Consider the following 56,366-nt stretch of genomic DNA (forward strand, 5'->3'; position numbering starts at 1 on the left):
CGGACGGCGGCTGGTGCTGGGCAACGCCGACGTCCGGATCTCCTACGCCGTGAGCAGCCTGACCAGCCCGTACTACCGCAACGCCACCGGCGACGAGTGCGTCTACGTCGAGCGCGGGACGGCGACCGTGGAGACCGTCTTCGGCGCGCTGGACGTCGGTCAGGGCGACTACGTGGTCATTCCGCGGGCCACCACGCACCGCTGGATCCCGACCGGCTCCGAGCCGCTGCGCACCTACGCCATCGAGGCCAACTCCCACATCGCCCCACCCAACCGCTACCTGTCCAGGTACGGGCAGTTCCTGGAGCACGCCCCCTACTGCGAGCGGGACCTGCGGGGGCCGGGCGAGCCGCTGCTGGCCGAGGGCAGCGACGTCGAGGTCTACGTCAAGCACCGCGGCGAAGGCCCCGGCGGGCTGGCCGGCACCGTGCACGTGGTCCCCGAGCACCCCTTCGACGTGGTCGGCTGGGACGGCTGCCTCTATCCCTACGCCTTCAACGTGGCCGACTTCGAGCCGATCACCGGCCGGGTGCACCAGCCGCCGCCGGTGCACCAGGTCTTCGAGGGCGCCAACTTCGTCATCTGCAACTTCGTGCCCCGCAAGGTCGACTACCACCCCCTCGCCGTCCCGGTGCCCTACTACCACTCCAACGTCGACTCCGACGAGGTCATGTTCTACGTCGACGGCGACTACGAGGCCCGCAAGGGCTCGGGCATCGGCAAGGGCTCGATCTCCCTGCACCCCGGCGGGCACTCCCACGGCCCCCAGCCCGGCGCCGTCGAGCGCTCCCTGGGCGCCGAGTACTTCGACGAACTGGCCGTCATGGTCGACACCTTCCGGCCGCTGTCCCTCGGCGCGGGCGGAACGGCGGTCGACGACGGGAAGTACGCCTGGTCCTGGTCCGGCCGCGGACCCTCGGCATGACGGGGAACGCCGCCGGGCTGTTCGACGGGCTCTTCGACGACGCCGCACTGTTCCCGCCTGGGAATGCGCCGATGGCCACCGCCGTCCCCGCCCACCGGGAGGTGCGCTCCCGGTGGGGCCGGTTGATCGGGCCGTTCATCCTGCCCGCCGCTCGACTCGACGAGTTCGTCGCGGAACTGGATGACGGGGATGGGTTTCCTATCTCGTTGATCGCCACCGCCGGTGACCTGCCCGCCGCGGTGGCCAGAGTGGCCGCCGATCCCCGGCTGCTGCTGGCCGCGGTCGAGGTGCCCAGCGCGGTGGACGCGGCTGCCGCGGCGCAGGCTGTCCGCGTCCTGTCCGACGTCCTGCCCACCGGCGTCCCGGCGGCGGTGGAGCTGCCACGAACCGGGGCACGGGACGACGTCTTGAACGTGCTCGCGGCCGCCGGGCACCGGGCCAAGCTGCGCACCGGCGGCCTGCGGGCCGAGCTGTTCCCCTCCCCCGCGGAACTGGTGGACGCTCTGCGGGCCTGCATCACCCGCCAGGTGCCGTTGAAGTGCACCGCCGGCCTGCACTCCGCCGTGCGGCACACCGACCCGGTCACCGGCTTTCACCATCACGGCTTCCTCAACGTGCTGCTCACCGTCGATGCGCTGGCCGCCGGCGCTCTGCCGTTGGTGGCACCGGACTGGCTGCAGGAGGATGACGGCACGGAATTGGCAGCCGCGGTCCGCACCTGGCCGACGTCCCGGGTGGCGCGCGCCCGGGCTGCCTTCACCTCCTTCGGCACCTGCAGCGTGCTCGAACCGGTCGACGACCTCGTGTCGCTCGGCCTGCTGCCCTCGACAGAACGGATTCCCGCGTGAGCTCTTCCAGGTTCCAGACCTGGCTGGAGCTGCCCGCCGACACGGGACTCGGGCTGGCCAACCTGCCCTATGGCGTCTTCTCCACCGCCGGCACGGCGCCCCGCACCGGTGTCGCCATCGGCGCGCAGGTACTCGACCTGGCCGCCGCAACGGGGGATCCGGTGCACACCACCGGCAGCCTGAACGCCTTCATGGCACGTGGACCGGAGGGCTGGTCCGCGCTGCGCGCCCAGCTCACCGACTGGCTCACCGACCCCGCCGCCCGGCCGGTCGTGGAGCCGCACCTGGTGGCCCGGGACGAGGTGACCCTGCACCTGCCGGTGGAGGTGGCCGACTACGTCGACTTCTACAGCTCCCAGCACCACGCCGAGAACCTGGGCCGGATGTTCCGGCCGAACTCGGCGGCGCTGACCCCGAACTGGAAGCACCTGCCCATCGGCTACCACGGTCGCGCCGGAACCGTGCAGGTGTCGGGGACGCCGGTGGTGCGTCCCCGCGGCCAGCGCAAGGCGCCCACCGACGACGCCCCCACCTTCGGCCCCTCGCAGCGGCTGGACATCGAGGCCGAGGTCGGTTTCCTCGTCGGCGTCGGCTCCGAGCTGGGCACCGCCGTGCCGGTGAGCGGTTTTCCCGACCATGTGTTCGGGGTGTGCCTGGTCAACGACTGGTCCGCGCGGGATCTGCAGTCCTGGGAGTACGTGCCGCTCGGCCCGTTCCTCGGCAAGTCCTTCCTCACCTCGATCTCCCCATGGGTGGTGCCGCTGGCCGCGCTCGAGGCCGCCCGGGTGGACCCACCGGTCCGCGAACCGGAACCACTGCCCTACCTGCGCGACGACGAGGACCCCTGGGGCCTGGACCTCACCCTGGAGGTCCGGCTCAACGGCGAACTGCTCAGCTCCCCGCCGTTCCGCCAGATGTACTGGACCCCTGCCCAGCAACTGGCCCACCTGACGGTCAACGGCGCCAGCCTGCGCACCGGCGACCTCTACGCCTCCGGCACCGTCTCCGGCCCCGCACCGGACCAGCGCGGGTCCTTGATCGAGCTGTCCTGGGGCGGCACGGAGCCGATCGCCCTGGCCGACGGGTCGACCCGAACCTTCCTGGAGGACGGCGACGTTGTCACCATCACCGCCACGGCGCCGGGCCCGGAGGGCACCCGGATCTCGTTCGGCGAGGTGACCGGCCGGATCGAGCCCGCCCGGACCCGGGAAAGCGAACGGCAATGACGGCAGGCGACGGAGTGGGCGCGCCCCAGTCGCAGACCCTCGACCGCGGGCTCCGGATCCTGGAACAGCTGGCCTCCGCGGCCACCCCCCAGCCGGTCATGGACATCGCCCAGGCGGTCGGTCTGCACCGCTCGATCACCTACCGGTTGCTGCGGACGCTGGAGGACCACCAGTTGGTGGACCGGGACGGCGCCGGCCGCTACCGGCTGGGCCTCGGACTGGCCGCCCTGGCCCGGGGAGTGCGCGCCAACCTCCAGGCTGCCGCACTCCCCCGGCTGAACGCGCTCGTCGCCGAGACGGGCAGGACCGCGTTCCTCGTCGTCCGTGCCGGCAACGAGGCGGTGACGGTGACCAGCGTCGAGCCGCACGACTCGGCCGCGCATGTCGCCTACCGGCCGGGTACCCGGCATCCGGTCGACCGGGGCGCTCCCGGGCTGGCGCTGCTCATCCCCGAGAGCCCAGCACCGGAGGACCGCGCCGAACTCACCGAGGCCCGCCGGTGCGGATGGGCCAGCTCCCGGGGCGAGGTGATCCCCGGCGTCCGGTCCGTGGCGGCACCGGTGCTGGGTCCCGAAGGCGCCGCCCGCGCGTCCATCGCCCTGGTGTTCGTCGACGACGGGGCGGACGTGAGCGACATCGGCCGGGCGGTGGTCCGGGCCGCGGGCCAGGTGAGCGCCGACCTCCACTGAGTCCGCGACCAGACAGGAGGTCGACGCAGTGCTCCCGATCCCGCCGGGCGCGTCAGCGCTCCTGGACGTGGTGGTGCCCCCGGAGTCCACCGTGCACTTCGACGAGCTCGGGCCGGTCCAGCCGGTGGACGCGACGTACGGCACGGCAGAGCACTTCGAGGAGGCCGGCCGGAACTGCTGCTCCGGGATCTCGAGCTGGGCGAGGCGGCGATCGGCAGTCCCTGTCGGTGGACTACCTCGGGCCCAGCTGGGTCGGTTACCGGATCCTCGTGGAGGCGGTGCACCGAGGTCAGCGGCAACCGGGTCACCTGCTTGTGTACCGCCACCGCCGACGACGGGCGGGAACTCGGGCGCGGGACCACCATCCCGGTAGTGCTCCCCGAGGACGAGCTGGAATCCGGCCGAGGAGCGCCGCCCCGCTGATGCCCTAGAAGCCGCGGCCGGGATTGAGGATCCCCCGGGGGTCGAAGGCCGCCTTGATGGCCCGGTGCATCGCCAGTGACGTCTCGTCGATCTCGCCGGCCAGCCAGCTCCGCTTCAGCGCCCCCACCCCGTGCTCGCCGGTGATCGTCCCGCCCAGCGCCAGTGCGGCCCGGCACACCCGCTCGGCGGTGTCGAAGGCACGGGCCAGCGTGTCCGGATCGAGGTCGGGGAGCATCAGGGTCGGGTGCATGTTGCCATCACCGGCGTGGCCGACCGTGGCGATCGGAATGCCGGTGTCGGCTGCTATCTCGCCGACCGCGAGCAGCAGGTCGGCCAGGCGGCTGCGGGGAACGCCCACGTCCTCGATGATCGTCGGCCCGGCGGCCATCGTCGCCTCGCCGGCCAGCCGGCGGGCGCGCAGCAGCATCTCGGCCTCCGCCGTGCTCGAGGACCGGACGATGAGGTCCGCGCCGGCCTGGGCGCAGCAGACCGTCATCGCCTCGACCTGCCGGTCGGCGTCGGAGCCGTCGGACTGACCGATCAACAGGGCGGCGGCCGAGCGGTCCAGGTCCAGGCGGCGGTAGTCCTCGATCGCGTTGATCGTGGCCCGGTCCATCAGCTCCAGGAGGCTGGGCGCGAGCCCGGATCGGATAATGGCCGACACGGCGGCGCCCGCGGCCGGCAGCGACGCGAAGGACGCCACGAACGTCACCGGATCCATCGGTGGTCTCGGGCGGACCCGCAGCGTGGCCGCGGTGATCACACCGAGGGTGCCCTCGGAACCCACCATCAACCGGGTCATGTCGTACCCCGCGACCGACTTCACGGTGCGGCCACCGGTGTGCAGCACCCTGCCATCGGCCAGCACCACCTCGAGGCCCAGCACGGCGTCACGGGTCACGCCGTACTTGACGCAGCGGAGCCCACCGGCGTTCGTGGCGAGGTTCCCGCCGATGGTCGAGATCTCGAAGCTGCCCGGATCCGGTGGGTAGAACAACCCGTGCGGCTCGACGGCGCGGCCGATGTCGGCGTTGATCACCCCGGGTTCGACGACGACGAGCTGATCGTCGACATCCACCTCCCGGATGGCGTCCATGCGCTCGAGTGACAGCACGATGCAGCCCGCCAGGGCGGTCGCCCCGCCGGAGAGGCCGGTGCCGGCCCCGCGCGGGACCACCGGCACCCTGCCCTCGTGCGCCCAGCGCATCGTGGCGACGACGTCCTCGGTGCACGTGGCACGGACCAGGGCGAGCGGCACCCCCGCCGGAACGAGGTCGGCCCGGTCGCGGCGGTAGCCCTCGATGATCTCCGGCGCGGTCACCAGGGCGCCGCCTGTCAGCCGCGTTGCCAGGCCGTCCAGCGAGGCCGCCGCGGTCATGGCGAGTCGGGGGGCTGCCGGGTGGTCGAGTCGTCGACGGTGACCGCCGTCCCGGCTGCTGCCGGCGCACGCCGGCCGCGGCCGAAAGCGCGCCGGACGAGGTCGGCCATCGCCGGTAGGAGTCCTCGGGGCAGGAACAGCAGGACCACCACGAGCAGGATCGCGTACACCGCGTAGGAGAACACGCCGGAGGCGTAGGACGGCATGCCCGGGCGGGTGCCGAGGTCGTTGAGGGTCTGCACGATCAGGGTGATCACGACCGCGCCCACCACGGGGCCCCACAACGTGCCGAGCCCGCCGACGACCGCCATCACGATGAACTGGAAGGACAGCAGCACCGGGAACGAGCCGGGCGCCAGGTAGCCGATGAAGAAGGCGTAGATGCCACCGGCGAGACCGGCGAACGCGGCCGAGAGCGCGAACACGACGATCTTGTACCGGGTGACCGGCACGCCCGAGGACTCCGCGGCTGTCTCGCTGGTCGCCAGGGCCCGCAGCCCGCGGCCCGGCCGGGACGCGATGATGTTCCGGGTGATCAGCAGGACGACGGCCACACCGACCCAGGTGACCCAGGCGTAGGCCTGCGCGGTCATCAGCTGGATGCCGAGGAGTGAGAGCTGCGGGATCCCCTGCAGGCCGATGTCACCGCCGAGGAAGTCCACCTGTCCCACGATGGCCAGCAGGATCAGCTGGAAGGCCAGGGTGGCGAACGCGAGGTAGTGCCCGCGCAGCCGCAGGATCGGAATGCCCACCAGCCCGGCGAGACCCCCGGCGACGAGCGGGGCCGCGAGCAGCCCCAGCAGGGGTGGCGTGCCGTGCACGGCGAGCAGCCCCGCGGTATAGCCGCCGACGGCGTAGTAGGCCGCCTGGCCGAGGGAGACCTGACCCGCATAGCCCATCAGCAGGGAGACACCGATGGTCACCATGGCCGCCGTGCCGGTCAGGATGTAGACCGTCAGCTGCGACCGGTCCAGCACCAGCGGTGCCAGCAGGGTGAGGACGGCGACCAGCGCGCCCAGACCCAGCCCCACGGCCCGCTGCGCATCGGGCCGGCGGCGGACGGTGCGAACGGTGCCGACCTCCGCGGTCATGAGACCTCCTCGGAGACGGTGGAACGCCGACTGGCCTGGTAGATCATCACGACGATGATCAGGACCATCGCTACCTCGGTCTGGTAGGAGGCGTTGATGTAGCCGGCCACGAAGGCTTCCAGCACCCCGAGCAGCAGCCCGCCGACGAGCGCGGCGTAGGGGCTGTTGAGCCCACCGAAGATGGCGGCGGCGAAGCCGCTGGTCGCCAGCAGCACGTCGGAGTCGAATGCCACCGGCTGCAACGGGGTGATCAATACGCCGGCCAGACCACCGAGCAGACCGCCGAGGGCGAAGGCGAGCAACCCCATCCGGATCGGGTTGATCCCGGCCAGCCGCGCCGCGTACGGATTGGAGGCGCAGGCCGACAGGGCCTTACCGAGGTACGTCCGGGTGAAGAACAGGCCGAGCGCGGCGAACGTGACCAGCGTCGCGCCGATCACCAGGAAGTACTGCCAGGCTACCCGCGCCCCCCCGATGTCCACCGCCCCGCGGAGCATGGAATAGGAGACCGGCTGATCACCCCACACGATGATCTCGAAGGCATAGGCCAGGATCCCCAGGCCCAGCGTGATCACCAGTGAGGCGAGCGTCGGCGTGCCGCGCTTGCCGATGGCGATCACACCCACCACCAGCCCGATCACGCCGGCGAGCACGATGCCGATGAGCTCGGCCACACCGTGCGGCAGGCCGCGGCCGAGCATCGAGCTGACCGTCAGGCCGGCGACGACCGGAAAGGTGCCCTGGGCGAAGTTGACCACCCGGGTGACCCGGTGGATGGCGACGAATCCCGACGCCACCAGGGCGAAGGTGCAGCCGATCGCCAGGCCGGAGATCAGGTAGGACAGGAACGCGCTCACGCAACGTCCTCGCTGGCGCTCGTCGGCCGCGTTCGCGGCGCTGCTGTGTCCACTCGTGAGCTCGCAAGCTCGCTCACGCAACGTCCTCGCTGGCGCTCGTCGGCCGCGTTCGCGGCGCTGCTGTGTCCACTCGTGAGCTCGCAAGCTCGCTCATCGCGCCACTCAGCTCGCCTCCGAATCGGTCAGGCCGCCGAGATAGGCGCGGGCGACGGCGTCGCTGCGGCTCAGCTCGGCGCTGCTCCCGGACATGGTGATGGTGCCGGACTCCAGGACGTAGGCTCGCTCGCACAGGTCGAAGGCGAGCCGGGCATTCTGCTCGATCAGGAGCACGGCGGTGCCCCGCGAGGCGTTGAGTTCGCGGAGGTGCCGGACGAGGTCGGCGACGACCAGCGGCGCCAGACCCAGGGACAGCTCGTCGACGGCGAGGATGTCGGGATCGGCCATCAGCGCCCGGCCGACGGCCACCATCTGCTGCTGCCCGCCCGACAGTGTGCCGGCCGGTTGCTTCGCCATCCGCTCCAGGTCCGGGAGGATCTCGTAGATGCGCCGGGGATCGCGCGCACCGGCCCGGCGACGGGACCGCCAGGCTCCCAGCCGCAGGTTGTCGGCCACGGACAGGTCCGGGAATAGTTGCCGGCCCTCGGGCACCTGGGCCAGCCGGCCGTCGACCTCGATGGACCCCGACACCGGCCGGAGGATGCCGGAGAGCGTGTTGACCAGGGTCGACTTCCCCGCCCCGTTGGGGCCCACCAGCGCGACCATCTCGCCCTCACCGACCTGCAGGCTGACGCCGTCGAGCGCGGTCGCGTTCCCGTACCGCACCACCAGGTCAGTGACCTCGAGCATGCTCATCCTCATCACCGATGTAGGCCTTGATGACCCGTTTGTCCGACGTGACCTCCTGCGGGGTCCCCTCCGCGATCACCTGGCCCAGGTCGAGCACCGTGACCCGGTCGGCCAGTCGGGCCACGAATCGGACGTCGTGCTCGATCAGCAACATGGTCAACCCGCCGGCGCGCAGGTCCTCGATCAGCTCGGCGAGGGCGGTGCGCTCACCGGCGCGCAGCCCGGACGCCGGTTCGTCGAGCAGCAGCAGCCGCGGTTGGGAGCACAGCGCGCGGGCGACCTGAAGCCGGCGCTGCTGGCCCAGCGGGAGGGACTCGGCCTCGCGGTCGGCCCAGTCCGCCAGGCCGACTCGCTCGAGAGCGTGCTCGGCTTGCTCCCGGATCGCCCGCTCCTCCGACCGGTGCCGGGGCAGCCGCAGCGCCGCGGCCACGAAGCCGTGGCGCGTCCAGGGCTGCGCGCCCACCATGACGTTCTCCCGCGCGGTCATCCCGCGGAAGATCCGCGCGCCCTGGAACACCGTGGCGATGCCGTCGTGCGCGCGCCGGTGCGCGGACGCCCCGTCGATCGGCCGGCCGCTGTAGGTGATGGTGCCCGAGTCGGCCGTCAGGTGACCGCCCACCAGGTTGAACAACGTCGACTTGCCCGCACCGTTGGGTCCGATGATGGCCCGGACCTCACCCTCGGCCACCGACAGCGACACGTTCTGCACCGCATACACGCCCCCGAAGGACCGCGACACGCCCTCGACGTCGAGCACTGGTCGCCCCGCTCCTCATATCGGATCCCGGGCGGCCGACGGACGGCCGCCCGGGATCGCCGAACGTGTCGGACTACTTGAGCGACTTCTCCAGCTCCTGCTGCGACCAGTCGGTCGGGACCAATTCACCATTGGTGACCACGTTGACCGCCACGTCGTCGACGGTGAGACCGGCGTGGTCCTTGTCCGAGAAGGAGTACTCGCCCTCAGGGGTGAGCAGCGTCAGGTCGTTGAGCGCCTTCTGGATGTCGGCCGGTTCCGCGCTCTTGGCCTTCTCGATGGCCGCGGCGATGAGCTTGACCGCGCCGTAGCCGTCGAAGGCGAACTGCGGCGGGTAGTAACCGTTGGCCTTCTGGAACGGCTCGGCCATGGCCAGCGCGGTGTCCTTGACGTCGGACTCGGGCAGGTGCGGGCCGACGACGGCGAGCGAGCTGGCGACGATGACGCCGTTGGCGGCCGCACCGGAGGGCTCGGTGTAGAGCGTGCTCGCCTCCGCGTGGCTCATGACCAGCGGCATGCCCAGGTTCGCGGTGGCGAACTGCTTGGTGATGATGACCGCCGGTGCACCGGTCGCCCACACCATCAGGCCGTCGGCGCCACTGCTGCCCACGTGCGTCAGCTGCGGCGCGAAGTTGGTCGTGGTCGTCTCGAAGGTCTCCTCGTCGACGAAGGAGACGCCGTACTTGTCGGCCATCGACTTCATCTTGTCCCAGCCGGTCTGGGCGAAGGCGCTCTTGGTGTCGTAGGCGACCGCCATGGTCGTCATGCCCTGCGCCTGGAAGTAGCGGAGCAACTGCTCGGCCACCGCGCCGGCCGTCGGCGGGGTCATGAACGCGTACTCGCTGACCGGTTTCACCTGCTCGTCGGCCGCGGCCGTGGAGATGTAGGGGATTTGCTGGCGCTCGGCGTTGGGGATGACCGCGAGGCTCGAGTTCGAGAACGACGACCCGACGAATGCCACCACGTCCTGGCTGGCAAGGTCATTGAAGGCGATCACCGCCTGGTCGGGCTGGGTCTTGTCGTCGGCAATCTTGATCTCGAGCTTGCGGCCGCCGAGCACGCCGCCCGCGTCGTTGATCTCGGCGACCGCCTGCGCAGCACCCAGCTTGTCGTTGGTACCCAGCGGTGTGTAGTTGCCGGTGAGGGAGGCGATCTGGCCGAGCACGATCGGCTCGGAGGAGTCCCCATCGGAGCCCCCGGAGCCCCCGGAGCCACCCGAGTCCCCCGATCCGCCGCAGGCGGTGAGAGCGAGCATGAGCACCCCGGCCATCGCCGTCAGGGGGGCACGATTGCGCATCAATGGCTCCAGTCGCAGGACGATCCCCCCGGTAGGGGAAATCGCAAAGGAGGGCTCCGGGGAAATCGGAGACCGCTTGATCACCTGTGAGCCACGTTACGTGCCGTCGCGGAGGCCGGACAAGGCCGCAGGCCGTTCGGAACGGTCACGGATTGGTGACAGTTGTCGAGCAGGGGAACGGACCGGATGTAGGACGTCGCCGGAAACCCGGCGATCAGGGGACCGTTCCCGCCCCCGTCGGGCGTCCGTTGTCCGCGACCCCGGACCGACCGTCGTCCGCGGGCAGGGCCGGTGCCGCCGCAGGAAGGTGCACGACCCCGGACCGGAGCTCCGGGACGTCGCGCACCCCGAGCAGCTGCATCGTGCGCACGAATTCCTCGCCCAGCAGCGCGAGAACCCGCCGGACACCGGCCTCCCCGCCCGCCATGAGCCCGTAGAGGTAGGCGCGGCCGATGAGACAGGCATCCGCGCCCAGACCGACCGCCGCCGCGATGTCCGCGCCGCTCCTGATGCCGCCGTCGAGGTAGATCTCCATGGATCCCTGCAGGCGCTCGCGCACCCTCGGCAGCAGGTCCAGCGGAGCCTGGGTGCGATCGAGCTGGCGACCGCCGTGGTTGGACAGCACGATCGCGTCCACGCCGACCTCCGCTGCCCGGACGGCGTCCTCGACCCGCTGCACACCCTTGATCACGATGGGGCCGGACCACGTGTCACGCACCCAGGCGAGGTCGTCGAACGTGACGGCCGGATCGAACATCCGGCCGACCGTGTCGGCCACGCTGCCATGGGAAGAGTCCATCGTGGCGAACGCCAGCGGCCCGGTGGTGAGCATGTTGACCCACCACGACGGGTGCAGGCCCATGTCCAGCAGCGTCCTGGCGCGCAGCGTGGGCGGCATGGTGAACCCGTTGCGCTGGTCACGGAGACGACCGCCGGCGACAGGCACGTCCACGGTCAGGACGAGCGTGGAGTACCCGCTGCCGGCCGCCTGCTCGAGCAGCGCCCGACTGGCCGCCCGGTCACGCCACATGTAGAGCTGGAACCACAGGTCCGCGGCCGGCACGGCCGCCCGGAGACCCGCGATCGAGGTGGTGCCCATGGTCGACAGCGCATACGGCAACCCTGCCTCGCGGGCGGCGCGGGCCACGGCCATCTCACCCTCGTGGTGCATCGCCCGGGTCAGCCCCGTGGGGCCCAGCACGAGTGGCAGGCTCGCCGGCCGCCCGAGGATGGTCGTATCCGGCCGGACGGCCGCGACATCCCTGAGCACGTACGGGGAGAACTCCACCCGGTCCAGCGCCGCCCGGGCCCGGGCCATGCTCAGTTCGGACTCCGCACCGCCGTCGACGTAGTCGAAGACGGCGCGTGGCGCGCGACGCTTCGCCAGCGCCCGGAGGTCGGGAACGGAGTGGGCGCGGGCGACGCGGCGTTCGACCAGGGTGCCGGTGGGACGCGGACCGACCAGCATCGGTTTCAGGTCGTGCCATCGCGGCAGTTGGCGACGCACGCCGCCGGGCGGTGAGCCCCCGGTCATCAGAACTCCGATCCCTCGGCCGCGGCCGCGTCGAATGCAGCGTTCCAGCGACTCCCCGGTGCCGACAGGATGTCCAGCAGCCGTGGCCAGCGTCAACCGGCGGGCAGTGCGCACCGCTCCGGTGGCCGGTCGGCCCACCGGCGGTGTGCTACGAATGTTGGTCCTCGCGGTTCACGTTGTGTCACACTCGCCGCTGTGACCCAGAGCACGAGGACGACCCGCCCCGCCTGGAACCTCGGCGACCGGCTCACCCAGGACGCGGGCACCCACTTCGTGCCCGGTCTGCAGGCGCTGGTCGCCTTCCCGCTGGAGCAGGCGCGGCGGGACCGGGCGGCCGGGCTGCGGATCGGGACGTTCATCAGTGGCTATCCCGGGTCGCCGCTGGGCACCTACGACCTGGCGCTGAGCCGGATCCCAGAGCTGCTCGCCGAGCACGACGTCAGCTTCGTGCCCGCCGGCAACGAGGAACTGGCGGCCACCGCCCACATGGGCACGCAGATGCTCGATGCCCATCCGCACAGCCAGTGGGATGGCGTTACCGGCATCTGGTACGGCAAGGGCCCCGGGGTCGACCGCAGCGGGGACGCGCTCAAGCACGGCAACTTCGCCGGGACCTCGACGCACGGGGCGGTCGTGGTCCTCTCCGGGGAGGACCACGAGGCCAAGTCCTCGACGATGCCCTTTCAGCAGGAGTACGCCTTCGTCTCCGCCGGCATCCCGGTGCTCTCCCCCGCGACGGTGGAGGAGTTCCGCACGTTCGGCATCCACGCCATCCGGCTGTCGCGGTACTCGGGCTGCTGGGTGGCACTGAAGCTCACGAGCGCACTGTGCGACGCCGGCCAGTCGGTCAGCTATGCACCCGGCGAACCGCAGGTCGCCATCCCGCAGCTGAAGGTCGACGGCAAGCCGTTCGTCAAGCGCACCGACTTCTCGTTCTTCCCCGGCAAGAACATCGAGATGGAGCGCCACCTCTACCAGGAGAAGCACCTGGCGGTGCAGGCGTACGCCCGGGAGAACGGCCTGGACGCGACGGTGGTCTCCGGCGACGCCGACACGGTGGGGATCATCACCGCGGGCAAGACCGCCACCGACCTCGAGCAGGCCCTGACCGACCTCGGCCTGTCCCACGACGAGCTGCGCCGGGCCGGCGTGCGGATCCTCAAGCTCGGCCTGGTCTACCCCCTGGACGAGCAGGTGGTGCGCGAGTTCGCCGGCGGGCTGGACGACGTCATCGTGATCGAGGAGAAGCGCGACTTCCTTGAGCAGCAGGTGCGGTCGGTCCTCCAGCCGGTGGCGCGGCCGATCCGGGTCGTCGGCAAGCGCGACCAGCACGGTGCGCCGCTGTTCCCGGTCGAGGGCGGCATGGACGCCGACGTCCTCGCTGAGCGGCTCGCCCGGCTGTTGGCGCCCGTGCTGCCCGACCTGCCACGGCGACCGCGCGTGGCGGAGATCGCCGCGGTCCGCCGGCGGAACTACGAGGTCCAGGCCGGCCGGACCCCGAACTTCTGCTCGGGTTGCCCGCACAGCTCCTCCACGGTGCTCGCGCCCGGGCAGGTCGCGTGGGGTGCGCCCGGCTGCAACTGCTTCAACACAGTGATCGAGCAGCCGGAACGGCACATCGACGTCATGACCCAGTACGGCGGGGAGGGCCTGCCCTGGATAGGCCTGTCGCGCTACACCGACCGCGAGCACATGGTGCAGCACGTCGGTGACGGGTCGATGTACCACTCCAGCTACCTCAACGTCCGGTGGGCGGTGGCCGCTGGGGTGAACCTGACCTACAAGCTGCTCTACAACGGCGTGGTCGCCAACACCGGCGCGCAGGACGCCGTCGGGTCACGGGGGCTGCTCGAGCTGACCCGCGGTTTGGACGCCGAAGGGGTCGCGCGCATCGTCGTGATGACCAAGGACCCGAAGCAGTACCGCGGGGCTCCGCTCGCCCCGGGGGTCGAGATTCGCCCGGCGCACCGGATGGTCGAGACCGCGCAGGAGCTGGCGACGGTGCCCGGCGTCACCGTGCTGGTCTACGACGAGTCCTGCGCCAACGAGCGCCGGCGGCTGCAGAAGCGCGGCGAGCTGGACCGCCCCACCGAGTACGTCGTCATCAACGAGGACGTCTGCGAGAACTGTGGGGACTGCGGCGCCGCGAGCAACTGCATGTCGCTGCAGAAGGTCCCCACCGAGTTCGGCGCCAAGACCCGCATCCACACGTCGTCCTGCAATCAGGACTACTCCTGCGTCCAGGGCGACTGCCCCTCCTTCGCCACTGTCCACACCCAGCCCGGAAAGGGCTACCGGAAGCGGATCGCCGCGCCGCTGCGCGAGGAGGAGATCCCGGCCGTCCCCGCCCCGGCGCTGCGTTCCCCGGTGAACCTGTACATGCCCGGGGTCGGGGGGACCGGGGTCCTGACGTTGAATGGCATCCTGTCCGTCGCCGCCCTCCTGGACGGCAACGACGTGTTGTCCTTCGACCAGACCGGTGCGGCCCAGAAGTGGGGGCCGGTGGTCAGCAGCCTCACGGTGATCCCGCCCGGCACGGCAGCGCACGCCAGCAAGGTCGGCGTCGGGCAGGCCGACGTCTACCTCGCCCTCGACGAGGTCGGTGCCTGCTCGCCGGCGAACCTGGACCGGTGCTCCCCGAACCGGACCACGGCGGTCACGAATACCGACCTCTTCCCCACGGGGGAACAGGTCCGGGACATCCACGCCGTGGTCGACACCGGGCGTCTGCGGGCCACCATCGCGGCCTACTGCCGGGAGGTGGTGGAGGTACGGGCCCGGTGGATCGCCGAGGAGGTCTTCGGCGATTACATGCTGACCAACGTGATCGCGCTCGGCGCGGCCTACCAGCACGGGTTGCTGCCGCTGTCCGCGGAGGCGATCGAGGCCGCGATCGACCTCAACGGCGTCGCCGTCGGCGCCAACCAGCAGGCGTTCCGGTACGGCCGCCTGTGGGTGGCCGACCGCGCCCGGGTGGAGGCGCTCATCGCCCCGCCGCAGACCGATGCGACGACCGAGTTCGATCACCGCGCCGGCCGGCTGGACCGCCGTCGGCGTCAAGCTGCGGTCGGCCTGTGGCAGCGCACCGGGGCCCTGCCGGAGCCGACGCGGCGACTGCTCGCCGTCCGCCTCCCCGAGCTCGTCGACTACCAGGACGGCGACTACGCGGCCGGCTACGTCGGGGAGGTCCTCCGGGTGGCTGTCCGCGAGAGCGAGGTGGCGCCCGGCTCGCACCGGCTGACCGACGCAGTCGCCCGCGGCCTGTACAAGCTGATGGCGTTCAAGGACGAGTACGAGGTGGCCCGGCTCTCCCTCAAGCCCGACTTCGCCGAGCACGTCGCGGCGACGTTCGAGGGCCCAGTGACGCTCACGCACAACCTGCAGCCGCCGATGGCCCGGCGTTTCGGAACGCGCAAGCTGCGGGTGCCGGCGGTCGTGGCGACGCCGACCTTCCGCGCGTTGCGCACCTCACGGCGACTTCGCGGCACCGCGGTGGACCCCTTCCGGCGGCAACAGTCCCGGCGCGAGGAGCGGGAGCTGATCGCCTGGTACCGGGATCTCCTCACCGAGGCGCTCAGTGCCCTGCGGCCCGCCACCTTCGACACAGCTGTCGCCATCGCGGAACTACCGGACATCATCCGCGGGTACGAGGAGGTCAAACGGCGGAACGCCGTCCAGGCCCAGGTACGGGCCCGCGAACTCGTCGAGGGCCTGCGGCGGCCCCGCCTGAAGCTCTCCCCCACCGCATGACCGGCATCCGGCAGGAACTCGAGGCCGAGGAACGGTGACCTCTTCGCTCCACTCATCGGGGTGATCGTCTGGTGGGGAGTAGCTATTCACTCCGGGCAGGACCTTTGTCATCCTGCCCATGCCGGTCGCAGAACCCACCTGGACGGGGAGCCCGAATGGCCACGCGCACGGTACGGGACGTCGCTCTGGACGTACTGCGTTCCTTCGAGCTGACCACGATCTTCTGCAACCCGGGATCGACCGAGATCCAGCTGCTGACCGACCTTCCGGACGACGTCGACTTCGTCCTGGGGCTGCACGAGGCAACGGTCGTCGGAATGGCGACCGGCCATGCCCTCGGCAGCGACAGACCGGCGCTGGCCATCCTGCACACGACCGCCGGACTCGGTAACGCGGTGGGAGCTTTGGCCACCGCCCGTGCCAACAAGGTCCCGCTCGTGGTCATCGTGGGCCAACAGGACCGTCGTCACCTCGTCAACGAGCCCTTCCTGGCCGGTCGCCTCCACGGCCTCGCCGGCGAGTACCCGGTCTGGGTGGGCCAGCCGCCACGGGCCGAGGACGTGCCGGCGCTGCTTGCGCGGGCCTACCACGAGGCGCGCATCCGTCGAGGGCCGGCCCTGGTCATCGTCCCCATGAACGACTGGCTGGCGGAGCTGACAGAAGCCGTCGAACTCGCCGCCCCGAAACAGGTCCTGGTCGGCGCCGCCGCTGACAAGAACTCTGTGCTAGAGGTGGCTGCGCGGGTGCGCGCCGCGATCAGCCCGGTCATCGTCTCGGGCGCCGGTGCGGACGACGCACGTACCTGGGATGCGCTGCGCGCGATCGCCGGCGCGCTGCACGCACCGGTGTGGCAGGAGCCTTTCGGCGCACGCGCCGGATTTCCACAGGACGACTCCGCCTTCGCCGGTCATCTCCCTGCGAGCCGCTCCGGCGTGCGCGACGCGCTCGGCCGGCACGACCTCGTGCTCGTGGTGGGCGCCGCGTCGCTGCGTCAGTACCCGTTCGAGCCTGGCCGGCTGTTCGACCAGGACACCACGGTCGTCGGTATGGCCGAGGATCTCGACGACGTTGCCAGCGGCGTCCTCGATCTCGCCGTCCTCGGCCCCCTTCCGGAGCTCTGCGAGCTGCTCGCCGACCAGTTGGGAGCAGTTCACGTGGACGAAGCCCCCACGCCACCGGCCGAGCCCACCGACCGCGAGGGACCTCTGAGTCCGGAACTGGTGTTCCAGGCGATCGGCCACCGAGTCCCGGCGGACACCGTCGTCTTCGAGGAGACTCCGTCGAGTCGCCGGCTGCTCAACGACTTCCTTCCTGCACGCCGCCCGCTCGGCTTCATCAGCGCGGCAATGGGCGGCCTGGGCTTCGCCATGCCGGCGGCCGCCGGCCTGCGCATGGCCCGGCAGGACCGGCCCGTCGTCGCGATCGTCGGGGACGGATCGGCGATGTACAGCATCCAGTCGCTCTGGAGCGCACAGACCTACGGGCTCGGGGTGCTCTACGTGGTGATGTCCAACGGCGGCTACGCGATCATGGACCACCTCGCCCACCTGCAGGGTGGTACAGGGCCATGGCCGGACGCCTTCGGCCTGGACGTCTGCGCGATCGCGCGCGGCTTTGGATGCCGCGCCGAACGTGTCGATTCCGTGACCGCATTGGGCGAACTGCTGGACGAGGTGCTGCCGACGCTGGCCGCCGCTACCGCGCCCATGCTCATCGACGTCGCCGTGACCAAGGGCTGAATCGGTCGCGCGGCGCTCGGGGTCGCACCCCATCGACTGCGCCGACGGCTGACCGCATGTCCGGCTGGCCGACCTGTGACGCCAGAGCGGGGGCCGGAGTCGCCGCACCCCGGACACCCGGGACCGGGGTGCGGCGTGGGTCACGTCAGTACACAGCCAGCCCGGAGGCGCCGTCAGCGACCGGCAGCTCGCCGGTGACCGTCCCGAGCGACCGCAGGGCGCCGCTCGGCCCGATCTCGAAACCGGCAACGCCACCGGTGCCCCGCAGGAGCAGGTACAGGTAGTGGCCGTCGGCGCTGAGAGCCAGGTCCACCGGCTGGCTCATCGGGCCGGTGGAGGCCGCCTCGCCGTCGCGCAGCTGGACCCGGCCTGCGTCGTCGTAGCGGTAGCTGGAGATCGTCCCGCTGCCGAAGTTGGCGGTGTACGCGTACCGGCCGTCCTTGGTGACCACGACCCAGCACGTATCCGTCTGCCGGTTCGGGACCGAACCGCTGACGACCGACAGCAGACCCTCTGCCGACACGCGGTAGGAGGACAGGGCGGACCGGCCCTCCGACGCGTCGAACGACTCGGCGACGACGAGCTCCCCGTTGTTGCGGAAGGCCAAGCTGAACGGGCGCACGCCGTGCGAGGCATTGCGCTCGGGCATGGCGCTCGCGTACCCGTCGCTCCGGATCCGGAATGCGTCGATCGCGATGGACGGCGACAGAGTGACGGCGGTCGTCTTCTGCGTCACGAGGAGCAGATGTCCGTCGGGGCTGAACTCCACGTCGCCGGGGACGGCCACGGGCGAGCTGAGCGGCCGGAAGGAGTCCTCCAGCTCGGTGAGGGTGCCGTTTCGGGCGACCCGGAAGCCGAGGACGCCGTTCCCGGCGACGGAACCGTCGAGGACGTAGAGCACGTCGTCGTGGAGGGCGAGACTGTTCGGCTGGTCCCCGGCGGGGACCTTCTGCAGGAACGTCAGCTCCGTACCGCGGACGGCGAACACGGTGACGTCGTCGCTGCCCGGGTTGGGGGCGTACAGGAATCGGTGGTCGTCGCTGAGCCGCAGAGCACCCTGGGTGTCCAGGTCCACTCCTTGGCCCAGACCGTGGGTCGAGACGCTGCCGACCCGCGTCAAGGTCCCGTCGGCGGCCCGCCGGTAGCTGACGATGCGGTTGTCGGCGGTCTGGTTGGTCATGGCGAAGGCGGCCCCCTCGCCCGCGACGACCTGTGGCGCCGCGTCCGCCTCGGCGGCTGCGCCTGATCCCGAACCGATCAACACCGTGCTCAGCAGCGCCCCCACGGCCAGGCCGCAGCGGGCGAACCCGGCATGACGTCGGCCTCGTGGCACCTGCTCGTCCGCGCGCTTGTTCATTCTGAACTCCCCTCGTCATGCGCCCAGTCCGAGCGCCGTTGGCCGTGCGAGGCAGACCGCGACCGTGCTCGTGCCCGGAGCAGCCGCTACTGAGCACACTGGGCCCGAGCGGCCCAGATGGACCCACCCCGCGCGCTTACGTGCGTCTTACGGCCATGGGTCGGCGCGCGTACCTGCTGTGGAACCTTCGTGGAGGGCAGCGGCTGGACGACCGGTCTCCGGACGCACACGGCCGGACGGCGGTCCTGACCCGACCGGACTCCACGTCGTCGACACCGTCCGGGGCTGACGTCCGCGACCCGGCCCGCGCAAGGAAAGGCTGTCCGACGGCCTGAAGGGTGGACAGCGATGTCACGCGGTCGGTGACGGCCCGTCGTTCGTGGTCGGCGCCGCACCGGCGGCACGGCACCCACGCACGACCCGACGGAGGTAGGACAGCACGGCCACCGCGCTGATGAGCGCGAGCAGCAGCACCAAGTTGTGCCCGTAGTCCTGGCCGAGGATGGCCTTGACGCCCGGCTGGCTGCCGGCGCGGTAGATCAGCGGGAGGGCGATGACGGTGACCAACCCGCCGGTGACGAGCGCGCCCTGGAGATGCGCGCGGGCCCTGGGGGGTACTTTCCTCAGCCCCGTTCCGATGGCGACGACGGCCGGCGAGAGCACGGCGTGCAGGACGAGCGCTCCGACGAGCCAGGCTGCGAGTCCGAGCAAGCTCCTCCCGGGGACCTGGGTGACCAGGCGGAAGAGGCCGAACAAGGCCAACACGACACCCGCGCCACCGATCACCACGCGGATCCGCCTGATCCCGACCCACGTGCCGCTCACCGCACCGTCACCGCCTTCAGCCACTTGGTGTTCAGGACACCGGCCCGGTCAGGGGCGATCAGACGCAGCGGGTAACCGTGATCGACGTCCAGACGCTGGCCGTTCAGATGGGTCGCGAGGAGTGCCCGCGACAGCTGCGGGCCCTGCACGGTGGAGTGGTTGAAGGATCCTCTGGGCTCCAGCGAGACGAAATCGACCCTCGAACCGGCGTTGCCACCGGCGCGACGGACCACGTCGAGCAAGCGGATCCCGGTCCAGTGCGCCCCGACGCTCCAGCCTTCGACGCAGGTGATCGGCAGGTCGGCCTCCGCCGCGGCCATCGCCTCGATGTCGGCGAGTGACAGTTGGTAGCCGTCCGGTCCGCTGACGATCAATTGCCAGTTCGGGTCCGCTGCCAGGTCTCGAACGCCGGCCTGGTCGGCAGTCCGGTTGACCGGGACGCCCTGCGGTCCCGTGCTCGGCTGCCGGACCGCGAGCAGACCGATCGGCTCGAGGGGTGTGAGGGTCTGGCCCACGCTGGTCAACGCCACCAGACCGATCCCCCCGCTCGCTGCGACCAGCAGCCCGCGGCGAGAGATCGCCGGTGTCGACGGCGGGGGCTGATGCATCTTGTCGTTGTTGCTGTACGAGGCCGGGTTCTCGTTCCACGGCTTCTCGGTCAGCACGTCGCCATCGACGAGCCTGGTCTTCAGCCCGTAGGTGATATCGGGCAACTTGACGGCGATGTGGAGCAGCAGGGAGCCGATCAGGACGTAGGCGAGGAAGCGGTGGACCGGCACGAAGCTCCAGGGCCACGGGTACCAGTTCAGGACGTTGAAGAACCCCGTGAACAGTTGCAGGAGCGCCGTGGCGACCAGAACGGCGACCGAGCCCCGCTCGAGTGCGTGCGGAAGAGAACGGACGGCCGGCCAGCGGAACAGGTTCGGGTAGACCGACCACAACTTGACCAGCAACAACGGGATCGTCGCGATGCCCGTGGCGACGTGCACACCTTGGGTGACCCGGTAGATCCAGATCGGCGCGGCCGGTTCGGGCAGCCACGTCCACGGCTGGTACTGGTAGTGGCTGAGCAGGCCGGTTCCGAAGCAGACGGCCAGGCAGATGCCGAGGACGGCACCCAGCCGGGCGGTCAGCGCGGTGGAGCGCAGCGGCGACGAGAAGTGCGGCCAGAGCGGCGGTGACGTTCCGGGCCCTTTCACAGGCAATCCCACGCCGTCGAGTCTGCCGCCGATCCCGCTCGACGGTTCTTACGTCGCGATGACGGCCGCGGCCATTCAGTGCGTCAGTCGGTCGGAACCGACCGGGGGGCCGTCAGACGCACGGTGAAGCAACAGCCGCCGTCCCGATTGGCTACCTCGACGCGACCACCGGCGGCCTCGACCAGCCCCCGCGCGATGGACAGGCCCAGCCCGCCACCGGCGCCATCACGCGGACTCCGGGCGCGACTGCCCTGGAAACCCACGTCGAACACCCTGGGCACGTCCACCTCCGGGATGCCGCCGCACTCGTCGCTGACGACGACCCACACGTTCCCGTCGGCCCTACCGCAGGTGACCGTCACGGTGCCCCCGGCCGGCGTGTGCCGCACGGCGTTGCTCACGAGGTTGGAGACCACTCGGGACAGGGACACGGCGGAGAGCAGGCAGGCGACGTCAGGATCCCCCCGGCCGACGAGGTGCACACCCCTCGCCCGGGCGACCGGGCGGGCGGCGGCGACGGCATCACTCACCAGGTCGGCGACGACCGTCGGGACCGGGATGAGCCGCAGGGTCCCGGCGTGCAGCCGGGACAGCTCGAAGAGGTCGTCGACCATTGCGGTGAGCCGGTCGGTCTCCACCCGCATGCGGCGGTGGTACGCGGCAACCTCGGAGGGCTCGTCGACCACCCCGTCCTCGAGCGCCTCGGCCATCGCACGGAGGCCCGCAAGAGGAGTGCGCAGGTCGTGACTGACCCACCCGACCAGCTCGCGGCGACTGCCCTCGAGGGACCGCTCCCGGGCCCGCGCCACCGCGAGCCGCTCGGCCGCGGTCACGAGGTCGCTCGCCAGGGCGGCGAGCTCGGCAGGGAGGGCTCGGTCCGGCACCGCCACCGGGCCCTCATCGGCGAGCGACCGGGCGACCGCCGCGACGTCGCGGACGCCGGCAACCAACCGGCGGGCCAGCAGCAGCGCGCCAGCGGTGCCCACGACTGCCGCCACCGCGACGACGACAAGGAGGACGCGGAGGTCGTGGACCGACAGGAACATGGCCAGGCCCGTCGCGCTGGTGGCGGATGCACCGGCGCCGACCACGGTGAGCACGAGCACGGTCAGCCCGACAGCGATCGACCGCCGGCGCACGGCAGCCAACGCGGCAGCACCGGCCAGCGCCGCCGCGAGGGCGGCGGCGCCGGCGATGGCGAGGACGACGAGGAGATCGTCCAGCGGAATCACTCCCGGTCCTCCTCGGGCTCGTAGCGGTATCCGACCCCGAAGACGGTGACCACGCGTCGAGGGGACGAGGGATCGTCCTCGACCTTCTCCCGCAGCCGGCGCACGTGCACGGTCACCGTGGACGCGTCTCCGAAGGACCAGTCCCACACCCGGTGCAGGAGCGTCGTCCGGTCGAACGCCTGGCGCGGATGCTGCAGCAGGAAGGCCAGCAGGTCGAACTCGCGGACCGTCAGGATCAGCGGCTGCCCCGCCCGGCGGGCCTCCCGCGCGGCGAGGTCGACGACGAGGTCGCCGTCGCTCAGCAAGCCCCAGGCGCGTGGCGGCGCGCCGCGGCGCAGCACCGCTGTGACGCGGAGGACCAGTTCACGGGGTGAGAACGGCTTGGTCAGGTAGTCGTCCGCGCCGAGTTCGAGGCCGGTCACCCGGTCCGCCTCGTCACCGCGCGCGGTGAGCATGACGACCGGCACCGGGTGCGCCACCCGCAGCCGGCGGAACACCTCCAGGCCGTCGAGCCCGGGGAGCATGAGGTCGAGCACCAGCAGAGCCGGCGGGTCGGCGAGCGCGACCGCCAGCCCCGCCTGGCCGTCGGCCGCGATGCGCACGGTGTACCCCTCGCGCTCGAGGTAGCGGCGCACCACGTCGGTGACCGTGGGGTCCTCGTCGAGGACGAGGACGTGCCCGGTCACCGCCCGCCCGGCCCTGTTCGCGGTCGAGTCCACTGCTGGACGGTAGGGCTACGACGCGCCGGCCGGGGAGGGTCGCCGCACGGTGTAAGGACTTCGCAATGCCGCGGACCGTGTTCCGCACCCGGATCTCGCCCTAGCGTCAGGGACGTGCCCGACGCCGTCCTCCCTCCCGATGTGGTCGCGGAGCGAGAGCGCACCGAGCGTCCGCCGCCGCGCCGCCAGCCGCCCATCGGGGACTACGGGTTCCTCTCCGACTGCACCTCCGCCGCGCTCGTCGACCGCGACGGCTCCGTCGACTGGTGGTGTGTCCCCCGGTTCGACTCCCCCTCGGTCTTCGGCCGCCTGCTCGATCCTGCGGCCGGGCACTGGACGCTGGCTCCGGACGGCGCCTTCGAGTCCGCGCGGGAGTACGTCGCCGACACCCTGGTGCTGCGCACCGTGTTCCGGACGGCGACCGGCATGGTGGAGCTGAGCGATGCCCTGGCGTTCGGCCCCGGGGCGCGGGGGCACGACATCGGCCTGGAGAGCCCGCACGTGCTCCTGCGCCGGGTGGTCGGCCTCTCCGGTGTCGTCGACCTGCAGAGCGAGCTGGCGCCGCGGATGGAGTACGGGCGCACGGAACCGCACCTGCGCGCCGACGGCCGGCAGGTCGAGGCGCAGGGCGGTCCGGTGCGGCTGTTGTGCACCGGGCCCGTTCCTTGGACCTGCTCCGACGGAGCCGCCCGCGCCGCGTTCTCCGTGTCGGCCGGGGACACGCTGGAGTTCAGGCTCCGCTACTCCCCGACCTTCGGCACGGCCTCGTCGCCGGGTCGCGCCCAGGAACGGCCCTCGGTGCAGGACACGACGGAGGGCTGGCAGTCGTGGGCGGCGGAACACACCGCCTATGACGGCGCCTTCCCCGAGGAGGTGCGGCGCAGCTCGCTGGTCCTGCAGGGCCTCACCTACCGGCCCTCAGGAGCGGTGGTGGCCGCCGCGACGACATCGTTGCCCGAACTGCCGGGCGGCGACCTCAACTTCGACTACCGGTTCGCGTGGCTGCGTGACCTCAGCCTGACCGTCCGCTCGCTGTGGATCGCCGCCTGCCCCGACGAGCCCCGACGGGTGTTCGACTGGTTCGCCAACGCTGCCGGTCGCGACGGCCGAGAGCTGGTCCAGATCATGTACGGCGTCGAGGGCGAGAGGGACCTCAACGAGCACACCCTCGACCACCTGGCCGGCTACCGGGAGAGCCGACCGGTGCGCGTGGGCAACGAGGCATGGAAACAGAAGCAGCTCGACGTCTTCGGGGAGGTCCTCGACGCCGCGCACGTCCTGCGCGACCAGCTCGACGACCTCGGCGGGCCGGTACAGGAGCTGCTGGTCACCCTCGCCGACCATGCCGCCAGCGGGTGGTCGGCGGCCGACGCCGGGATGTGGGAGGCCCGGGATGCCGAACGCCACTACACCTCGTCCAAGGTGATGTGCTGGGTGGCCCTGGACCGCGCGCTCGGCCTGGCGCCGCGGCTCGGGGACGGCGCCGACGTGCCCCGCTGGACGGCGGCCCGCGATGCGGTACGCCACGCGGTCCTCGAGCGGGCGTGGAGCGAGCAGGCCGGGGCCTACACCGGTGCGTTCGACTCCGATGAGCTGGACGCGTCGGTGCTCATCCTTCCCCTGGTCGGCTTCCTGCCGGCGACCGACGAGCGGATGGCGGCCACCATCGCGGCCGTCGAGAGCCGGCTGGGCGCCGACGGGCTGATCCGGCGGTGGTCCGCGGACCACAGCGGCTTTCTGATCTGCACCTACTGGCTCGTCGAGTGCCTCGCCCTGGCCGGCGAGGACGAGCGGGCGAGGGCGTGGTTTCGCGCCGCCACCACCTACGCCAACGACCTCGGCCTGCTGGCCGAGGAGGCCGACGGGACGACCGGTGAGCTGCTGGGGAACACGCCCCAGGCGTTCTCCCACATCGGACTGATCAACGCCGCCTGGCGCATCGGCCACCCGTCGGCGACCACGCCCGCGAGCACCGACACGTTCCCCTGCGCCGCCCACGGCGACGGCCGGCTTCCCACCGACGCACCGCCTCCTGGAGGACTGGCATGACCGGACGACTGGACGGCAAGGTCGCTCATCACGGACTCGGACTCGGATTCCGGCATCGGGCAGGCGACCGCCAGCGCGTTCGCCCAGGAGGGGCCGTGGTCATCCAGGCCGACCTGAAGGGGGAGAACGAGGTCGAGCACATGTTCGACGCTGGGGTCGAACTTCGACTGCTCGAAGGGCGCCGTCCGCATGCTCACCCGGACGCTGGCGCTGGAACTCGCCCCGCACAAGATCAACGTCAACAGCATCGCGCCGGGCATGGTCCTAACCCCGTTCAACCAGCCGGCCATCGACGATCCCGCCCTGCTGGATGAGCAGGGGCAGCGCATCCCGTGGAAGCGGGCGGCGCAGCCGGCGGGAGATCGCCAGGCTGGCGGTCTTCCTGGCCTCGGCGGACGCTGACTACGTCACCGGGCGTCGTACGTGATGGACGGCGACCTCATGATCGACCTCGGTCAGGGCGCGTAGCCGTGCAGGAACAGGAGCCAGGCATATCGGAGACGGACGGGCCGCCAGCACGGTGCCCGGAAAGGTGGGCGCGCACCTGCTGCCCGGCGCGGATCCCACGATGCTGGGCGACGTGGCCCGCCTCAACGCTCCGGTTCACTGGGGGCACGGCATTGCCATGGGTGCCCTCCGGGACGTCTTCGACGTCCCGGGCCTGTCCGGGCCGGCGGCCAGTGCCGCGCACTTCGCGCTCGTGTGGGGGCGGGGACGCCGCCCTGTACCCAGCGCTGGGCATCGCCGACGCGCCGTGGCACTGGAGCGGTGACGAACTCGGGGCCGATCTGCTGCACAAGGGCGTCTACGCCGCTTCGATCGCGGTTGCGGTATCCCGTCCGGCGTGACATCCACCGCAGCGGATCGGCCAGATCGTGGCATCCACCAGTCGCTGCACCCGTGCGGACCTCGGCCCGTCGGCCCGTACGTGTTTCCAGAAGTACAGCCGGCCACACGGCCGCAGCATCCTGTGCGGTTCCCGCAGAGCCGCACTCTGATCGGGCACGCTGCACAGGACGAGTGAGCAGACCGGGGCATCGAAGGCCCCGTCGGCGTCCGGGAGTCGGTCGGCCACAGCATCGACGGTGATCGGCACCCGAGCACCGACAGCTGCTCACTCGGCGTGGACACGCACGGCACCCCTTTCGCGTGGCGAGCGCGCTCCGCGACGACGGCAGGCGTCAGCCCCGCACCACGATGCGCCTCCGCTGGCCCAGTCGGTACACCAGGACGATCCGTGTCAGGCTCAGTTCGTGGACAGCGCAGAGGTCAAGGCGTTCTTCGAGCGGGTCTCGGTCGACTGGGACCACATGCGGTCGAGCTTCTACAACGCCGACATCATCGAAGCCCTGGCCGAGCGGACCGGCGTCGGGCCCCAGTCCCGGGTGGTCGACGTCGGGACGGGGACCGGATTCGTCGCGGCCGGGTTGGCCGATCGGGTGGCCAGCGTTGTCGGGGTGGACAACTCCCCGGCGATGCTGACGGTCGCTGGGGAGACGTTGAGAGCACTGGGCCTGGACAACGTCACGCTCACCGAGGGCGAACTCGATGCCCTGCCGCTCGCTGACGACAGCATGGACGTCGCCGTGGCGAACATGGTGCTGCACCACGCTCCCGACCCCGCGGCGATGCTGGCCGAGATGGCGCGGGTGGTCCGCCCGGGCGGAAAGGTGGCGGTCACCGACGAGGTCGCGCACTCCTATGAGTGGATGCGTACCGAACAGGCCGACATCTGGCTCGGATTCAACCCCGCCCAGGTCGAGGAACACTTCACGCAGGCACGGCTGATCGAGTTCGGTTACGACTCGCTGGGAATGCAGTAGTGCGTGACGTCGACGACCTCGGTCGGGGTCACCGCGAACATCGGCATCTTCGGCGCCTGGGCGACCGTGCCACGTAGCTCATGAGAGCGGCTCCTGCCGCTGCCGCCGTCGATGACAGCAAACCACCGGTGGTGCCGACGACCGCTTTGGGCCGGGGCATGGCGTCCATCCGCATCCTGCTCGGGTTGACGTTCCTGCTCAACGGGCTGGCGAAGTTCTTCGACATCACCCGTGTCTCCCTGCTCGGCTTCCGCGCGACGCTGATCGGCCGCGAGGATGCCGCCGGCATCATGCAGCGCAACGGCCTGGAGTCCCGCGGTGGGCGAGGCACGGCTGTCCCGCTGATCCAGGACATCACCCGGTTCCTGCTCGAGCACTACGACACCGTCAGGTGGCTGCTGGCCGGGACCGAGACGATCGCCGGTGCACTGTTGGTGCTGGGAGCGGCCAGCCGGCTGGGTGCGCTGTTGGCCCTCCTGTCGGCCCTGTACGTGCAAGCGCTGTACTACTCCAGCGGCGCCTGGTTGTTCGAGGAACCGCTGATCTGGGTGCCGCTGTTCGTGCTCGCACTGGTCCCGGCCGGCCGATCCTGGGGCGTCGACCGCGCCGCGGCAGGCCGCCGCCTGGATCGTGGCCGACGGCCCTGGCCCTACTGAGGTCCCAAGGAGGTGTGGCGGCAGATCTGGTCGAACAACCCCCGAGAGTGGCTCAGCCGCGAGATGCGCCGCCGCACCGACATGGCCGGCATCTTCCCCGAGCGCGACTCACCCATCAGCCTCGTGGACCAGAACTTCCGCCGAGTTCCGTCAATCCGCGAGCTGCCCGCTGGCCGACCGGACCCGGCCGATGATCCGGCGAACCCGCCGTCTGGCGCATCGCTCAGCGGGTCTGCTCCCCGAAGCTGCCGGGAGCGACGCGGGGGCAGCCGAGCCGGGCGAAGAGGCCGGTCAGCGAGGGCGCCTGACCCCGGGCGACGCGCGACCGCGGGGACCCCCGCTCGGCCGGCGACGTTCTCGCGTCCCTCTGCACGCGTGCTCATGCCTACCGCGAAACACCGCCGGTGGTCGACGGGACCGCTCGACGGGACCGTACGGGAGGGTCGTCGGCGTGGACGCCGGGAACACGGGTACGCCGACGTCCATGGACATCACCGAGCTCATCCTGTTCCAGCACCACGAACAGCGGCGCACCTTCGCTCTGCTCGACGAGATTCCCCGCGACGACACCGCGGCCCTGTCCGCGATCTGGGGCCGCCTGGAGATCCTGCTCGAGGTGCATGCCGAGGCGGAGGAGAAGTTCTTCTACCCCCGGCTGCTGACCGTCGGCCACGGCGCCAGTGACGCCGACAGCGTCAGCGAGGAGATCGAGGACGCGATCAAGGACCACAACGAGATCCGCGACGCCGTCCGCAAGGTGGCCGGGCACGAGACCGGCACCGACGACTGGTGGCAGGCCGTGACCGAGGCCCGGGTGTCCAACAGCGACCACATGGCCGAGGAGGAACGCCAGGACCTCGCCGACTTCCGGCGGCACGCCGACCTGCAGACCCGCCACGACATCGCCGTTCAGTTCATCGCCTACGAGAACCAACACGCCAAGGGAATCAAGCCCGTGGACAAGGACCCGGAGGACTACGTCGCCGAGCACAGCTGACGGGGTCGGCAGCGACGCCGGCCGGCGCCCGGGACAGGCGCGTCGGTGGCCGCCCGGTCTGCCGGCGTCCTGCCCGACCGGGCGCTCGGCCATCGCCGTGACCACGCAGTGCGACGGCTGCATCGCGATCGTCCTGAAGGGGGTCTGGGCTGGGCCTACGGCGCGCGCCCCCGCCGCCTTCCAGGGCTTCGCCACACCGGCGCGGTGCGCCGACGCACCAGCGGGGTGTCGGTCCGATCGCGGATGACGGTCGGGCCGATCGTGTGGTCACTGGTGGGGTCGAGCACACTGACGCAGTGGTGTATACCGCCACCCGAGCGCTGATGGGAGCTTCGATGAGCAGGCCACAGGACCCGCCTCAAGACGATGACAGCGCGGACGACGGCGAGGCGCCGTCCCGCCGGGGTGGGCGCGGCATCCGCTGGATCGGCGGGTGGCTCGCGGTCGCCCTCGTCCTCGTCGCCGTGGTCTGGGTCGTGCTCTACCAGCTGGCCAGCTAGCCGTACCGGCTCCTTCTTCCGCAGGCACGGTGACCCCCGCTCCGGCGCCGAGCCGATGAGGTGACCGGCCGGGGACGTGGATCGAGGCGGAACCCAACGTTTTCGATGATCCACTTCCGGGCATTGGTCACCACTGGCCCCAGCGGAGGAGCACACCGTGGACACCTGGTTGATCATCGTCATCGTCGTCGCCGTCATCGTGGTCCTGGCACTCATCGCGCTGGCCGCGGCCAAGCGCGGCCGCGCCGGGACGGTGCGCAAGCGGGAACAGGCCCAGGAGCACCTGCACGAGGCCGAGGTCCGCGGCGCCCGCGCGGACAAGGAGCAGGCACTCGCCGAGGAACAGGCCGCCCGCGCCCGCCGCGAGCGGGCCGAGGTCGAGGAACGCTCCGCGCTGGCCGAGCAGGAGGCGCGGGAACGCGCCGGGAAGGCCCACGAGGAACGCTCGACCGCCGAAGAGCTCCGCGCCAAGGCCGAGAAGCTCGCCCCCGGGTCGCGCCACGACGGTGGTGGCCGGCACGCCGGCACCGCCGAGGAGACCCTGCGCCGCGACGAGACCGACGGCCCGACCCAACGCTGACCCGCGGACTTCGGCGCTGCCCTCACCCGTCCGGGTGAGGGCAGGCCGCCCAGGTGGCTCCTGGACTTCCGTTGGGTACCCGACCTGTCGTTGATCGACGAGTCGGAACAACCGCGGAAGGGCTGGATATGAGGGTCCCCATCGTGGTGTACGGCGTGCTGTACGTCGTCATCGAGATGGTCGGGAGCCAGCTCGACTCGGTCGGCTGGCCGCAGCTCACCGCGCTGGACGTGGCAACGGCAGTGGTCAACGCCCTCCTGGTGGTCGCCGTGGGCGTCGCCGTCCTGGTTGCCGTCGACGTCCTGGGCCACCGCTGGCGCCGCTGGCTGCGGGCGTACCGCCGGGAGCAGGCCCGGCTGGCCGACGAGGCCGAGCAGGCCGAGCGCGCCCCGATCATCGTCCGCGCCTGGCGGCCGGGGCGCCTGGCGCTCGCTGCCGGACCGCCTCCGGGCGCCTCCGCCGCCGCTCCTCCGGTCACCACCCGGGTCGCCGGGGAGCCGTACATGGAGCCCGGCTTCCTCGACCAGCACGGCCGGCTGCTCTAGCCGGACCATGCCGCGCCGGTGCACCCGGGTCAGCCCTCGAGCACTGTCACCGCGGGGTCACCCGAGCCGGTCGGCGTCGGCCATCAGGTCGATGCGGACCACGCGTCCCTCGGCGACCGCGAACCCGAGCACCACGCGTGGTCGGCCACCCACCGACCACACCGCGCCGGGGAGCCGTCCACCAGCGCCAACTACGCGGCCCGGGCCCGCCCGGCGAAGCCGCGACCGCGCCGCGGACCTCGGCGTCGCACCCGCCCGCACCGCGGCGGCGTCGGCCCGCAGCACGACACCAGGGGCCAGGAGCGCCAGCAACTCAGCGAAGTCCCCCGTCGCGCGAGGCGGCGAGGCGGCGAGGAAGGCCCGCACGACCGCCCGCTGACGGGCCGGGTCGCTCGCGCCGTCCGCCGTGGACCCGCGCACCCGGCGGCGCGCCCGGCTGGCGAGCTGCTTGGCCGCGTCCGGCGTCCGCCCCAGCACCGGGGCGATCTCGTCGAACGGACGGCGAACGGTCGTGCAGCACGAACGCGATGCGCTCGGCCGGGGTGAGCGTCTCCAGCACGACGAGCAGTGCGGAACCGACCGAGTCCGCCAGCAGCGCCTCGTGCTCCGGGTCGGTGCCACGCCCGGGCGGCTCGACCGGCTCGAGGACGTGCTCCCCCATCGGCGCCTCCGGCCGGCTTCGGCGCGAGCGGAGGACGTCGAGGCACAACCGCCCGACGACGGTCGTCAGCCAGCCCCGCAGGTGCGCCACCCCGTCGGGCTCGGCACGACTGAGCCACAGGCACGCCTCCTGCACCGCGTCCTCGGCCTCGGCGCCCGACCCGAGCATCCGGGCGGCCACCGCCCGCAGGTGGTCCCGGTGCTCCTCGAACCGCTGGGCGAGTCGCCGTCGACCGTGTTGGTGGCCGCCGGAGCGACCCCCGGACAGCCGGTCCGGGACGTCGGGGGCGGCAAGCTGATCGCCACGGTCACCGACGCCGACGGCGACGTCCTGGGGCTGCTGCAGTCCTCGTGAGCGCCCCTCCAGCCGAAGTCCGACACGAAAAATCACACTTCTGGCCCTCTCCAAGGGGTGCGGTGCTGCGCAGGTGGTGCATGTGCGGCTAGGGTTGTCCACGTCGGGAAGGCCCTGCAGATGGCAGGACCCCGACGTACGACCTCAGCTAGGAGCGAGCAATGCCCGAAGGAACAGTGAAGTGGTTCAACGCAGAGAAGGGGTTTGGCTTCGCCACCCCTGATGGCGGCGGCCCGGACGTCTTCGTCCACTACTCGGCCATCCAGACCAGCGGGTACCGCTCGCTCGACGAGGGCCAGCGCATCTCGTTCGACGTCGAGCAGGGCCAGAAGGGCCCGCAGGCCGCGAACGTCCAGCCGGTCTGATCTCCAGATCGGTCGGCTGATCTCAGCCACCTGACCAACGACAGCGCCCCCGTCCGGGAAACCGGACGGGGGCGCTGTCGCGTTCCCGCCGCGTCAGCGGGCCCGGGGCACGTAGCCGCCGATGAGCGCCGACATCAGGAGCGCCCCGTCGTCGGGCCCCAGCGCCGTCGCGGCGTCGAGGAGGGCCTGCCAGCGGGCCCGCTCCACGTCGGTCAGCGCGCCGGCGGCGCGGGCGGTGAGCTGGTCGACCAGCCGTTCCCACTCCCCCTGCGGCGTCGGCCAGAGCCCGGTGAGCCGCCGGGCCTCGGCCGAGGCGCCGGTGAACCGCACGATCTCCCCCGCGTGGTTGGTCAGCGCGTCGAGGTAGCCCGCGCCGACCAGGGCGTTGGCCGCCGACACCACCGGCGGCTTGGCCAGCCCGCTGGCGGGGACGACCGCGCCCAGGTAGGGCGCGCTCCCGTGCGGCGGCTCGTCGAGCAGGCGGACGATCGCCCGGAGCACGGGCAGGTCGCGGGTGAACCACACGTCGGGCAGCGGTTGCTCCGCGGTCATGGCGTCCTCTCGATCGGGTTGGAGGTCGAACCCCCAGCCAGTCCACGGTACGAGGCGCCGGGCCGGCGCGACCGGGCAGGACCGCCAGCCCTCCGCTGCGCCCGGTGATCTTCCGCTGACCGTGCGCTGAGGGCGCGCTGAGCTGCACCGATGTGCCCGGTCACCCACCCGGGCGGCGGGGCGGGCCGGCCGCGGCGCGGGTGGCAGAGCCGCCGTACGGTGGGGTCATGACCACATCCGCCCATCAGCCCCAGGTCGTCAAGACCGACGAGGAGTGGCGCGCCCAGCTGTCGCCGGACGAGTACGCAGTCCTCCGCGAGGCCGGCACCGAACGGCCCTACACCGGCCAGTACGTCGACACGAAGACGGTCGGCGTCTACTCCTGTCGGGCCTGCGGCGCCGAGCTCTTCCGCTCCGAGACGAAGTTCGACTCGCACTGCGGCTGGCCGTCGTTCTACGAGCCCTCCAGCCGCGACAACGTCGTCCTCCGCGAGGACCGCGCCCACGGCATGCTTCGCACCGAGGTCCTCTGCGGCAGCTGCCGCAGCCACCTCGGCCACGTCTTCGAGGACGCCCCGCAGACCCCGACGGGCGACCGATACTGCATCAACTCGGTGAGCATCGCGCTCGCCCCCAGCGAGGCCTGAGCTCACCCGCACCACACAGGAGCGCCCCGCCGACCGGTCAGGTCAGCGGGGCGCTCCGGTGTCCGGGGCCGTTCAGCGGCCCGACCCCCCGCTCTTGCGGTGTTGCCCGCACTCTTTCGGCACTGCAACACCGCAAGAGCGACCGGACCACCGCAAGAGCCCCCACTCACGGCAGGTCGGCGACCAGCTCCGCGACCTGCTTGCGGGTGCCGGTGTAGAACGGCACCTCCGCACGCACGTGCCGCCGAGCCCGGCTGGCCCGCAGATCGCGCATCAGGTCGACGATGCGGTGCAGCTCGTCGGCCTCGAAGGCCAGCATCCACTCGTAGTCACCGAGCGCGAAGGCCGCGACGGTGTTGGCTCGCACGTCCGGGTACCCCCGGGCCTGCATGCCGTGCTCCTTGAGCATGTCCCGCCGCTCCTCGTCGGGCAGCAGGTACCACTCGTAGGACCGCACGAACGGGTAGACGCAGACGAACCGACGCGCCTCCTCCTCGGCCAGGAAGGCCGGGATGTGGCTGCGGTTGAACTCCGCGGGGCGGTGCAGCGCCATCTGCGACCAGACCGGTTCCAGCGAGCGGCCCAGCGTCGTCCGGCGGAACCGGCCGTAGGCCTCCTGCAGCGCGTCGGGCGCCTCGGCGTGCCACCAGATCATCAGGTCGGCGTCGGCCCGCAGCCCGGCGACGTCGTAGACCCCGCGGACAACGACGTCCTTGCCGGCGAGCTCGTCGAACAGCGACGTCACCTCGTCGGCCGCCGCGCCGCGCTGGTCGTCGCCGAGCGACCGGGCCGCCTTGAAGACCGACCACATCGTGTACCGCAGCTGGGCGTTGAGCTCGTTGGCCCGCTTGCCGATGCTGCGCTGTTCGGTCTGCTCCTCGCTCATGCCCCCATTGTCGCCCGCTGCCGTGCCCGGCGTCCGGGGGGTCGCAGCACCAGCGCGACGCCGACGGTCGTGACCACCACCCCGGCCAGCGACAGCAGCGGCAGTTCCTCTCCGAAGAGCAGGTAGGCCTCCACCGCGGTGGCGGGCGGAACGAGGTAGAACAGGCTGGAGACCCCCGCCGCGCTTCCCCGGCGCAGCAGGACGAACAGCAGCAGGACGGCGCCCAGCGACAACGGCACGACCAGCCAGGCCAGAGCGGCGACGAACTCCGCCGTCCACTCCACCGCCATCGTCTCGGTGGCCGCGGCAGCCGCGAGCAGCACGAGGGCCGCGGCGGCGTACTGCACGGCAGTGCCGGACAGCAGCGGGATCGAGTCCCCGTGCCGCTTCTGCCACAGCGTCCCGGCGGTGCCGGCCAGCAGCGCGACGAGGGCGGAGGCGACCCCCGCGGGCGGAAAGGCGCCCGACTCCCCCGACGCGCTCGCCAGCCCCGGCGCCAGGACCAGGGCGACGCCGACGACGCCGACCGCGAGCCCCAGCCACTGCAGCGCGACCAGCCGCTCGCCGAGCAGCCGCGTCGCCAGCGCCGCGGTCAGCACCGGCTGGAGGCTCACCACCACCGCGGCGACGCTGGCCGGCAGGCCGAGGGAGATGGCGGAGAAGACGCCGCCCAGGTAGCCGGCGTGCAGCAGCAGTCCCGCGACCGCGGCCCGCCCGTACTGGCCCCGACCGGCCGGGCGCCCCGAGCGGGTGGTCACGGCGAGCGCCGCGAGCAGCATCCCGGCGAGCCCCAGTCGCAGCGCCAGGAAGGTGAACGGCTCGGCATAGGGCAGCCCGTACTTCGCGCCGACGAACCCGGTGCTCCACACCAGTACGAACACGACCGGAGCGGCCGCCGTGGCGGCGCGGCGAATTCGCCCTGACGCGCTCATCGGAGCGCGGCGACCGCGCGGCGGGCGTCCCGGATGCAGGCCGGCACGCCGACCCCGCCGTAGGCGGCACCGGCCACCGCCAGCCCGGGCACCGCGCCGACCGCCGACTGGACGGCGACGACCCGCTGCGGGTGGCCGACCAGGTACTGCGGCAACCCGCCGCCCCAGCGGACCAGTTCCGTCTGCACCGGCTCCCGGCGCTCGAGGTCGAGCAGCTCCGCGACGTCGGCCACCACCGCGGCGGTCAGGTCGGCGTCGGAGCGCTGCAGCTGGGACTCGTCGCCGTAGCGGCCCACCGACGACCGCACCCGCAGCACCCCGGCCCCGTCGGCGCCCCGGGACAGGTGCGGCCACTTCGAGGAGGAGATGGTGACGCCCTTGACCAGTCGCCCGGTGACCGGCGGCACCAGCAGGCCGGAGCCGGCGGCGATCGGCTGGGCGGGGAAGGCCATCGCCACGACGGCCATCGAGGCGTACGGAATGCCCCCGAGCGGCTCCACCGCACCCGGTGCCACCTCGACGAGCAGCCGGGCCGCCTTGGCCGCCGGCGCGGTAACCAGCACGACGTCGGCGGTCAGCGTCTCCCGGGCCGCGACCGGGCCGATCGACAGTTCGAACCCGGACCCCGCCCGGCGCAGCGCATGCGCCGGGGTGGACAGCCGCAGCTGGGCGCCGGAGGCCGCCAGCAGCGCCGCGGGCAGCGACCCGATGCCCTCGGCCACGGTGACGAACACCGGGCCGTCGACGTCGCCCCGGCTGCGCGCACCGGCGTCCCGGGCGGCGAGCGCACCGGCGAGCACCGACGGCGTCCGGCGCAGCTGAGCCGCCAGGGCGGGCATCGTGGCAGCCAGGGACAGGTCGTCGGGCCGGCCGGCGTAGACCCCGCCGAGCAGCGGCTCGACCAGCCGGTCGACGACCTCGTCGCCCAGCCGCTCGCGCAGCAGCGCGCCGACGGAGACGTCGCCGTCCAGCTGGAGCGGTGGCAGGTCGGCCTCCGCCCGGACCCGGGCGATCCCGGCCGGGGTGAGCACACCGGCCAGCCCGTCGGCGGAGGTGGGCACGCCCTGCACGGTGCCGGCCGGCAGCGGGTGCCGGCCGTCCGGAAGCACGATCGAGGCCTGCGTCGCCGCCGGGGCCACCAGCTGGTCGGCCAGGCCCAGCGCCTCGACCAGGTCCAGCGCCTCGGGCACCCGGGCCAGCATCGCCTCGGGGCCGGTGTCGTACCACTGGCCGGCCAGTCGGACCCGGTCCAGCTTCCCGCCGATCCGCGACCCCGCCTCCAGCACCACGACCTCGTCGTCCGGCCGGGCGCGGTGCCACTCGAACGCGGCGGTCAGACCGGAGATGCCGGCGCCGACGACGACGAGCCGGCGGCGGGTCATCGGGCCGAGAGCTCGTGGACCAGCTCGACGACATGGGTCAGCACGCCGGGATCGGTCTCGGGCAGCACGCCGTGGCCGAGGTTGAACACGTGCCCGCGGGCGGCCCGGCCCTGCTCAACAACCCGGGTGACCTCCCGGTCGACCGTCGCCCGGTCGGCGAGCAGGACGGCGGGGTCCAGGTTCCCCTGCAGCGAGTAGCCCGGCCCGACCCGGCGGGCGGCCTCGTCCAGTGGCACGCGCCAGTCGACGCCGACCACGTCGGCGCCGGCGTCCGCGATGAGCGGCAGCAGCTCACCGGTGCCCACCCCGAAGTGGATCCTCGGGATGGCGCGCTCCCCCGCCCGCCCAGCGGCGAGCCCGTCGAACACCGCGCGGGAGTACGGCAGCACGCAGCTGGCGTAGTCAGGAGCGGCCAGCACCCCGGCCCAGGAGTCGAAGAGCTGGACGACGGAGGCCCCGGCGTCCACCTGCACGCGCAGGAAGGTCGCCGCGGAGACCGCGAGCCGCTCGAGCAGTCGCTGCCAGGCCGCGGGCTCGGCGTACATGAAGGCCTTGGTGCGGGCGTGCTCCTTGGACGGGCCGCCCTCGATCAGGTACGTGGCCAGGGTGAACGGCGCCCCGGCGAAGCCGATCAGGGGTGTGGGACCGAGCTCGGCGACCAGCCGGCGCACGGCGGTGGCCAGGAAGTCCAGCCGGTCGGGCTCCAGCGGCGGAAGCGCGTCGACGTCGGCGACGGTGCGCACCGGCGAGGCGACCACCGGGCCGACGCCGGGCTTGATCTCGATGTCGACCCCGGCGACCACCAGGGGCAGCACGATGTCGGAGAAGAGGATGGCCGCGTCGACCCCGTGCCGGCGAACCGGCTGCAGGGTGATCTCGGTGACCAGGTCGGGGTCCTGGCAGGCCTGGAGCATCGCCGTCCCGGCGCGGAGCGCGCGGTACTCCGGCAGTGAGCGGCCGGCCTGGCGCATGAACCACACCGGCGTCCGGGACACCGGCAGACCGCGCGCGGCGCGCACCAGGTCCGAGTCGGCGGGGGTGGTCTCGGCCGGGGTCGGTGCTGCAGCGGTTCCCACGACAGGCCATGCTCCCAGACGGGAGTCCTGGCCCGGCGCGGCGCGTCACGACACGACGCGCCGCGCTCTCCGACCTACCCTGCGCACGTGGCCCCGCAGCGCACCCGTCCGGACGACGACGTGCAGACCCCTCCCGCCGAGGTCCCCGCTGCCTTCCGGGATGCCCTGGCCGCGCTGTCGACGGTCCGGCCGCGCCCCGAGGTGGTGATGGAGCAGATCCCGGCGCCCCAGCGGCTCGCGCCGTTCGCCGCGGCGATCGGGATCACCGTCTCCGAGGCCGACGGCGAGGAGGAGGTCGAGCTGGCCAGCGGCCGGTTCATCGTGCTCTTCGACCCCGCCGGACACGAGGCCTGGCAGGGCACCACCCGGTGCGTCGGGTACGTCTCGGCGGTCACCGACTCCGACATGGTCGACGACAGCATGTTCTCCGAGGTGGCCTGGAGCTGGCTGACCGACGCGCTGGCCGACAGCGGCGCCGCGCACCACGCCATCGGCGGCACCATCACCCGCACCGCCTCCACCCGCTTCGGCGAGATCGCCGCCCCCGAGCACTCGGTCGACGTGGAGATCCGCGCGTCCTGGACGGCGGAGGACGTCGACCTCGACCGGCACCTGCGCGCCTATCTCGAGGTGCTGGCCAACGCGGCCGGCCTGCCGCCCGAGGGCGTCCACCTGCTGGGCGCGGGCGGGCAGAGCGCCGGAGCCGGCGCCTAGACTCGCCCCGGCGTGTTCGCTCACTCGGCCAGGACGCATTGGGCCGAGTGGAGTACCTGGAGGGGAGGTCGGATGTCGCTGGGCCTGCCCTGGGCCGACGGCGTCCCGCTCGGCCCTGACGCCAGTGCGCTCGTCGTCGACCCCTCCCCCCTCCTGCGCGAGGCGCTGGCCGCCCGGCTCCGCTCCCTGGCGCCCGCGAGGTCGAGGAGGCCGCCTCCCTGGGGGAAGCCCGGGTGCGCGCCCACGTGTCGGGTCCGCGGGCGCTGTGCGTGCTGGAGGTCGACCTGCCCGAGGTGGGCCCGGAGACCGCCGGCCGCGGCGGTGACCCCGGCCGCGGGCTCGAACTGCTCCCCACGCTGCGCACCGAGGGCTGGCCGGTCACGGTCGTGCTCACCGCGGTGACCGACCCGGCCGTCGTCCGGGCGGCCTTCCTGGCCGGCGTGCAGGGGTACCTGCTCAAGAGCAGCCCGCTCACCACGGTCATCGACGGCCTGCGGACGGCGCTGGCCGGCGAGGTGTTCGCCGACCCGGGCATCGCCACCAGCCTGGCCCAGGGGCTTACCCAGACGGGGGTCGACGAGGCGGTCGGCGAGCTGTCGGCCCGGGAGCGCGACATCCTGCGGCTGGTGGCCGACGGCAACACGAACAAGGAGATTGCCGAGTTGGTGGACCTGTCCGCACTCACCGTGAAGAGCCACCTGGCGCGGATCGCGCGCAAGCTGGGCACCGGCGACCGGGCGCACATGGTCGCCCTCGGACTGCGGTCGGGGGTCATCTCCTGAGCACCGACCCGACACCCGAGGTCCCGACCGTGGGCGAGCCCGTCCCCGGCGAGCCCGCACCCGAGGAGTCGACCGCCGTCCCGCTGCTGGCGCCGCGCGACGGGCTGCCCCCGGTCACCGACACCTCGACCGCACTGGTCCGCTACGCCGAGTCGTTGGCCACCGGCAGCGGTCCGGTGGCCGTCGACGCCGAGCGCGCCTCGGGGTACCGCTACGGCCAGCGCGCGTACCTGGTCCAGCTGCGCCGGGCGGGCTCGGGCACCGGACTGATCGACCCGGTGCCGCTGCCGGACCTGTCGGTCGTGCAGGCCGCGATCGCCGACGCCGAGTGGGTGCTGCACGCGGCCAACCAGGACCTCCCCTGCCTGGCCGAGATCGGCCTGGTCCCCTCCCGGCTGTTCGATACCGAACTGGCCGCGCGGCTGGCAGGGCTGCCCCGGGTCGGGTTGGGCGCGGTCGTGGAGTCGCTGCTGGGGTTCTCGTTGCAGAAGGGCCACTCGGCCGCCGACTGGAGCACCCGGCCGCTGCCGGAGGACTGGCTGGTCTACGCCGCACTGGACGTCGAGGTCCTGGTCGACCTGCGCGATGCGCTCGCCGCGATCCTCACCGAGCAGGGCAAGACCGAGTGGGCGCGACAGGAGTTCGAGGCGATCCTCGCCGCCGGGCCGCCGGTGCCCAAGGCCGACCCGTGGCGCCGGACGTCAGGGATGCACGGTCTCCGCCAGCGTCGCCAGCTCGGCATGCTTCGCTCGCTGTGGCAGGCGCGGGACGAGCTGGCCCACCGCCGGGACATCGCGCCCGGCCGGGTGCTGCCCGACGCCGCGATGGTCTCCGCCGTGCAGGCCGACCCGAAGAACGAGGCCGCCCTGGTGGAGCTGCCGGTGTTCCGCGGCCGGGCCAACCGCAAACTGGTGAGCACCTGGTTCGGCGCCCTGACCCGTGGCCGGGAGCTGCCGGAGAACGAGCTGCCCCCACACAGCCGCCCTGGCGAGGGACCGCCCCCGGTCAACCGGTGGGCCGACCGCGACCCGGCGGCCGCGGCCCGACTCAAGGCCGCCCGCGCGTCGCTGGCCCAGGTGTCGGAGGAGTGGTCGGTGCCGGTGGAGAACCTGCTGTCCCCCGACCTGATGCGGCGGCTCATGTGGAGCCCTCCGACCCCCGCCGACGCAGAGACGGTGGCCTCGGTGCTGCGGACCGGCGGAGCACGGGAGTGGCAGATCGGGCTGACATGCGACCTGCTCACCGAGGCGATCGCCGCCGGCTGACCGCGGCGGGCAGGGCCGCCCGCAGCTGTCGCACGGTGCCGCCGGCCTGACCGGACTCGCACCGGCGCCGCCGCCCTCACCCTGCAGCGTGAGGACGGCGGCGCTGGCGCGAGTCTCGCGCTCGCCCTGGCGGTCAACCCGTGGTGAACGCCTCGCCGGTCTCCAGCAGCGTCTTGAGGTCGCTGAGGATCCACGGCCAGCCGCCGCCGCCCATGGCCCCGAACTCGTTGTCGCCCGAGGTCATCGCCGCAAGGGTGGGCATGCCGCCCAGCTCGTGGGTCACGGTGAGCCGGCAGACCCCGTCCTCGCCCGGGCCCTCGATCTCGTAGGTCAGCCGGCTGAAGCCCTCGGCCGCGGCCGTCGGGTCCATGACCATTCGCCAGGTCTGTACCAACCGTCGAGGCGGGTCGACCTCGACCACCTCGCCGTCGACGATGACCTCGGGCAGCTCCCAGCCCATGGCGGCCGAGGCCTCCTTCATCGCGTCGCTCGCGTGCGAGGCGTAGGCACCGCCCGGGCGCAGCTCGAAGTGCCCCGGGGCACCGTAGCCGTAGCGCCCGTTCCATCCCGGGTTGGTGATCGCCTGCCAGATCCGCTCGGGCGCGGCCTTGATGTACACCCGGTGGACCTGCGTGGCCTGCGCTGTCTCAGTGGTCGACATGCTCGCTCTCCAGCTCGTTCTTGACGTCGACGAGCGCCGCGACGTGGCGCTCCGTGTACTTGTCGATCCACCGGTCGTGGACCAACCGGATGGGCACCGGGTTGATGAAGTGCAACTTCTCCCGGCCGGACCTGCGGGTCACGACCAGCCCTGCCTCCTCGAGGACACGCAGGTGCTTCATGACGCCGAAACGCGTCATCTCCACCTCCACCTCGAGCTCACCGAGGGTGCGGCCGTCGCGGCTGAACAACAGGTCGAGCAGTAACCGCCGAGTCGGATCGGCGAGCGCCTTGAACACGCGGTCGTCATCCGGCACGGGACGACCGTATGTGACCAGAAGGTCACATATCAACGCCCACGGACACGAGAGCGGTCTGGTCACGTGGCCCCGTCCGGAGGCTCGCCCCGTGCCTGCGAGGGGTGAGACGGACGGGGTCCTTCTTCAGCGGAACTTGCGGGTGAGGCTGTCCATCGTCCGGTTCACGGTGGCTACCTTGACGTGCGAGATACCGCTGGTCGCACCAGCCGCCAGCATCGCCTCGTGGGCGGCTCGCAGCGTCGCCCACACGGTGTCCGCGTCGCCCTCCAGGGTGGTGCCGAGCGCACCGACCTCGTAGCGCAGTCCGGACGCCTGGAGGACCCCGATGGCGGCCTCCACGTGGGCGTGCGGGTCGTCGGCCGTGCCGGGCGGGGACGGCGCGACCTGGATCTCGGCGATCACGCTCGGCTGGTTCGGGTCGGCGGTCACTGCTGCTGGCCCTCGACCTGCTGCGCGACCGAGCCGCTGCCCGGTCGGTCGGTCAGCCGCGCGGCCCACTCCACGACCCGGCGGGCGACGTCCTGCTCGGTGAGCCCGGCATCGGCGAGCACCTGTCCTCGGCTGCCGTGGGCGAAGAACTGCTGGGGCAGCCCCATGGTCCGCACCGGCACGTCGCTGTCTGCGTCCTGCAGCGCGCGGGTGAGCATGGAGCCCACTCCCCCGGCCCGGCCGCCGTCCTCGACGGTGACGACCAGCCGGTGTCTCTGGGCCAGCTCGACCAGCTCGGGGGCGACCGGCAGCACCCAGCGCGGGTCGACGACGGTCACCTCGATGCCGTGGTCGGCGACGCGCTCGGCGGCGGCCAGGCACATCGGCACCATCGACCCCACGGCGACCAGCAGCACCTCCGCAGACGCCCCGCGGCGCAGCACGTCGACCGGGCCGCGCCGCTCCAGCGCGGGAACCTCGACCGGCAGCGCGCCCTTGGGGAAGCGCACCACGGTCGGCCCGTCGGTCACCTCCACGGCCTCCCGCAGCGCCTCACGCAGCGTCGGCTCGTCGCGCGGCGCGGCCAGCTGCAGGCCCGGCACGATCGAGGAGATCGACATGTCCCACATGCCGTTGTGCGAGGCGCCGTCCGAACCGGTCACTCCGGACCGGTCCAGGACGACGGTCACCGGCTGGCCGTGCAGCGCGACGTCCATCAGCAGCTGGTCGAAGGCCCGGTTGAGGAAGGTGGAGTAGAGGGCCACCACGGGGTGCATGCCGCCCATGGCCAGGCCGGCGGCCGAGGTCAGCGCGTGCTGCTCGGCGATCCCGACGTCGTAGGTGCGCTCGGGGAACCGCACGGCGAAGGGCGCCAGGCCGGTGGGGTGCAGCATCGCCGCGGTGATCGCCACGACGTCGGAGCGCTCGCTGCCGATCCGCACCAGCTCGTCGGCGAACACGTCGGTCCACTCCGGGCCCGCGGCGGCCGAGGACAGCCCGCTATCGGGCTCGAAGACACCGGTGGAGTGCCAGGCGTCCTTGGTGTCCGTCTCGGCCGGCGGGTAGCCGAAGCCCTTGGTGGTGACCGCGTGCACGATCACCGGACCGCCGAAGGAACGGGCCCGGCGCAGCGCGGACTCCACCATCTCCACGTCGTGCCCGTCGACCGGTCCGACGTACTTCATGCCGAGGTCCTCGAACATGCCCTGCGGGCTCAGGACATCCTTGAGGCCCTTCTTGATCGCGTGCAGCGCGTCGTACAACGTGGTGCCCACCACCGGTGCCCGGTGCAGCGCCTGCCGGACGGCGTCCAGCGCCTGCTCGTAGCCCGGCCGCAGCCGCAGGGTGGCCAGCGCGTCGGCGACCCCCCCGATGGTCGGCGAGTACGAGCGGCCGTTGTCGTTGACCACGATGACCACCGGGCGGTCCTGTGCCGCGGCGATGTTGTTCAGCGCCTCCCAGGCCATCCCACCGGTGAGCGCACCGTCGCCGATGACCGCCACCACGGGCCGCTTCTCCCCGCGCACGGCGAAGGCCTTGGCCAGCCCGTCGGCGTAGGACAGCGAGGTGGAGGCGTGACTGTTCTCCACCCAGTCGTGCTCGCTCTCCGCCCGGCTGGGGTAGCCGGACAGGCCACCGCGCTGGCGGAGCTGCTCGAAGCCGGCCAGCCGGCCGGTCAGCAGCTTGTGCACGTAGGCCTGGTGGCCGGTGTCGAAGACGATCGGCTCGCGCGGGGACTCGAAGACCCGGTGCACGGCGATGGTGAGCTCGACGGCGCCCAGGTTGGGGCCCAGGTGGCCCCCGGTCTTGGCCACGCTCCGCACCAGGGCGTCGCGGATCTCGGTGGCCAGGACGGGCAGCTGGTCGGGGCGCAGCGCCCGGAGGTCGGCGGGCCCGGTCAGCGATCGGAGCAACGACACGACGCGACCGGGTCCTCTCGACGTCGGCGGCCGTCAGGAGGACGGGTCGCCCAGGATCCCACTGTAACCGCGCGGACGCCGGTCGGTCGGTCAGAGCCGGGGCACCCACCGTTCGCCGCGCAGCGCCCCGGCGACAACCTCGACCCCGCGGGCGGCCCGGGCCAGCCGGGCGCCCTCCCGCTCGTAGGCGGTGATGGCGGCCTCCATGGCGTCCGGCGGCAGCTGGTCGGCCAGCTCCACCCGGACGGTGCGCCAGCCGGCCCGGGCGGCCTCCAGCCCCGCGGCGAGGTGGTCGGCGGCAAACCGGGCCAGCAGCACCGGGTAGCGGCGGAGCACCTCGTGCGACCGGTAGTCCGGGGGCACCTGGTCATAGAGCCAGGCCACCGCCGTCCGCTCCCAGTCCGGGGCACCCGGCGGGGCGACCTCGTCCGGCCAGCCCGGGGGCAGCGCGGCGTCCACGTGCTCAGTCCGACCCGAGCGACGCCTGCACGAGGACGACGTCGAGCAGCCGGCCGTGCTTGCGGCCGACCGCGCGCAGCCGGCCGACCTCGGTGAAGCCCAGGGCCCGGTGCAGCGCCAGGGACGACGGGTCGCCGCTGTCGGCGATCGTCGCGATGGCCTGCTCTGCACCGGCCTGGGCGGCCCGGTCCAGCACCGCGGTGAGCAGCGCGCGGCCGGCGCCGCGGCCCGACCGTCCGGGCGCGAGGTAGACGGTGTCCTCGACGGTGGCCGCGTAGGCCGGCCGGACCCGCCACGGTGAGACGTAGGCGAAGCCGATCACCTCTCCGCCCTCGGTCGCGACCAGGAAGGGCCATCCCGCGGACGTGATGCCGGCGGCCTTGGTTCCCCAGTCCGCCGGTCCGGGCGCGACGGTGTCGAAGGTCGCCACGCTGTGCTCGACGTGGTGGGCGTAGATGCGGCTGACCGCCTCGGCGTCGTCCGGGGTGAACGGGCGGAGCCCGACGCCGGTCACGCTGCCGGGACCAGCAGCGCGACGCACTCCACGTGCGCGGTCATCGGGAAGCAGTCGAAGGCCCGCAGCCCGGCCAGCCGGTAGCCGGCCTCAGCGAACGCGGCGACGTCGCGGGCCAGCGAGGCCGGGTCGCAGGCAACGTAGACGACGGCGCGCGGGGCCGCCCCGGCCAGCGCCTGGCTCACCGCGGGGCCCGCGCCTGCCCGCGGCGGGTCCAGGACGACGACGTCCGGACGGCCGACGTCCTCGAGCAGCCCCGCGATCCCCTCGGCGTCCAACTCGCCCTCCCACACCTCGGCCTGTGGCAGGTCGGCGAGGTTGGCGTGCGCGGCCGCGCACGCGGCGCCGTCGGCCTCCACGCAGACCACCCGGCCGGCCGGGCCCACCGCAGAGGCCAGTGACCCGCCGAACAGGCCGGCGCCGGCGTAGAGGTCCAGCACCGTCTCACCGCTCACCATGGCCGCGAACCCGGCGACCGCCCCCACCAGGGCGTCGGCGGCCCCCGGGTGCACCTGCCAGAAGCCGGTGCCCTCCACCTGCCAGTCGCGGTCCCAGGCCCGGCGCGCGGCCCGGCCGGATGCCTCGACGGCGCGGTGCTCCCCGGCCGGCACCACCCGGGTCGACTGGGGGTGCCCGCGCCGGTCCAGCCGGGTGGTGGTGACCGCACCCTCGGAGTCGACGGCGACGTCCACCGCCCCCGCGCCAGGCCACCTCCTGCTCAGCACGGCCCCGGCTGCGGGCTCCATGGTGATCGGGCAGTCGTCCAGCGGCAGCACCTCCCGCGAGCGGTGCGGGTGCAGGCCGGGGGCGCCGGACCGGTCGACGGCGAACCGGGCCCGGGACCGCCAGCGCAGCGGCCCGCCGGGCAGCTCCTCGACCGGCACGTCGACGTCCAACCCGGCCAACCGGAAGAACTGCTCGGCGACCACGTCGGCCTTGAGCCGGCGCTGCTGCGCCGGGGCGACGTGCTGCCAGTCGCAACCGCCGCACAGCCCTGGACCGGAGTGCGGGCAGGGCCGCTCGACCCGGTCCGGGTGCGCCTCGAGCACCTCGACGGCGTCGGCCCGGCAGTACTTGACGTGCCGGTCCTCGGTGACCTGCACGACCACGCGCTCGCCGGGCAGCGAGTGCCGCACGAAAACCACCCGGCCCTCGTGCCGGGACACGCAGTGCCCGCCGTGCGCCACGGGCCCGACGGTCACCTCGAAGCGCCGGCCCACCCAGCCGTCGGCACTGCCCGAGGCCCCGTCCCCCGGCCCCGCTGCAGGGGGCCGCCGCGAGCGCGCGAGTGGTGGGGGGCAGCGGGGTCCTTCCGCTTCATCCATAGGGCGTCTGCTCCGCGTCGGTGGTCAGCCCGCGGCGCAGGTCGCCGGGCGCCGGGCGCCCGCCGCCGTCGCCGTCCCGGCCGACCGAGCTCTCCAGCTGCCAGGGGACGGAGGTGATCATGACTCCGGGCTGGAACTGCAGCCGGGTGCGCAGCCGCAACGCGCTCTGGTTGTGCAGCAGGTTCTCCCACCAGTGCCCGACCACGTACTGGGGCACGAACACCACGACCAGCTCGCGGGGACTGGACCGGCGGATGTCCTTCACGAAGTCCACGACCGGCCGGGTGATCTCCCGGAACGGCGACTCCAGCACGGTCAGCGGCACCGGGATGTCGTAGCGCTCCCAGTCGAGCTGCAGGTCGCGGGTGTCCGCGTCGTCCACGTTGACCGTCAGCGCGGTCAGCACGTCGGGCCGGGTGGCCCGGGCGAACGCCAGCGCCCGCAGCGTCGGCTTGTGCACCTTGGAGACCAGCACCACCGCGTGCACCTTGCTGGGCAGGGTGCGGGCGTCGGAGTCGGGCACCAGCTGGCGGGCCACGTTGGAGTAGTGCCGGTTGATCGACCGCATCAGCAGGAAGATCAACGGCATCGACCCGATGACGATCCAGGCGCCGCCGGCGAACTTGGTCACCACCACGATCACCAGGACGACGGTGGTCAGCAACCCCCCGACGGTGTTGATGACCCGGGAGCGCTGCATCCGCCGGCGCTCGACCGGATCGGTCTGGGTGCGCAGCTCCCGGTTCCAGTGCCGCACCATGCCCCACTGGCCGATCGTGAAGCTGGTGAACACTCCGATGATGTACATCTGGATCAGCTTCGTGGAGTCCGCGTCGAAGGCGACGAGCAGCAGCACGGCGAATCCGGCCAGCAGCAGGATGCCGTTGCTGTAGACCAGCTTGTCGCCGCGGGTGTGCAGCTGGCGCGGCATGAACCGGTCCTGCGCCAGCACCGAGCCGAGCAGCGGGAAGCCGTTGAACGCGGTGTTAGCGGCCAGGATCAACACCAGCGCGGTCGCCGCCTGGATGTAGAAGAAGCCGACCGACTGCGGACCGCCGAAGGTCGCCGCCGCCACCTGGGCGATGACCGTCGGCTGCGGAGCGGTCTCGCAGTCGGTGAAGCCCACCAGGTCGCAGGCGTTCTCCGCATAGCGGACGTCGGAGAGCAGGGCCAGCGCGGTGACCCCGGCGAACATGGTCGCCGCGATGCCGCCCATCAGGGCCAGCGTGGTCGCTGCGTTCCGGCTCTTCGGCGGCCGGAAGGCCGGCACCCCGTTGGCGATCGCCTCGACGCCGGTCAGCGCCGTGCACCCGGAGGCGAAGGCCCGCAGCACGAAGAAGATCAGCGCCAGCCCGGTGACCTGCGCGTAGTCGCCCTCGGGGGTGATCGAGTAGGTGGCGCTCTCGGCGACGACCGGGTTGTCGGTGAAGAAGTCCCGGAACAGCCCGGTGACGATCATGACCATGATCCCGGTGATGAACAGGTAGGTCGGGACGGCGAAGGTCTTGCCCGACTCCCGGACCCCACGCAGGTTCGCCGCCACCAGCAGTGCCACCAGCACGACAGCGATGAGCACACGGTGCTGGGCCAGCGCGGGCAGCGCCGAGATGATGTTGTCGGTGCCCGAGCTGACCGAGACCGCGACGGTCAGCACGTAGTCGGTGAGCAGGGCGCTGGCCACGACCAGCCCGGCGAACTGCCCGTGATTCTTCATGGCGACCTCGTAGTCGCCGCCGCCCGAGGGGTAGGCGTGCACCACCTGGCGGTAGGACAGCACCACCACGGTGAGCAGCAGCACGACGGCCCCGGCGAGCCAGGGGGTCAGGAAGAGGAACGCTGTCCCGCCCAGGCTCAGGACGATCAGGATCTCCTGCGTCGCATACGCGACGGAGGACAGCGGGTCGCTGGCGAAGATCGGCAGGGCCAGGCGCTTCGGCAGCAGGGACTCACCGGCGTCGTTGCTGCGGACGGGGCGGCCGAGGACGAGACGCTTCGGTAGTTGCCCGAGGTCGGACAGGGTCGGCACGCGGCGATGGTACGGACGCAACGGGTCCCCGTGTGCCGCCCACGACCGATGTCACGCCAGGGGGTCGTCCCGGTGCGACCCGTCCGGGGCAGCAGCGGCCCGGTCACCCCCTTCGGCGAAGGCGCCGGGTGTACGTTCGCGCGCTGTACGGCCGGGTGTCCGCACCCGGGCAGAGCAGGCAACCAGCGAATGGGCAGGGTGGATCACGTGCACGTGGTCGTGATGGGCTGCGGGCGTGTCGGATCGGCCATCGCCCGCCGCCTGGAGGAGATCGGGCACAGCGTCGCGGTCATCGACCAGGACCCCGAGGCCTTCCGCCGGCTGGGTCCGGAGTTCGCCGGCCGCCAGGTCACCGGCCTGGGCTTCGACCGGCAGACGCTGCTGGACGCCGGCATCGACTCCGCAGGCGCCTTCGCCGCGGTGAGCAGCGGCGACAACTCCAACATCATCAGCGCCCGGGTCGCCCGGGAGACCTTCGGCGTCGAACACGTCGTGGCCCGCATCTACGACTCCAAGCGGGCCGAGGTCTACGAGCGGATGGGCATCCCCAGCGTGGCGACCGTCCCGTGGACGGTGAACCGGCTGATGCGCGAACTGCTCTCGGTCAAGGTGAGTGAGCTCTGGCGCGAGCCCACCGGCAAGGTGCTGCTGATGCGGGTCACCGTCACCGACGGCTGGGTGGGCCGGCCGCTGGCCGAGCTCGAGGCCGCTTCCGGGGCCCGCGCCTCCTGGATGGTGCGCTTCGGCGAGGCGCAGCTGCCCACGCCCAGCACCGTCATGCAGACCGGTGACCACCTCGTGATGGCCGTCACCGACGAGCTCACCGACCGGGTCCACAAGGTCGTCGAGAACCCCCCGGAGGGGAGGCACTGATGCGCGTTGCCATCGTCGGGGCCGGTGCGGTCGGCCGCTCCATCGCCGGGGAGCTGCTCGGCAACGGCCACTTCGTGATGCTGATCGAGAAGAACGGCGCCAAGGTGCGCGCGAAATCCGTGCCCGGCGCCGAGTGGGTGCAGGCCGACGCCTGCGAGGTCACCTCGCTGGAGGAGGCCCAGCTGGCCAGCTGCGACGTGGTCATCGCTGCGACCGGCGACGACAAGGCCAACCTGGTCGTCTCGCTGCTGGCCAAGACCGAGTTCGCGGTCAACCGGGTCGTCGCCCGGGTCAAGGACCCGCGCAACGAGTGGCTCTACACCGAGGCGTGGGGCGTCGACGTCGCCGTCTCCACCCCGCGGGTCCTCGCCGCGCTGGTCGAGGAGGCGGTGACCGTGGGCGACGTCGTCCGGCTGATGAGCTTCCGCAAGGGCGCGGCCAACCTCGTCGAGATCACCCTGGCCGAGGACACCCCGTGGATCGGCCGGCCGGTGCGCGAGCTCGTCCTCCCCCGGGAGACAGTGCTCACCACCATCCTGCGCGGCGATCGGGTCATCACCCCGCAGGCCGACGAGCCGCTGGAGGCCGGCGACGAGCTGCTGTTCGTCACCCATGGCGACATCGAGGAAGAACTGCAGCGGATGCTCTGCGCCGACGGGAACTGTTAGCAGGAGGACCCCGTCCTCCTCACCCCTCGCAAGCTCAGCGCGAGCCTCTGGACGGGGCCGCCGGGAGCCTGCGCACGGGCCGGTCCAGTACCTCAGAGACCGTCGGTGCGGTGGCGGTGCAGTCGCGCGACCACCCACAGGGTGACCGCAAGCTCCACCGCGGTCACCGGCAGCCCGAGCACCAGCGAGCTGGTGCCCAGCAGCTCGACGTCGTCCTGGAGGTACAGCACCCACTGGACGCCGGCGCGGAGCAGGAAGACCCCGCCCCACAGCACGGTCAGCCAGGCATAGGCGCGCAGCATCCGGCGGTCCTGCCGCCAGTGCAGCTCCGGGTCGGCGTCCGGCTCCGGCGGACCGGCAGCAGCCGGCTCGGCCGGCTCCGCAGCCGGCCCGGCGGGGCCGGACCGCCGCGTCGCCCGGCTCCGCAGCGACGACAGCGACGGCAGCGAGTGCGTCGCCATCGTGCCGAGGTGGCTGGGGGCGAGGAACTCCGCGATGACGCCGACCAGGGGCCAGCGGACGAGGACCGAGCCCAGCAGCACGATGCCCAGGCCGGCATTGCGGATCAGGCCGACGGCGAAGAAGTCGCGCGCCTCTCCCGACCTCGCCGCGATGGCCACCGCGACCGCGACGGCGAACAGCCCGCTGATGCCCTGCTGCACGCTCTCCCGCCGGACCAGTCGCAACAGGAAGACCAGCACGGCGGCACCGAGCGCGGCCCAGATGCCCGGGCGCAGGCCGCCGATCCCGTTGGCCACGATGAAGGCGACCGTGGGCAGCGTGGCGTCGAGCATGCCGCGCCAGCCACCGAGCTGGCCGAGGACGACGTGCCGGTCGAAGGCGGGCCGACTCTCGGGTGCCGGGCTCACCTGGGACACGTCACCCGGCGCTCAGCTCGTACCAGGGGTTGTAGATGACCTGACGCCCCTCGAAGGCGGCGAAGCGCCCGCGGGCGGTGAGCGTGCGGCCCGGCTCGATGCCCGGGATGCGGCGGCGCCCCAGCCAGACCAGCGTCACCGAGCCCGAGCCGTCGAACAGCTCGGCCTCCAGCGTCGGCACCGTCTCCCGCGGCGTGTAGACGACGGACCTCAGCCGGCCGGTCACGGTGACGACGTCGCCCTTGCGGCAGGCGCTCACCGGCGCGCAGCCAGCGGTCGCGACCCCCGACTGCAGGGCCTGTGCGTCGATGGTGTGGTCGTCCGCGGTCAGCTTCTGCAGCCTGCGGGACAACCAGCCGCGCGCGCCGGGCTGGGCACTGGTCTCGGTCACGATCCCAGCGTAGTTCGGTCCGGGGCCGCTGTCCGACGGCCCATCAGCCAGCCGACCGTGAGCTGCCACGCGTCGCTCGCCGGATCGATCACTCCCATGTGGTCGCCGGGCACGGCGGCCACCTCGACCCGGTCCCCCGCCGCCGTCGCCGCGGCCGCGTACCGCCGGCTCTGCTCCAGGGGGACGGTGTCGTCGCCGGTGCCGTGCACGCACAGCACGGCCGCGCCGGTGGGAAGCAGCCGCACCGGGTCGGCGGCGGCGTACCGCTCCGGAACGGCGTCCGGGCCGCCACCGAGGAAGTCGGCGACCGCGGCCGCCCCCAGCCGCTGCGCGTGCCCGCGGTCCAGGTCCAGCACGCCGGCCTGCAGCACCGCGGCGGACACCGTCACCCGCGGCCCGGCCCCCGGCGCACCCGCCGGCAGCTGGTGGCGGCCGGCCACCCAGGCGGCCAGGTGCCCGCCCGCGGAGTGCCCGATCACGGTCACGTCGGCCAGGTCCAGCCGCGCCGCGTCGGTGAGGTCGGGCAACAGGTCGATCGCGGTCGCCACGTCGGTCAGGGTCTGCGGCCAGCCGCCGCCGGCGCCGACCCGGCGGTACTCGACGGCGACCGCGGCCCAGCCACGGGCGGCCAGGTCCGCGGCCAGCGGGCGGGCGAGCTCGATGCCGTACCGCGCCCGCCAGAAGCCACCGTGCAGCACGACGACCACCGGGGCCGGCGCCTCGCCGACCGGATGCTCCGACAGCACGGCGGAGCCGTTCAGCTCCTGCACCGGAGGTGGGAGGGTGAGCTCCAGGAACTGCGCTGGGTCGGCTCCGTAGGGATGGACCGACGGGGTCATGCGGTCGGGCCCTCCTGGGCCGCCCTGGCCGCGGCCTGCTGGCGGGCGATCTGCTCGGCCGCCTGGGCCGGCAGGGTCAGCGGCAGCTGGTCGCGCACCGGCATCGGCTGGGTGCCGCGGGCGACGACGATCGCGCGGAAGGCGTCCTCGAGCGCAGTCGCCTGCTCTGGGCTCTCCGCGGCCGGCCCGCTGATCATGCCGCGCAGGAACCAGCGGGGGCCGTCAACCCCGACGAAGCGGGCGGCCCGGTGCGTGGACGGTCCGGCGGGCTGCCCCGGCTGCGCCAGAGCGGGGATCAGCACCTGCCCGGCGAGCTCGGGGCCGAAGGGGCCGGGGACCTCCGCCAGCCGGCCCCCCTGACCGCTGGCGCTGCGGGCGAGCTCGGCGCGGACGTCGTCCCAGATGCCCCCGGCGCGCGGCGCGGCGAAGGCCGACACCTGCAGCATCGACTCCCCCAGCCGCAGGGTGGCGCCGATGACCTGCTGCTGGGCGTTCACATCGATCCGCAGCTCCATCCCCGCAAGCGCCGGAACGCGCAGGGAGCCCAGGTCGATCCGGGACAGACCGTCCTGCGGGGCATCGGCGACGTCCCAGGGGCCGTCGGTCGACAGCTCCTCCCGCTCGCGGTGCTGGGGCTCCGGCGGGACGCCCCGCTCGCGGAGGCTGCGCTCGATCCGGTTGCGCCGGCGGCCGATCGGCATCTCAGATCTGTCCTTCGGAGGGGGCGGTGGGGTTGGCAAGCGTGGGGTCGGGGAGTGTGGTGGCTGGGCGGCCGAGGGCCGCAACTCCACCGGTGGAACCGTGCCCGGCCGCGCCGCGGTCGCTGACCGACAACTCGGCGACGGGCACGAAGCGGACCCGGACGACGGGCTGGACGACGAGCTGGGCGACCCGGTCGCCGCGGTGCAGGCGCAGGGTGTTGCTCGGGTCGAGGTTGACCAGGTTGACCTTGATCTCGCCGCGGTAGCCGGCGTCGATGGTGCCCGGCGCGTTCACCAGGCTCAACCCCAGCCGGTGGGCCAGCCCCGACCGCGGGTGCACGAAGCCGGCGTAGCCCTCGGGGATGGCCACCGCCACACCGGTGCCCACCAGCGCCCGCTCGTGCGGCGCCAGCTCGACGTCCTCGGCCAGGGTGAGGTCGGCACCGGCGTCGCCGGGCAGCGCGTAGGCCGGGGCTGTGCCGTGCGCGGACGTCAGCTGCACGGGCACGTCGAACTCGGCCCCGGGTGGAAGTGGCGGGATCGGTGCGGACACGGGCGCGAGGCTAGCCGCGTCAGTCCGGGGTGCCGGGCGGGCGCTGCCGCGGCAGTGCCGTCCGCAGGTCGGCCAGCAACCGTTCGGCCAGTGAGGCGGTGGCCTTGCGGTTGCTGCGGGCGGCCAGCGTGGCCCCCACCAGCAGCGGCGCGAGGGAGCTCGCGCTACCGGCCAGCCGGCGGGTGACCCGGCGGCGCAGCGCCTGGGCCCCCGCGGATCCCAGCCGGGAGAAGAGGCTGCCCGAGCCGGTGCTGCCGACCGCCCGCTGGGTGCTCCAGCTGGTCAGGTAGGCCACCGCGCGCTCCCGGGCATCGCCGGGGGCCGGACGGCGGTACAGCTCGTGCAGCTCGCCGACCAGCACGACCTCGACCGCGGCGACCAGCACGGTCTGCGCCCCCAACTCCAGGGGCATCGCCACGAGGGACGGGGGCGCGAACCACTGGGCGGCGGCCAGCCCGCCGGTGGCCGCGCCGATCGCCCCGGTGAGCCGGGCCGCGCGGGCGGTGAGCGCCTCGGCGATCTCCTGCTCGGTCGCGCCGGGGTGGGCCTGTTGCAGCCGCTGCCGGTCGCGGATGGGCAGCGCCGGCGCGGCGGCGTCGAGCAGGTCGGTCAGCAGCCCCCCGGGCGTCCACCGGCTGCGAGGCCCCGTCGTCTCGCCCTCGACGGGGGCGGTCCGGTCGCCGCCGGCCTTGCTGCTGCCGCGGGAGCGAGCCGCCCCCGCGACCGCCGACACGACGTCGGCCAGCACGCCGGCCGCCGCGCGGCCCGGTGCTGCCCCCGCCCCACTCCCGGTGGCGTCCCGGCCGAGCAGCCCGGCGACGGCGTCGGCCAGCGCCCGCGCGGCGGCACCGAGGCCGGGTGAGTCGGCCGCCGGGGCACCGGCAGCCGGACCGCCCACCGGCCGCGGTGCTGGCACGTCCCGGGGCGGGCCGGGCGGGGAGCCGTGCTCTGTCATTGGTGCCCTTCCATCCGGTGGTCCCCAGTGCCAGTCCCGCGTGTGCGGCCCCCCTGCAGGGCCCCGCCGCGAGCCTGCGAGCGGCGGGGGGCAGGGGGGGTCCTCTTTCAGGCGGCGCAGTCCCGGCACACGAGCTGGTCGCCGCGGGTGGCGGCCAGCCGGGTGCGGTGGTGCACCAGGAAGCAGCGCGAACAGGTGAACTCGTCCTCCTGCTTGGGCAGCACGCGGACGGTCAGCTCCTCGTTGGACAGGTCGGCGCCCGGCAGCTCGAGGTTCTCGTTGAAGTCGGTCTCGTCGACGTCGACCGAGGAGGACTGGGCCTCGGCCCGGCGGGCCTTGAGCTCCTCGAGGGAGTCCTCACCCAGCTCGTCGGCTTCGTTGCGTCGGGGGGCGTCGTAGTCGGTGGCCATGGTGTGCCCCTTCTCTTTCTCTCGTCGCGGGACACTGCCCGCTCGTTCGCCGCCGGCCCTGGAGGGGCCGGTGGCCGGTGACCGGCCGCCGCAGCGGCCGGAGGTCTGTCGCCGGGGTCGTCCGGGCCCACGGCTGGGGCCCTCCCGGCCCTCCCGGCGGAGGAACGGGGGCGTGCTTCGTCCGGGCTGCGCCCAGCGGTTCGTACACCGGCGAGCCCCCCAACGCGGTCCGTGCCCGGTTTGTGCCCGGCGCCCCGACGTCGACACATCGGGCACGCACGGTGCGTATGTGGGCACGGGGCGCCAGAGGCTACCCTGCCGCCGTGACGACCACCGTGGGTGCTGATCCGGACGTCGTAGGGCCTTATCTGGCCGGTGTGCTGGGCGACGAGCGGTGGCGCTCGGTGTCCGTCGAGCTGATCGCCGCGGGCATGTCGAACCTCACCTACGTGGTGACCCCCGCGAGCGGGTCGGCCGACGACGCGGTCATCCTCCGGCGTCCGCCGACCGGCGCCGTGCTGGCCACCGCACACGACATGGTGCGCGAGCACAAGGTCATCTCCGCGCTCGCCGGAACCCCGGTGCCGGTGCCCCGCACGCTCCACCTGTGCACCGACGTCGCCGTCCTGGGCGCCCCGTTCTACGTGATGGAGCGCGTGGTCGGCGTCCACGTGGTCACCGAGCTGCCGGCGGGCTACGCCGACGAGCCGGCCCAGCGGCGGGAGATCGCCGACGGGCTGATCGACGTCCTCGGCGACCTGCACGCGGTCGACCCGGCCGTGGTGGGGCTGGCCGACTTCGGCCGGCCGGAGGGCTTCCTGGAGCGGCAGGTGCGGCGCTGGACCAAGCAGTGGGACGCCACCCGGGACACCGACCGGCCCGCCCTGGACGCCCTCGCCGCCCGGCTGGCCGAGACGGTTCCGGGCACCCAGCGGGCCGGCATCACCCACGGCGACTACCGGCTGGACAACTGCCTGCTCGACCCGCAGGTCCGCAGCCGGGTCCGCGCGGTGCTGGACTGGGAAATGTCCACCCTCGGTGACCCGCTGACCGACCTCGGGATGCTGTTCGTCTACTGGCCGCAGGCCGGCGAGAACCGCGCCGTCTCGGTCTCCGGCGTCACCGCCCTGCCCGGGTTCCCGACCCGACTCGAGCTGGCCGAGCGGTACGCCGCCGGCACGGGCACCGACCTGTCGGCGCTGAACTGGTACGTCGGCTTCGCCTACTTCAAGTTCGCCGCGATCGTGGCCGGCATCGTGGCCCGGTCCAAGGCCGGGGCGATGGCCGGCAAGGACACCTCGGGCTACGCCGAGAAGATCGACCCGTGCGTGGAACTGGGACGCGCCGCGCTCGACGACGGTGCGCTCTAGGCCCCTGCGGCGCCGCTAGAGTCCGCGGCGAGACCACGGCCCTGCCCGGCCCGTCCCCCGCGCTCCGCCGGCGAGTCCCGCCGTCCGGGCTGCCGACGGCCCCGGGCCCTCCGAGCGGAGTGCAGCGTTGAGCGAGACCAGCGACCGGCCTCCGGTGCGCACCCGGAGTGGCCGGCGGCCGGTGCCCGCGCTGATCGTCCTGCTGGTGCTCGCCCTGGCCGCGCTCGGCGTGTGGTGGAACGTGCTCCGGCAGGACCGGGAGATCAACCAGGCCCAGGCCGCCGCGTGCACCTCGGCCAGCGAGGCCCCGCCGTCCCTGGCGTCGGAGAACGTGACCCTGCGCGTCTACAACGCCGGCGCCAAGTCCGGGGCGGCCGGTGAGGTCGCCGCCGAGTTGCAGGCGCGCGGCTTCGTCGTCGACGAGGTCGCCAACGACCCCCGTCCGGAGTTCCAGGTGACCGGCGTCGGCGAGGTGCGCTTCGGGCCGGCCGGCCGGGAGACCGCGCAGTACGTCGCCCTGCTGCTGCCCGGCGCGACCGACCGGGCCGACACCCGGGCCACCGGCCTGGTCGACCTGGTCCTGGGGCCGGAGTTCGAACAGCTCGCCACCCCCGAGGACGTCGCGGCCGCGCTGGCGCCCGCCGCCAGCGCCGGGGCGGCCTGCTGACCCAGCCGGGTCGACTGCCCGCTCACCACTCAGCGGCCGGCGTGCAACCGCTCCAGCAACTCCACCAGCGGCCCGGCGATGCTCGGCGCCGCCGCCACTGCCATCGGCGCGGCGAAGGGCCGGCCCTCGGTGCCGGTGACGACCAGCCCGGCCTCGGCGGCCACCAGCGCCCCGGCCGCGTGGTCCCAGGGCTTGAGGTCCAGTTCGTAGTAGGCGTCGACCCGACCGGCGGCTGCGGCACACAGGTCCAGGGACGCGCAGCCGAAGCGGCGGATGTCGCGGACCTCGGTCAGCAGTTCGGCGACCACGGCGCCCTGTAGCCGGCGCTGCTCGACCCGGTACCCGAACCCGGTGGCCACCAGGGTCTGCGCCAGGCTGACCGGGGCGCTGCCGTGCAGCGGCTGCGCCGCCGCGCCCGGCGCGGTCAGCCAGGCGCCGCCGCCGCGGACGGCGGTGAACAGCTCCCCGGTCGCCACGTTGAGGACGACGCCGGCCTCCGTGCGGCCCTCGACCTCGGCGGCGATGGAGACGGCGTAGGCGGGCACGCCGTAGAGGAAGTTGACCGTCCCGTCGATGGGGTCGACCACCCAGCGGACGCCGCTGCTGCCCTCGCGGGACGCGCCCTCCTCCCCCAGCACGCCGTCCTCGGGGCGGGCGGCCAGCAGCCGGCGGACGATGAGCTCCTCGCTCGCGGTGTCCACCGCGGTGACCACGTCGACCGGGCTGGACTTGGTGACCACCTGCTGGCCGGCGGTGGCCCGGCCGGCTCCCACGAGGACCGCCGCCTCCTCGGCCGTGACCCGGGCCAGCTCGAGCAACTGGGTGGGCAGGTCCGCTGCGGGCGGCGTCGACGTGATCACGTCGAGCGATCCCGCCCGAGTGGTGCACTCGGACCAGGGGTGGTCACTAACCTGAGCGGGTGCAGGGCTTCGGAGTAGACATCGGTGGCAG

General features: G+C 72.8%; 61 protein-coding genes and 2 pseudogenes (1 of these 63 running past the window's edge). 27 read left to right on the forward strand and 36 right to left on the reverse strand.

The window, feature by feature from the left end:
- The 4 genes from BLW04_RS15410 to BLW04_RS15425 all read left to right on the forward strand — a co-directional run.
- Positions 1-925, forward strand: a 925-nt coding sequence (locus BLW04_RS15410) for a homogentisate 1,2-dioxygenase (RefSeq protein ID WP_091543016.1), incomplete at its 5' end; no start/stop codon positions are given.
- Entirely contained in the window at positions 922-1,773 is an 852-nt protein-coding gene (locus BLW04_RS15415; protein ID WP_091543019.1) for a hypothetical protein, read from the forward strand. The genes BLW04_RS15410 and BLW04_RS15415, both read left to right, overlap by 4 nt.
- The gene (fahA, locus tag BLW04_RS15420) at positions 1,770-2,999 is read left to right on the forward strand and encodes a fumarylacetoacetase (RefSeq protein WP_091543021.1); all 1,230 of its coding nucleotides are present in this window, start codon (positions 1,770-1,772) and stop codon (positions 2,997-2,999) included. Before BLW04_RS15415 ends, fahA begins: the two co-directional genes overlap by 4 nt.
- Entirely contained in the window at positions 2,996-3,688 is a 693-nt protein-coding gene (locus BLW04_RS15425) for an IclR family transcriptional regulator (protein WP_091543023.1), read from the forward strand. The genes fahA and BLW04_RS15425 overlap by 4 nt, the downstream gene beginning before the upstream one ends.
- A 427-nt stretch (positions 3,689-4,115) precedes the next feature.
- Here BLW04_RS15425 and BLW04_RS15435 read toward each other — a convergent pair whose 3' ends face one another.
- From BLW04_RS15435 to BLW04_RS15465, 7 genes are all read right to left on the reverse strand, one after another.
- Positions 4,116-5,489 (reverse strand): FAD-binding oxidoreductase, encoded by a 1,374-nt coding sequence (locus BLW04_RS15435; protein WP_091543025.1) that lies wholly within the window; start codon positions 5,487-5,489, stop codon positions 4,116-4,118.
- Positions 5,486-6,580, reverse strand: coding sequence for a branched-chain amino acid ABC transporter permease (locus BLW04_RS15440; RefSeq protein ID WP_091543028.1), 1,095 nt, complete (start codon positions 6,578-6,580; stop codon positions 5,486-5,488). The genes BLW04_RS15435 and BLW04_RS15440 overlap by 4 nt, the downstream gene beginning before the upstream one ends.
- Positions 6,577-7,437: a branched-chain amino acid ABC transporter permease gene (locus BLW04_RS15445; protein ID WP_091543030.1), complete on the reverse strand. Its 861-nt coding sequence runs from the start codon at positions 7,435-7,437 to the stop codon at positions 6,577-6,579. Before BLW04_RS15445 ends, BLW04_RS15440 begins: the two co-directional genes overlap by 4 nt.
- Before the next feature lie 162 nt (positions 7,438-7,599).
- Positions 7,600-8,283, reverse strand: a complete 684-nt coding sequence (locus tag BLW04_RS15450) for an ABC transporter ATP-binding protein (RefSeq protein ID WP_091543032.1) — start codon at positions 8,281-8,283, stop codon at positions 7,600-7,602.
- The gene (locus BLW04_RS15455; RefSeq protein WP_091543035.1) at positions 8,267-9,040 is read right to left on the reverse strand and encodes an ABC transporter ATP-binding protein; all 774 of its coding nucleotides are present in this window, start codon (positions 9,038-9,040) and stop codon (positions 8,267-8,269) included. The genes BLW04_RS15450 and BLW04_RS15455 overlap by 17 nt, the downstream gene beginning before the upstream one ends.
- A gap of 73 nt (positions 9,041-9,113) precedes the next feature.
- Positions 9,114-10,337 (reverse strand): ABC transporter substrate-binding protein, encoded by a 1,224-nt coding sequence (locus BLW04_RS15460; protein WP_091543038.1) that lies wholly within the window; start codon positions 10,335-10,337, stop codon positions 9,114-9,116.
- Positions 10,338-10,551: 214 nt separating this feature from the next.
- Positions 10,552-11,805, reverse strand: coding sequence for an alpha-hydroxy acid oxidase (locus BLW04_RS15465; RefSeq protein WP_254781625.1), 1,254 nt, complete (start codon positions 11,803-11,805; stop codon positions 10,552-10,554).
- Between the two features lie 261 nt (positions 11,806-12,066).
- Here BLW04_RS15465 and BLW04_RS15470 point away from each other — a divergent pair, with 261 nt between their 5' ends.
- Both BLW04_RS15470 and BLW04_RS15475 read left to right on the forward strand, forming a co-directional pair.
- A complete protein-coding gene (locus tag BLW04_RS15470; protein ID WP_175484073.1) occupies positions 12,067-15,621 on the forward strand; it encodes an indolepyruvate ferredoxin oxidoreductase family protein in 3,555 nt (1,184 codons plus the stop codon).
- A 155-nt stretch (positions 15,622-15,776) separates the two neighbouring features.
- Positions 15,777-17,360 carry a thiamine pyrophosphate-dependent enzyme gene (locus BLW04_RS15475; RefSeq protein ID WP_091543046.1) on the forward strand — a complete coding sequence of 528 codons (1,584 nt, stop codon included), beginning with the start codon at positions 15,777-15,779 and terminating at the stop codon, positions 17,358-17,360.
- Between the two features lie 145 nt (positions 17,361-17,505).
- Here the strand turns inward: BLW04_RS15475 and BLW04_RS15480 are convergent, their stop codons facing one another.
- The 5 genes from BLW04_RS15480 to BLW04_RS15500 form a co-directional block, all read right to left on the reverse strand.
- The gene (locus BLW04_RS15480; RefSeq protein WP_091543048.1) at positions 17,506-18,717 is read right to left on the reverse strand and encodes a lactonase family protein; all 1,212 of its coding nucleotides are present in this window, start codon (positions 18,715-18,717) and stop codon (positions 17,506-17,508) included.
- Positions 18,718-19,068: 351 nt separating this feature from the next.
- Positions 19,069-19,542: a hypothetical protein gene (locus tag BLW04_RS15485; RefSeq protein ID WP_091543050.1), complete on the reverse strand. Its 474-nt coding sequence runs from the start codon at positions 19,540-19,542 to the stop codon at positions 19,069-19,071.
- Positions 19,539-20,753, reverse strand: a complete 1,215-nt coding sequence (locus BLW04_RS15490; protein WP_217631064.1) for a molybdopterin-dependent oxidoreductase — start codon at positions 20,751-20,753, stop codon at positions 19,539-19,541. Before BLW04_RS15490 ends, BLW04_RS15485 begins: the two co-directional genes overlap by 4 nt.
- Before the next feature lie 71 nt (positions 20,754-20,824).
- Positions 20,825-21,973: a sensor histidine kinase gene (locus tag BLW04_RS15495; protein WP_217631065.1), complete on the reverse strand. Its 1,149-nt coding sequence runs from the start codon at positions 21,971-21,973 to the stop codon at positions 20,825-20,827.
- On the reverse strand, positions 21,970-22,692 hold the full coding sequence (locus BLW04_RS15500) for a response regulator transcription factor (RefSeq protein WP_217631066.1): 723 nt from the start codon (positions 22,690-22,692) through the stop codon (positions 21,970-21,972). Before BLW04_RS15500 ends, BLW04_RS15495 begins: the two co-directional genes overlap by 4 nt.
- A gap of 114 nt (positions 22,693-22,806) precedes the next feature.
- Here BLW04_RS15500 and BLW04_RS15505 point away from each other — a divergent pair, with 114 nt between their 5' ends.
- The 3 genes from BLW04_RS15505 to BLW04_RS25970 all read left to right on the forward strand — a co-directional run bounded on the left by BLW04_RS15505 (position 22,807) and on the right by BLW04_RS25970 (position 25,513).
- Entirely contained in the window at positions 22,807-24,741 is a 1,935-nt protein-coding gene (locus BLW04_RS15505; RefSeq protein ID WP_217631067.1) for a glycoside hydrolase family 15 protein, read from the forward strand.
- A gap of 150 nt (positions 24,742-24,891) precedes the next feature.
- Positions 24,892-25,143, forward strand: a complete 252-nt coding sequence (locus BLW04_RS15510; RefSeq protein ID WP_256375486.1) for an SDR family oxidoreductase — start codon at positions 24,892-24,894, stop codon at positions 25,141-25,143.
- Between the two features lie 118 nt (positions 25,144-25,261).
- On the forward strand, positions 25,262-25,513 hold the full coding sequence (locus BLW04_RS25970; protein ID WP_139306860.1) for a hypothetical protein: 252 nt from the start codon (positions 25,262-25,264) through the stop codon (positions 25,511-25,513).
- Positions 25,514-25,546: 33 nt separating this feature from the next.
- Here BLW04_RS25970 and BLW04_RS29680 read toward each other — a convergent pair whose 3' ends face one another.
- Positions 25,547-25,837 carry a methyltransferase domain-containing protein gene (locus BLW04_RS29680; RefSeq protein ID WP_091543057.1) on the reverse strand — a complete coding sequence of 97 codons (291 nt, stop codon included), beginning with the start codon at positions 25,835-25,837 and terminating at the stop codon, positions 25,547-25,549.
- A 157-nt stretch (positions 25,838-25,994) separates the two neighbouring features.
- Between BLW04_RS29680 and BLW04_RS15520 the strand changes: the two genes are divergently transcribed.
- The 7 genes and pseudogenes from BLW04_RS15520 (at position 25,995) to BLW04_RS15545 (ending at position 29,842) form a co-directional block, all read left to right on the forward strand.
- Positions 25,995-26,564, forward strand: a complete 570-nt coding sequence (locus BLW04_RS15520; protein WP_175484074.1) for a class I SAM-dependent methyltransferase — start codon at positions 25,995-25,997, stop codon at positions 26,562-26,564.
- A gap of 128 nt (positions 26,565-26,692) precedes the next feature.
- A complete protein-coding gene (locus tag BLW04_RS15525) occupies positions 26,693-27,220 on the forward strand; it encodes a DoxX family membrane protein (RefSeq protein WP_175484075.1) in 528 nt (175 codons plus the stop codon).
- A 3-nt stretch (positions 27,221-27,223) separates the two neighbouring features.
- Positions 27,224-27,346, forward strand: a pseudogene (locus BLW04_RS25975) (transposase); the annotation flags it as partial.
- Between the two features lie 325 nt (positions 27,347-27,671).
- Complete coding sequence (locus BLW04_RS15530) at positions 27,672-28,217, forward strand: hemerythrin domain-containing protein (protein ID WP_217631070.1); 546 nt, start codon at positions 27,672-27,674, stop codon at positions 28,215-28,217.
- A 335-nt stretch (positions 28,218-28,552) separates the two neighbouring features.
- On the forward strand, positions 28,553-28,717 hold the full coding sequence (locus BLW04_RS26815) for a hypothetical protein (RefSeq protein WP_175484076.1): 165 nt from the start codon (positions 28,553-28,555) through the stop codon (positions 28,715-28,717).
- 157 nt (positions 28,718-28,874) lie between these two features.
- Positions 28,875-29,297 carry a hypothetical protein gene (locus BLW04_RS15540; RefSeq protein WP_175484077.1) on the forward strand — a complete coding sequence of 141 codons (423 nt, stop codon included), beginning with the start codon at positions 28,875-28,877 and terminating at the stop codon, positions 29,295-29,297.
- A gap of 128 nt (positions 29,298-29,425) precedes the next feature.
- Positions 29,426-29,842 carry a hypothetical protein gene (locus BLW04_RS15545; RefSeq protein WP_091543068.1) on the forward strand — a complete coding sequence of 139 codons (417 nt, stop codon included), beginning with the start codon at positions 29,426-29,428 and terminating at the stop codon, positions 29,840-29,842.
- A gap of 57 nt (positions 29,843-29,899) precedes the next feature.
- Here BLW04_RS15545 and BLW04_RS28535 read toward each other — a convergent pair whose 3' ends face one another.
- On the reverse strand, positions 29,900-30,319 hold the full coding sequence (locus BLW04_RS28535; RefSeq protein WP_254781627.1) for a sigma-70 family RNA polymerase sigma factor family protein: 420 nt from the start codon (positions 30,317-30,319) through the stop codon (positions 29,900-29,902).
- A gap of 94 nt (positions 30,320-30,413) precedes the next feature.
- A pseudogene (locus BLW04_RS29685) lies at positions 30,414-30,671 on the reverse strand (sigma factor); the annotation flags it as partial.
- A gap of 30 nt (positions 30,672-30,701) precedes the next feature.
- Between BLW04_RS29685 and BLW04_RS28540 the strand changes: the two are divergent.
- Both BLW04_RS28540 and BLW04_RS15560 read left to right on the forward strand, forming a co-directional pair.
- Entirely contained in the window at positions 30,702-30,857 is a 156-nt protein-coding gene (locus BLW04_RS28540; protein ID WP_254781629.1) for a VOC family protein, read from the forward strand.
- Between the two features lie 161 nt (positions 30,858-31,018).
- Positions 31,019-31,222: a cold-shock protein gene (locus BLW04_RS15560; protein WP_091543069.1), complete on the forward strand. Its 204-nt coding sequence runs from the start codon at positions 31,019-31,021 to the stop codon at positions 31,220-31,222.
- Between the two features lie 93 nt (positions 31,223-31,315).
- On the opposite strand, the gene BLW04_RS15565 is transcribed toward BLW04_RS15560, so the two are convergent.
- Positions 31,316-31,774 (reverse strand): hypothetical protein, encoded by a 459-nt coding sequence (locus BLW04_RS15565; protein ID WP_091543072.1) that lies wholly within the window; start codon positions 31,772-31,774, stop codon positions 31,316-31,318.
- A 227-nt stretch (positions 31,775-32,001) separates the two neighbouring features.
- Between BLW04_RS15565 and msrB the strand changes: the two genes are divergently transcribed.
- A complete protein-coding gene (msrB, locus tag BLW04_RS15570; protein ID WP_091543074.1) occupies positions 32,002-32,421 on the forward strand; it encodes a peptide-methionine (R)-S-oxide reductase MsrB in 420 nt (139 codons plus the stop codon).
- Positions 32,422-32,587: 166 nt separating this feature from the next.
- Here msrB and hemQ read toward each other — a convergent pair whose 3' ends face one another.
- From hemQ to hemE, 4 genes are read right to left on the reverse strand one after another with little or no spacing between them, the layout of a single operon-like run.
- Positions 32,588-33,307, reverse strand: coding sequence for a hydrogen peroxide-dependent heme synthase (hemQ, locus tag BLW04_RS15575; protein ID WP_091543076.1), 720 nt, complete (start codon positions 33,305-33,307; stop codon positions 32,588-32,590).
- Complete coding sequence (locus tag BLW04_RS15580; RefSeq protein WP_091543079.1) at positions 33,304-34,239, reverse strand: DMT family transporter; 936 nt, start codon at positions 34,237-34,239, stop codon at positions 33,304-33,306. The genes hemQ and BLW04_RS15580 overlap by 4 nt, the downstream gene beginning before the upstream one ends.
- The gene (gene hemG, locus BLW04_RS15585) at positions 34,236-35,621 is read right to left on the reverse strand and encodes a protoporphyrinogen oxidase (RefSeq protein WP_091543081.1); all 1,386 of its coding nucleotides are present in this window, start codon (positions 35,619-35,621) and stop codon (positions 34,236-34,238) included. The genes BLW04_RS15580 and hemG overlap by 4 nt, the downstream gene beginning before the upstream one ends.
- On the reverse strand, positions 35,618-36,697 hold the full coding sequence (gene hemE / locus BLW04_RS15590; protein ID WP_091543083.1) for a uroporphyrinogen decarboxylase: 1,080 nt from the start codon (positions 36,695-36,697) through the stop codon (positions 35,618-35,620). Before hemE ends, hemG begins: the two co-directional genes overlap by 4 nt.
- Positions 36,698-36,784: 87 nt before the next feature.
- On the opposite strand from hemE, the gene BLW04_RS15595 reads away from it, so the two are divergent.
- From BLW04_RS15595 to BLW04_RS15605, 3 genes are all read left to right on the forward strand, one after another.
- A complete protein-coding gene (locus BLW04_RS15595; protein ID WP_091543085.1) occupies positions 36,785-37,411 on the forward strand; it encodes a DUF3000 domain-containing protein in 627 nt (208 codons plus the stop codon).
- A gap of 233 nt (positions 37,412-37,644) precedes the next feature.
- Entirely contained in the window at positions 37,645-38,193 is a 549-nt protein-coding gene (locus BLW04_RS15600; RefSeq protein ID WP_217631072.1) for a LuxR C-terminal-related transcriptional regulator, read from the forward strand.
- A gap of 29 nt (positions 38,194-38,222) precedes the next feature.
- Positions 38,223-39,458, forward strand: coding sequence for a ribonuclease D (locus tag BLW04_RS15605; protein ID WP_254781631.1), 1,236 nt, complete (start codon positions 38,223-38,225; stop codon positions 39,456-39,458).
- Between the two features lie 133 nt (positions 39,459-39,591).
- Here the strand turns inward: BLW04_RS15605 and BLW04_RS15610 are convergent, their stop codons facing one another.
- From BLW04_RS15610 to BLW04_RS15645, 8 genes are all read right to left on the reverse strand, one after another.
- Positions 39,592-40,119 (reverse strand): SRPBCC family protein, encoded by a 528-nt coding sequence (locus BLW04_RS15610; protein ID WP_091543089.1) that lies wholly within the window; start codon positions 40,117-40,119, stop codon positions 39,592-39,594.
- Positions 40,106-40,435 (reverse strand): ArsR/SmtB family transcription factor, encoded by a 330-nt coding sequence (locus BLW04_RS15615; RefSeq protein WP_091543090.1) that lies wholly within the window; start codon positions 40,433-40,435, stop codon positions 40,106-40,108. The genes BLW04_RS15610 and BLW04_RS15615 overlap by 14 nt, the downstream gene beginning before the upstream one ends.
- A 126-nt stretch (positions 40,436-40,561) precedes the next feature.
- Entirely contained in the window at positions 40,562-40,867 is a 306-nt protein-coding gene (locus tag BLW04_RS15620) for a thiamine-binding protein (RefSeq protein WP_254781633.1), read from the reverse strand.
- Complete coding sequence (gene dxs, locus BLW04_RS15625) at positions 40,864-42,786, reverse strand: 1-deoxy-D-xylulose-5-phosphate synthase (RefSeq protein WP_091543092.1); 1,923 nt, start codon at positions 42,784-42,786, stop codon at positions 40,864-40,866. The genes BLW04_RS15620 and dxs overlap by 4 nt, the downstream gene beginning before the upstream one ends.
- 90 nt (positions 42,787-42,876) lie before the next feature.
- On the reverse strand, positions 42,877-43,245 hold the full coding sequence (locus BLW04_RS15630) for a hypothetical protein (RefSeq protein WP_091543096.1): 369 nt from the start codon (positions 43,243-43,245) through the stop codon (positions 42,877-42,879).
- Between the two features lie 4 nt (positions 43,246-43,249).
- Positions 43,250-43,759, reverse strand: coding sequence for a GNAT family N-acetyltransferase (locus tag BLW04_RS15635; protein ID WP_091543100.1), 510 nt, complete (start codon positions 43,757-43,759; stop codon positions 43,250-43,252).
- A complete protein-coding gene (locus tag BLW04_RS15640; protein ID WP_254781635.1) occupies positions 43,756-44,979 on the reverse strand; it encodes a class I SAM-dependent RNA methyltransferase in 1,224 nt (407 codons plus the stop codon). The genes BLW04_RS15635 and BLW04_RS15640 overlap by 4 nt, the downstream gene beginning before the upstream one ends.
- Before the next feature lie 97 nt (positions 44,980-45,076).
- Positions 45,077-47,110 carry an APC family permease gene (locus BLW04_RS15645; protein ID WP_091543106.1) on the reverse strand — a complete coding sequence of 678 codons (2,034 nt, stop codon included), beginning with the start codon at positions 47,108-47,110 and terminating at the stop codon, positions 45,077-45,079.
- 207 nt (positions 47,111-47,317) lie between these two features.
- Here BLW04_RS15645 and BLW04_RS15650 point away from each other — a divergent pair, with 207 nt between their 5' ends.
- Both BLW04_RS15650 and BLW04_RS15655 read left to right on the forward strand, forming a co-directional pair.
- Positions 47,318-47,983 carry a potassium channel family protein gene (locus tag BLW04_RS15650; protein ID WP_091543108.1) on the forward strand — a complete coding sequence of 222 codons (666 nt, stop codon included), beginning with the start codon at positions 47,318-47,320 and terminating at the stop codon, positions 47,981-47,983.
- The gene (locus tag BLW04_RS15655) at positions 47,983-48,651 is read left to right on the forward strand and encodes a potassium channel family protein (RefSeq protein WP_091543111.1); all 669 of its coding nucleotides are present in this window, start codon (positions 47,983-47,985) and stop codon (positions 48,649-48,651) included. Before BLW04_RS15650 ends, BLW04_RS15655 begins: the two co-directional genes overlap by 1 nt.
- A gap of 92 nt (positions 48,652-48,743) precedes the next feature.
- Here BLW04_RS15655 and BLW04_RS15660 read toward each other — a convergent pair whose 3' ends face one another.
- The 7 genes from BLW04_RS15660 to BLW04_RS15690 form a co-directional block, all read right to left on the reverse strand.
- Positions 48,744-49,520 (reverse strand): DUF3159 domain-containing protein, encoded by a 777-nt coding sequence (locus tag BLW04_RS15660; RefSeq protein WP_254781636.1) that lies wholly within the window; start codon positions 49,518-49,520, stop codon positions 48,744-48,746.
- A 10-nt stretch (positions 49,521-49,530) separates the two neighbouring features.
- Positions 49,531-49,920 (reverse strand): OB-fold nucleic acid binding domain-containing protein, encoded by a 390-nt coding sequence (locus BLW04_RS15665; protein WP_091543114.1) that lies wholly within the window; start codon positions 49,918-49,920, stop codon positions 49,531-49,533.
- The gene (locus BLW04_RS15670; protein WP_091543117.1) at positions 49,917-50,759 is read right to left on the reverse strand and encodes an alpha/beta hydrolase family protein; all 843 of its coding nucleotides are present in this window, start codon (positions 50,757-50,759) and stop codon (positions 49,917-49,919) included. The genes BLW04_RS15665 and BLW04_RS15670 overlap by 4 nt, the downstream gene beginning before the upstream one ends.
- Positions 50,756-51,460 (reverse strand): DUF3710 domain-containing protein, encoded by a 705-nt coding sequence (locus tag BLW04_RS15675; RefSeq protein WP_091543120.1) that lies wholly within the window; start codon positions 51,458-51,460, stop codon positions 50,756-50,758. The genes BLW04_RS15670 and BLW04_RS15675 overlap by 4 nt, the downstream gene beginning before the upstream one ends.
- Position 51,461: 1 nt before the next feature.
- Positions 51,462-52,013 carry a dUTP diphosphatase gene (gene dut, locus BLW04_RS15680; RefSeq protein ID WP_217631073.1) on the reverse strand — a complete coding sequence of 184 codons (552 nt, stop codon included), beginning with the start codon at positions 52,011-52,013 and terminating at the stop codon, positions 51,462-51,464.
- A gap of 19 nt (positions 52,014-52,032) precedes the next feature.
- A complete protein-coding gene (locus BLW04_RS15685; protein ID WP_254781638.1) occupies positions 52,033-52,911 on the reverse strand; it encodes a hypothetical protein in 879 nt (292 codons plus the stop codon).
- Positions 52,912-53,075: 164 nt separating this feature from the next.
- Positions 53,076-53,378 carry a DUF4193 domain-containing protein gene (locus BLW04_RS15690; protein WP_091543127.1) on the reverse strand — a complete coding sequence of 101 codons (303 nt, stop codon included), beginning with the start codon at positions 53,376-53,378 and terminating at the stop codon, positions 53,076-53,078.
- 323 nt (positions 53,379-53,701) lie between these two features.
- Between BLW04_RS15690 and BLW04_RS15695 the strand changes: the two genes are divergently transcribed.
- Both BLW04_RS15695 and BLW04_RS15700 read left to right on the forward strand, forming a co-directional pair.
- A complete protein-coding gene (locus BLW04_RS15695) occupies positions 53,702-54,748 on the forward strand; it encodes a phosphotransferase family protein (protein WP_091543160.1) in 1,047 nt (348 codons plus the stop codon).
- Positions 54,749-54,875: 127 nt separating this feature from the next.
- Complete coding sequence (locus tag BLW04_RS15700; protein ID WP_091543129.1) at positions 54,876-55,415, forward strand: LytR C-terminal domain-containing protein; 540 nt, start codon at positions 54,876-54,878, stop codon at positions 55,413-55,415.
- A 29-nt stretch (positions 55,416-55,444) separates the two neighbouring features.
- Here the strand turns inward: BLW04_RS15700 and BLW04_RS15705 are convergent, their stop codons facing one another.
- A complete protein-coding gene (locus tag BLW04_RS15705) occupies positions 55,445-56,275 on the reverse strand; it encodes an inositol monophosphatase family protein (protein ID WP_175484078.1) in 831 nt (276 codons plus the stop codon).
- A gap of 59 nt (positions 56,276-56,334) precedes the next feature.
- Between BLW04_RS15705 and ppgK the strand changes: the two genes are divergently transcribed.
- On the forward strand, positions 56,335-56,366 hold the beginning of the coding sequence (gene ppgK, locus BLW04_RS15710; protein WP_091543131.1) for a polyphosphate--glucose phosphotransferase. Its footprint extends 712 nt past the window's final position; the window shows 32 of its 744 coding nt (coding positions 1-32); the start codon lies at positions 56,335-56,337; the stop codon falls past the right edge of the window.

The organism is Modestobacter sp. DSM 44400 (assembly GCF_900107175.1).
In the GTDB taxonomy this organism is placed as follows: Bacteria; Actinomycetota; Actinomycetes; order Mycobacteriales; family Geodermatophilaceae; genus Modestobacter.

Excerpts from the sequence above, each read along its gene's own strand:
- BLW04_RS15415 (WP_091543019.1), top strand. The coding sequence starts at position 922 with ATGACGGGGAACGCCGCCGGGCTGTTCGACGGGCTCTTCGACGACGCC.
- BLW04_RS15425 (WP_091543023.1), top strand. The coding sequence starts at position 2,996 with ATGACGGCAGGCGACGGAGTGGGCGCGCCCCAGTCGCAGACCCTCGAC.
- BLW04_RS15435 (WP_091543025.1), bottom strand. The coding sequence starts at position 5,489 with ATGACCGCGGCGGCCTCGCTGGACGGCCTGGCAACGCGGCTGACAGGC.
- BLW04_RS15440 (WP_091543028.1), bottom strand. The coding sequence starts at position 6,580 with ATGACCGCGGAGGTCGGCACCGTTCGCACCGTCCGCCGCCGGCCCGAT.
- BLW04_RS15450 (WP_091543032.1), bottom strand. The coding sequence starts at position 8,283 with ATGCTCGAGGTCACTGACCTGGTGGTGCGGTACGGGAACGCGACCGCG.
- BLW04_RS15460 (WP_091543038.1), bottom strand. The coding sequence starts at position 10,337 with ATGCGCAATCGTGCCCCCCTGACGGCGATGGCCGGGGTGCTCATGCTC.
- BLW04_RS15465 (WP_254781625.1), bottom strand. The coding sequence starts at position 11,805 with ATGCTGGTCGGTCCGCGTCCCACCGGCACCCTGGTCGAACGCCGCGTC.
- BLW04_RS15475 (WP_091543046.1), top strand. The coding sequence starts at position 15,777 with ATGGCCACGCGCACGGTACGGGACGTCGCTCTGGACGTACTGCGTTCC.
- BLW04_RS15480 (WP_091543048.1), bottom strand. The coding sequence starts at position 18,717 with ATGAACAAGCGCGCGGACGAGCAGGTGCCACGAGGCCGACGTCATGCC.
- BLW04_RS26815 (WP_175484076.1), top strand. The coding sequence starts at position 28,553 with ATGAGCAGGCCACAGGACCCGCCTCAAGACGATGACAGCGCGGACGAC.
- BLW04_RS15545 (WP_091543068.1), top strand. The coding sequence starts at position 29,426 with ATGAGGGTCCCCATCGTGGTGTACGGCGTGCTGTACGTCGTCATCGAG.
- BLW04_RS15560 (WP_091543069.1), top strand. The coding sequence starts at position 31,019 with ATGCCCGAAGGAACAGTGAAGTGGTTCAACGCAGAGAAGGGGTTTGGC.
- BLW04_RS15565 (WP_091543072.1), bottom strand. The coding sequence starts at position 31,774 with ATGACCGCGGAGCAACCGCTGCCCGACGTGTGGTTCACCCGCGACCTG.
- msrB (WP_091543074.1), top strand. The coding sequence starts at position 32,002 with ATGACCACATCCGCCCATCAGCCCCAGGTCGTCAAGACCGACGAGGAG.
- hemQ (WP_091543076.1), bottom strand. The coding sequence starts at position 33,307 with ATGAGCGAGGAGCAGACCGAACAGCGCAGCATCGGCAAGCGGGCCAAC.
- BLW04_RS15580 (WP_091543079.1), bottom strand. The coding sequence starts at position 34,239 with ATGAGCGCGTCAGGGCGAATTCGCCGCGCCGCCACGGCGGCCGCTCCG.
- hemG (WP_091543081.1), bottom strand. The coding sequence starts at position 35,621 with ATGACCCGCCGCCGGCTCGTCGTCGTCGGCGCCGGCATCTCCGGTCTG.
- BLW04_RS15610 (WP_091543089.1), bottom strand. The coding sequence starts at position 40,119 with ATGTCGACCACTGAGACAGCGCAGGCCACGCAGGTCCACCGGGTGTAC.
- BLW04_RS15655 (WP_091543111.1), top strand. The coding sequence starts at position 47,983 with ATGCGCGTTGCCATCGTCGGGGCCGGTGCGGTCGGCCGCTCCATCGCC.
- BLW04_RS15670 (WP_091543117.1), bottom strand. The coding sequence starts at position 50,759 with ATGACCCCGTCGGTCCATCCCTACGGAGCCGACCCAGCGCAGTTCCTG.
- BLW04_RS15675 (WP_091543120.1), bottom strand. The coding sequence starts at position 51,460 with ATGCCGATCGGCCGCCGGCGCAACCGGATCGAGCGCAGCCTCCGCGAG.
- BLW04_RS15690 (WP_091543127.1), bottom strand. The coding sequence starts at position 53,378 with ATGGCCACCGACTACGACGCCCCCCGACGCAACGAAGCCGACGAGCTG.